This window comes from Stutzerimonas kunmingensis (assembly GCF_002929225.1).
Taxonomy (GTDB): Bacteria; Pseudomonadota; Gammaproteobacteria; order Pseudomonadales; family Pseudomonadaceae; genus Stutzerimonas.
Window position 1 is genome coordinate 1 of record NZ_PISM01000022.1, and the last position, 56,040, is coordinate 56,040.

General features: G+C 64.2%; 56 protein-coding genes and 1 pseudogene (1 of these 57 only partly in view). 31 read left to right on the forward strand and 26 right to left on the reverse strand.

What is annotated here, in order from left to right; genetic code table 11:
* A partial coding sequence (locus tag CW305_RS24025; protein ID WP_425444922.1) for a hypothetical protein occupies positions 1–75 on the forward strand: 75 nt, incomplete at its 5' end.
* 65 nt (positions 76–140) lie between these two features.
* Here the strand turns inward: CW305_RS24025 and CW305_RS19265 are convergent.
* The 5 genes from CW305_RS19265 to glyQ are packed head-to-tail and all read right to left on the reverse strand — an operon-like array spanning position 141 to position 5,864.
* On the reverse strand, positions 141–1,520 hold the full coding sequence (locus tag CW305_RS19265; protein WP_102833148.1) for a GGDEF domain-containing protein: 1,380 nt from the start codon (positions 1,518–1,520) through the stop codon (positions 141–143).
* A 52-nt stretch (positions 1,521–1,572) separates the two neighbouring features.
* Positions 1,573–2,322 (reverse strand): lysophospholipid acyltransferase family protein, encoded by a 750-nt coding sequence (locus CW305_RS19270; protein WP_014818493.1) that lies wholly within the window; start codon positions 2,320–2,322, stop codon positions 1,573–1,575.
* Entirely contained in the window at positions 2,319–2,861 is a 543-nt protein-coding gene (gene gmhB, locus CW305_RS19275) for a D-glycero-beta-D-manno-heptose 1,7-bisphosphate 7-phosphatase (protein ID WP_023446443.1), read from the reverse strand. Before gmhB ends, CW305_RS19270 begins: the two co-directional genes overlap by 4 nt.
* 4 nt (positions 2,862–2,865) lie before the next feature.
* Entirely contained in the window at positions 2,866–4,920 is a 2,055-nt protein-coding gene (glyS, locus tag CW305_RS19280) for a glycine--tRNA ligase subunit beta (RefSeq protein WP_104098668.1), read from the reverse strand.
* Entirely contained in the window at positions 4,917–5,864 is a 948-nt protein-coding gene (gene glyQ, locus CW305_RS19285) for a glycine--tRNA ligase subunit alpha (protein WP_003284253.1), read from the reverse strand. Before glyQ ends, glyS begins: the two co-directional genes overlap by 4 nt.
* Positions 5,865–5,971: 107 nt before the next feature.
* Between glyQ and CW305_RS19290 the strand changes: the two genes are divergently transcribed.
* The 3 genes from CW305_RS19290 to CW305_RS19300 all read left to right on the forward strand — a co-directional run bounded on the left by CW305_RS19290 (position 5,972) and on the right by CW305_RS19300 (position 7,824).
* Complete coding sequence (locus tag CW305_RS19290) at positions 5,972–6,544, forward strand: DNA-3-methyladenine glycosylase I (RefSeq protein WP_104098669.1); 573 nt, start codon at positions 5,972–5,974, stop codon at positions 6,542–6,544.
* A gap of 92 nt (positions 6,545–6,636) precedes the next feature.
* Positions 6,637–7,524 (forward strand): lysophospholipid acyltransferase, encoded by an 888-nt coding sequence (locus CW305_RS19295; RefSeq protein ID WP_104098670.1) that lies wholly within the window; start codon positions 6,637–6,639, stop codon positions 7,522–7,524.
* 33 nt (positions 7,525–7,557) lie between these two features.
* The gene (locus CW305_RS19300) at positions 7,558–7,824 is read left to right on the forward strand and encodes a PilZ domain-containing protein (protein WP_014818498.1); all 267 of its coding nucleotides are present in this window, start codon (positions 7,558–7,560) and stop codon (positions 7,822–7,824) included.
* Between the two features lie 22 nt (positions 7,825–7,846).
* Here CW305_RS19300 and CW305_RS19305 read toward each other — a convergent pair whose 3' ends face one another.
* The 9 genes from CW305_RS19305 to def all read right to left on the reverse strand — a co-directional run bounded on the left by CW305_RS19305 (position 7,847) and on the right by def (position 16,046).
* Positions 7,847–8,164 (reverse strand): tetratricopeptide repeat protein, encoded by a 318-nt coding sequence (locus CW305_RS19305; RefSeq protein ID WP_014818499.1) that lies wholly within the window; start codon positions 8,162–8,164, stop codon positions 7,847–7,849.
* A gap of 145 nt (positions 8,165–8,309) precedes the next feature.
* Positions 8,310–9,146 carry an ectoine/hydroxyectoine ABC transporter ATP-binding protein EhuA gene (gene ehuA, locus CW305_RS19310; protein WP_023446438.1) on the reverse strand — a complete coding sequence of 279 codons (837 nt, stop codon included), beginning with the start codon at positions 9,144–9,146 and terminating at the stop codon, positions 8,310–8,312.
* Positions 9,143–9,802, reverse strand: a complete 660-nt coding sequence (gene ehuD, locus CW305_RS19315; protein WP_014818501.1) for an ectoine/hydroxyectoine ABC transporter permease subunit EhuD — start codon at positions 9,800–9,802, stop codon at positions 9,143–9,145. The genes ehuA and ehuD overlap by 4 nt, the downstream gene beginning before the upstream one ends.
* Positions 9,799–10,458 carry an ectoine/hydroxyectoine ABC transporter permease subunit EhuC gene (ehuC, locus tag CW305_RS19320; RefSeq protein WP_014818502.1) on the reverse strand — a complete coding sequence of 220 codons (660 nt, stop codon included), beginning with the start codon at positions 10,456–10,458 and terminating at the stop codon, positions 9,799–9,801. Before ehuC ends, ehuD begins: the two co-directional genes overlap by 4 nt.
* A 120-nt stretch (positions 10,459–10,578) precedes the next feature.
* A complete protein-coding gene (ehuB, locus tag CW305_RS19325; RefSeq protein ID WP_102833143.1) occupies positions 10,579–11,436 on the reverse strand; it encodes an ectoine/hydroxyectoine ABC transporter substrate-binding protein EhuB in 858 nt (285 codons plus the stop codon).
* Between the two features lie 335 nt (positions 11,437–11,771).
* Positions 11,772–13,145, reverse strand: coding sequence for a Trk system potassium transporter TrkA (gene trkA, locus CW305_RS19330; protein WP_014818504.1), 1,374 nt, complete (start codon positions 13,143–13,145; stop codon positions 11,772–11,774).
* Between the two features lie 75 nt (positions 13,146–13,220).
* Complete coding sequence (rsmB, locus tag CW305_RS19335) at positions 13,221–14,543, reverse strand: 16S rRNA (cytosine(967)-C(5))-methyltransferase RsmB (protein ID WP_104098671.1); 1,323 nt, start codon at positions 14,541–14,543, stop codon at positions 13,221–13,223.
* On the reverse strand, positions 14,540–15,484 hold the full coding sequence (gene fmt / locus CW305_RS19340; RefSeq protein WP_104098672.1) for a methionyl-tRNA formyltransferase: 945 nt from the start codon (positions 15,482–15,484) through the stop codon (positions 14,540–14,542). The genes rsmB and fmt overlap by 4 nt, the downstream gene beginning before the upstream one ends.
* Before the next feature lie 55 nt (positions 15,485–15,539).
* On the reverse strand, positions 15,540–16,046 hold the full coding sequence (gene def / locus CW305_RS19345) for a peptide deformylase (protein ID WP_038655704.1): 507 nt from the start codon (positions 16,044–16,046) through the stop codon (positions 15,540–15,542).
* A 148-nt stretch (positions 16,047–16,194) separates the two neighbouring features.
* Between def and CW305_RS19350 the strand changes: the two genes are divergently transcribed.
* The 3 genes from CW305_RS19350 (at position 16,195) to tsaC (ending at position 19,138) form a co-directional block, all read left to right on the forward strand.
* Positions 16,195–17,220 (forward strand): LysM peptidoglycan-binding domain-containing protein, encoded by a 1,026-nt coding sequence (locus CW305_RS19350; RefSeq protein ID WP_046621984.1) that lies wholly within the window; start codon positions 16,195–16,197, stop codon positions 17,218–17,220.
* An 86-nt stretch (positions 17,221–17,306) separates the two neighbouring features.
* Positions 17,307–18,404: a DNA-processing protein DprA gene (gene dprA, locus CW305_RS19355; protein ID WP_104098673.1), complete on the forward strand. Its 1,098-nt coding sequence runs from the start codon at positions 17,307–17,309 to the stop codon at positions 18,402–18,404.
* A gap of 176 nt (positions 18,405–18,580) precedes the next feature.
* Positions 18,581–19,138 carry an L-threonylcarbamoyladenylate synthase type 1 TsaC gene (tsaC, locus tag CW305_RS19360; RefSeq protein ID WP_014818510.1) on the forward strand — a complete coding sequence of 186 codons (558 nt, stop codon included), beginning with the start codon at positions 18,581–18,583 and terminating at the stop codon, positions 19,136–19,138.
* Positions 19,139–19,192: 54 nt separating this feature from the next.
* On the opposite strand, the gene CW305_RS19365 is transcribed toward tsaC, so the two are convergent.
* Entirely contained in the window at positions 19,193–20,170 is a 978-nt protein-coding gene (locus CW305_RS19365) for an NADPH:quinone reductase (protein WP_014818511.1), read from the reverse strand.
* A gap of 152 nt (positions 20,171–20,322) precedes the next feature.
* Between CW305_RS19365 and hemF the strand changes: the two genes are divergently transcribed.
* Together hemF and aroE are read left to right on the forward strand one after the other, a co-directional pair.
* Positions 20,323–21,240 carry an oxygen-dependent coproporphyrinogen oxidase gene (gene hemF, locus CW305_RS19370; protein WP_014818512.1) on the forward strand — a complete coding sequence of 306 codons (918 nt, stop codon included), beginning with the start codon at positions 20,323–20,325 and terminating at the stop codon, positions 21,238–21,240.
* Between the two features lie 42 nt (positions 21,241–21,282).
* On the forward strand, positions 21,283–22,095 hold the full coding sequence (gene aroE, locus CW305_RS19375) for a shikimate dehydrogenase (RefSeq protein WP_014818513.1): 813 nt from the start codon (positions 21,283–21,285) through the stop codon (positions 22,093–22,095).
* A gap of 156 nt (positions 22,096–22,251) precedes the next feature.
* Here the strand turns inward: aroE and CW305_RS19380 are convergent, their stop codons facing one another.
* Both CW305_RS19380 and CW305_RS19385 read right to left on the reverse strand, forming a co-directional pair.
* Positions 22,252–22,863, reverse strand: coding sequence for an NAD(P)-dependent oxidoreductase (locus tag CW305_RS19380; RefSeq protein ID WP_104098674.1), 612 nt, complete (start codon positions 22,861–22,863; stop codon positions 22,252–22,254).
* Positions 22,864–22,875: 12 nt separating this feature from the next.
* Positions 22,876–23,184, reverse strand: coding sequence for an ElaB/YgaM/YqjD family protein (locus CW305_RS19385; RefSeq protein WP_003282345.1), 309 nt, complete (start codon positions 23,182–23,184; stop codon positions 22,876–22,878).
* Positions 23,185–23,417: 233 nt separating this feature from the next.
* On the opposite strand from CW305_RS19385, the gene pbpG reads away from it, so the two are divergent.
* The 7 genes from pbpG to CW305_RS19420 all read left to right on the forward strand — a co-directional run bounded on the left by pbpG (position 23,418) and on the right by CW305_RS19420 (position 31,740).
* Positions 23,418–24,359, forward strand: coding sequence for a D-alanyl-D-alanine endopeptidase (pbpG, locus tag CW305_RS19390; protein WP_104098675.1), 942 nt, complete (start codon positions 23,418–23,420; stop codon positions 24,357–24,359).
* Between the two features lie 154 nt (positions 24,360–24,513).
* Complete coding sequence (locus tag CW305_RS19395) at positions 24,514–24,906, forward strand: DUF2946 family protein (RefSeq protein ID WP_014818516.1); 393 nt, start codon at positions 24,514–24,516, stop codon at positions 24,904–24,906.
* A gap of 120 nt (positions 24,907–25,026) precedes the next feature.
* A complete protein-coding gene (locus CW305_RS19400) occupies positions 25,027–27,075 on the forward strand; it encodes a TonB-dependent receptor (RefSeq protein WP_104098676.1) in 2,049 nt (682 codons plus the stop codon).
* Positions 27,076–27,080: 5 nt separating this feature from the next.
* Positions 27,081–28,637, forward strand: coding sequence for a sodium:proline symporter (locus CW305_RS19405; RefSeq protein ID WP_104098677.1), 1,557 nt, complete (start codon positions 27,081–27,083; stop codon positions 28,635–28,637).
* A gap of 57 nt (positions 28,638–28,694) precedes the next feature.
* Positions 28,695–30,764 carry a maltose alpha-D-glucosyltransferase gene (gene treS, locus CW305_RS19410; RefSeq protein WP_046621964.1) on the forward strand — a complete coding sequence of 690 codons (2,070 nt, stop codon included), beginning with the start codon at positions 28,695–28,697 and terminating at the stop codon, positions 30,762–30,764.
* Positions 30,765–30,843: 79 nt separating this feature from the next.
* Positions 30,844–31,449, forward strand: a complete 606-nt coding sequence (locus tag CW305_RS19415) for an eCIS core domain-containing protein (protein ID WP_104098678.1) — start codon at positions 30,844–30,846, stop codon at positions 31,447–31,449.
* A 105-nt stretch (positions 31,450–31,554) separates the two neighbouring features.
* Positions 31,555–31,740: a hypothetical protein gene (locus CW305_RS19420; RefSeq protein WP_023446421.1), complete on the forward strand. Its 186-nt coding sequence runs from the start codon at positions 31,555–31,557 to the stop codon at positions 31,738–31,740.
* Positions 31,741–31,756: 16 nt separating this feature from the next.
* Here CW305_RS19420 and pgm read toward each other — a convergent pair whose 3' ends face one another.
* On the reverse strand, positions 31,757–33,421 hold the full coding sequence (pgm, locus tag CW305_RS19425; RefSeq protein WP_104098679.1) for a phosphoglucomutase (alpha-D-glucose-1,6-bisphosphate-dependent): 1,665 nt from the start codon (positions 33,419–33,421) through the stop codon (positions 31,757–31,759).
* 248 nt (positions 33,422–33,669) lie between these two features.
* On the opposite strand from pgm, the gene CW305_RS19430 reads away from it, so the two are divergent.
* From CW305_RS19430 to CW305_RS19440, 3 genes are all read left to right on the forward strand, one after another.
* Complete coding sequence (locus CW305_RS19430; RefSeq protein WP_023446418.1) at positions 33,670–33,867, forward strand: DUF2934 domain-containing protein; 198 nt, start codon at positions 33,670–33,672, stop codon at positions 33,865–33,867.
* A 184-nt stretch (positions 33,868–34,051) separates the two neighbouring features.
* The gene (locus tag CW305_RS19435; RefSeq protein ID WP_104098680.1) at positions 34,052–35,533 is read left to right on the forward strand and encodes a YdgA family protein; all 1,482 of its coding nucleotides are present in this window, start codon (positions 34,052–34,054) and stop codon (positions 35,531–35,533) included.
* Between the two features lie 435 nt (positions 35,534–35,968).
* A complete protein-coding gene (locus tag CW305_RS19440) occupies positions 35,969–38,011 on the forward strand; it encodes an ATP-binding protein (protein WP_104098681.1) in 2,043 nt (680 codons plus the stop codon).
* A gap of 11 nt (positions 38,012–38,022) precedes the next feature.
* On the opposite strand, the gene CW305_RS19445 is transcribed toward CW305_RS19440, so the two are convergent.
* Together CW305_RS19445 and CW305_RS19450 are read right to left on the reverse strand one after the other, a co-directional pair.
* Positions 38,023–38,910 (reverse strand): LysR substrate-binding domain-containing protein, encoded by an 888-nt coding sequence (locus CW305_RS19445; RefSeq protein ID WP_104098682.1) that lies wholly within the window; start codon positions 38,908–38,910, stop codon positions 38,023–38,025.
* Between the two features lie 129 nt (positions 38,911–39,039).
* Positions 39,040–39,579 (reverse strand): DUF421 domain-containing protein, encoded by a 540-nt coding sequence (locus tag CW305_RS19450; protein ID WP_104099113.1) that lies wholly within the window; start codon positions 39,577–39,579, stop codon positions 39,040–39,042.
* Positions 39,580–39,815: 236 nt separating this feature from the next.
* Between CW305_RS19450 and CW305_RS19455 the strand changes: the two genes are divergently transcribed.
* The 7 genes from CW305_RS19455 to CW305_RS19485 all read left to right on the forward strand — a co-directional run bounded on the left by CW305_RS19455 (position 39,816) and on the right by CW305_RS19485 (position 47,178).
* A complete protein-coding gene (locus CW305_RS19455) occupies positions 39,816–40,016 on the forward strand; it encodes a hypothetical protein (protein WP_104098683.1) in 201 nt (66 codons plus the stop codon).
* Positions 40,017–40,066: 50 nt separating this feature from the next.
* Positions 40,067–42,688, forward strand: coding sequence for an SIR2 family protein (locus CW305_RS19460; protein ID WP_146067171.1), 2,622 nt, complete (start codon positions 40,067–40,069; stop codon positions 42,686–42,688).
* Positions 42,689–42,929: 241 nt separating this feature from the next.
* Positions 42,930–44,765 carry an ABC transporter ATP-binding protein gene (locus CW305_RS19465; protein WP_104098685.1) on the forward strand — a complete coding sequence of 612 codons (1,836 nt, stop codon included), beginning with the start codon at positions 42,930–42,932 and terminating at the stop codon, positions 44,763–44,765.
* 149 nt (positions 44,766–44,914) lie between these two features.
* A complete protein-coding gene (locus CW305_RS19470) occupies positions 44,915–45,541 on the forward strand; it encodes a Type 1 glutamine amidotransferase-like domain-containing protein (protein WP_104098686.1) in 627 nt (208 codons plus the stop codon).
* A gap of 214 nt (positions 45,542–45,755) precedes the next feature.
* A complete protein-coding gene (locus tag CW305_RS19475; protein ID WP_104098687.1) occupies positions 45,756–46,049 on the forward strand; it encodes a GNAT family N-acetyltransferase in 294 nt (97 codons plus the stop codon).
* A gap of 123 nt (positions 46,050–46,172) precedes the next feature.
* A complete protein-coding gene (locus CW305_RS19480) occupies positions 46,173–46,577 on the forward strand; it encodes a hypothetical protein (protein ID WP_104098688.1) in 405 nt (134 codons plus the stop codon).
* A gap of 97 nt (positions 46,578–46,674) precedes the next feature.
* Entirely contained in the window at positions 46,675–47,178 is a 504-nt protein-coding gene (locus CW305_RS19485) for a DUF4126 family protein (RefSeq protein WP_104098689.1), read from the forward strand.
* A 97-nt stretch (positions 47,179–47,275) separates the two neighbouring features.
* On the opposite strand, the gene CW305_RS19490 is transcribed toward CW305_RS19485, so the two are convergent.
* The 3 genes and pseudogenes from CW305_RS19490 to yghU form a co-directional block, all read right to left on the reverse strand.
* A complete protein-coding gene (locus CW305_RS19490) occupies positions 47,276–47,668 on the reverse strand; it encodes a hypothetical protein (protein WP_041754624.1) in 393 nt (130 codons plus the stop codon).
* Between the two features lie 212 nt (positions 47,669–47,880).
* On the reverse strand, positions 47,881–48,690 hold the full coding sequence (locus tag CW305_RS19495) for a hypothetical protein (protein ID WP_104098690.1): 810 nt from the start codon (positions 48,688–48,690) through the stop codon (positions 47,881–47,883).
* A 288-nt stretch (positions 48,691–48,978) separates the two neighbouring features.
* A pseudogene (gene yghU / locus CW305_RS19500) lies at positions 48,979–49,821 on the reverse strand (glutathione-dependent disulfide-bond oxidoreductase).
* A gap of 258 nt (positions 49,822–50,079) precedes the next feature.
* On the opposite strand from yghU, the gene CW305_RS19505 reads away from it, so the two are divergent.
* From CW305_RS19505 to CW305_RS19520, 4 genes are all read left to right on the forward strand, one after another.
* Positions 50,080–50,316 carry a helix-turn-helix domain-containing protein gene (locus CW305_RS19505; protein WP_226930269.1) on the forward strand — a complete coding sequence of 79 codons (237 nt, stop codon included), beginning with the start codon at positions 50,080–50,082 and terminating at the stop codon, positions 50,314–50,316.
* Positions 50,313–51,554: a type II toxin-antitoxin system HipA family toxin gene (locus tag CW305_RS19510; protein WP_104098691.1), complete on the forward strand. Its 1,242-nt coding sequence runs from the start codon at positions 50,313–50,315 to the stop codon at positions 51,552–51,554. Before CW305_RS19505 ends, CW305_RS19510 begins: the two co-directional genes overlap by 4 nt.
* Positions 51,555–51,759: 205 nt before the next feature.
* Positions 51,760–52,131 (forward strand): hypothetical protein, encoded by a 372-nt coding sequence (locus CW305_RS19515; protein WP_104098692.1) that lies wholly within the window; start codon positions 51,760–51,762, stop codon positions 52,129–52,131.
* 2 nt (positions 52,132–52,133) lie between these two features.
* Complete coding sequence (locus CW305_RS19520) at positions 52,134–52,322, forward strand: DUF1289 domain-containing protein (RefSeq protein ID WP_046617369.1); 189 nt, start codon at positions 52,134–52,136, stop codon at positions 52,320–52,322.
* Between the two features lie 110 nt (positions 52,323–52,432).
* Here the strand turns inward: CW305_RS19520 and CW305_RS19525 are convergent, their stop codons facing one another.
* The 3 genes from CW305_RS19525 to trpB all read right to left on the reverse strand — a co-directional run bounded on the left by CW305_RS19525 (position 52,433) and on the right by trpB (position 54,975).
* Entirely contained in the window at positions 52,433–52,762 is a 330-nt protein-coding gene (locus tag CW305_RS19525; protein ID WP_104098693.1) for a DHCW motif cupin fold protein, read from the reverse strand.
* Positions 52,763–52,945: 183 nt separating this feature from the next.
* Positions 52,946–53,767 (reverse strand): tryptophan synthase subunit alpha, encoded by an 822-nt coding sequence (gene trpA, locus CW305_RS19530; RefSeq protein WP_104098694.1) that lies wholly within the window; start codon positions 53,765–53,767, stop codon positions 52,946–52,948.
* On the reverse strand, positions 53,764–54,975 hold the full coding sequence (trpB, locus tag CW305_RS19535; protein WP_104098695.1) for a tryptophan synthase subunit beta: 1,212 nt from the start codon (positions 54,973–54,975) through the stop codon (positions 53,764–53,766). The genes trpA and trpB overlap by 4 nt, the downstream gene beginning before the upstream one ends.
* Before the next feature lie 182 nt (positions 54,976–55,157).
* Between trpB and CW305_RS19540 the strand changes: the two genes are divergently transcribed.
* Positions 55,158–56,040, forward strand: partial view of a LysR family transcriptional regulator gene (locus CW305_RS19540; RefSeq protein WP_104098696.1) — the 5' portion only. The gene runs 20 nt beyond the window's last position; the window shows 883 of its 903 coding nt (coding positions 1–883); its start codon is at positions 55,158–55,160; its stop codon lies beyond the right edge, outside the window.

Genomic DNA, 56,040 nt, shown 5'->3' on the forward strand with positions numbered 1-56,040 from the left:
ATCGCCGTCGGTGAAGGCGCCAAGGCCTCGCTGAGCGCCTTCGATCACCTGATCCGGTCGTCCGCGCCGGCCTGAATCGAAGCGCAAAAAGAAGGGGAGCAGCCGCGAGGTTGCTCCCCTTTTTCATTGCGTGCCGTTTGCTAGGCGAGCGCCGGACTGTGAAGCACGCAGCGATTGCGCCCTTCGTGTTTTGCCTGATACAGCGCCTGATCGGCCTGTTGCAGCAGACGTTCGTAATCCGGATGGCCGTCATGCACTGCCATCCCGATGCTGACGGTGACCTGCAGAACTGCTCCATTGGATAGACGGAACTGCTCACGGGCGATGCGCTCGCGCAGCTTCTCTGCCGCGGCAAACGCCTTGTTGGCATCTATGTCCACTAATACCAGCAGGAACTCTTCGCCGCCCAGGCGGAACGCATAGTCGCCACCGCGGGTGTTGCTGGCCAGCAGCGCACCGACCTGCTGCAGAATCTGGTCACCGCCGTCATGGCCATGGGTGTCGTTGATGCGCTTGAAGTGGTCGACATCGATGGCGAGCACGCCGAAGGTGTTGTTCGACTGGCGCGCGTAAAGCACTTCCTTGGCCATCACCACCGGCAGGAACTTGCGGTTGAGTAGCCGCGTCAGCACGTCTCGGCCGGCCTCGAGGTCGTTGGCCTGTTCGAACAGGCTGTCGAGCAGAAACTTGATCGAGCGGGTCTGCTCGCGGATCTGATGCAGCTTGCCCAGCCGCGCACTGGCGTCCTGCAGCCCGCCAATGGCTTTGAGCTCCTGATCGATGCGCTCGATATAGTCGAGGATACTGGCGCTTTCCGGCGAACCCTGGAACGCGTGGGAGGCCTTGTGGCGGAACCACAGGCCGAACTCGGAACCCGCCAGCTGCGGCAGCGCGCCGGTCAGGTTGCCGATCGCCAGGTCGAACATCAGCTGATTCTCCCAATCGAGCAGTGCCGCGCGCTGTCGCTCCTTTTCGACGCCGATGTTCTGCGAGACGGAGAACAGCCGATAGGCCTCCTCGGCGCGGGAGTTGCGATCGTGAGACTGGGAATAGGCGAAGCAGATGATCTCCACCGCCAGGTCGATCAGGTCGGAACCCATGCGGGCCGCTTTGCGTCGCACTGGCTCGGCGAGATCGCGCTGTTCCAGCAACTGGCGCAGGCGGCCCTTGAGCGAGCGGGAGCCGCGCAGCACCAGGCTGACCGGAATCTCGATGCGGGCGTGGATGTCGCCGACCTTGCGCTGGAGGTCGATGACGGCGTCGAGGTCGCTATGGGCCGTCGACGAACATACCGTGACGATCCACTTCTGCATCGATTTGCCGAGGCGGTTCTTCACCTGATCGTGGGACAGGAAGCTGGCCGAATGGGGATCGGCAAGCATCTGGGAATAGAAATGCTCGGCCAGCTCGGCGCTCTTTTCTTCGGCAACGGCCTGCAGTGCGATAGCCGCTTCGGCAGGATAGCCGTCCAGCAGGCGCAGCCATTCGGCGACCAGCTGGTGGTTGGGTATTTGCTGCATAGGGGACTCGTGAAGCTGAGGCGGGCGTCCCTGCCCTGCCTCAGCGTAGTGATCAGAGGGTCGGGCGACCCTGAGCTTCGAGCTGGCTGACTTGCGCGTTGATCCAATCTTCGGCGCGTTGATTGAGCTCGGCGATGGCCCGCGGGCTTTCGCTGTCGGCGAACATGGCCGGGCCGATCACCACCTGGATGGTGCCGGGACGCTTGCCCCAACCGGCCTTCGGCCAGAACATGCCGGCGTTGTGCGCGATGGGCAGCACTGGCAGACCGGCGTTGACTGCCAGGGCCGCGCCGCTGCGGGAGAACTTGCCCTGTTCACCCACTGGTACGCGGGTGCCTTCCGGGAAGATCAGCACCCAGGCGCCCTGCTCCAGACGCTCGTGACCCTGCTTGGCGACCTGGCGCAGCGCCGCCTTGGGGTTGTCGCGATCAATGGCGATCGGCTTGAGCAGCATGATCGCCCAGCCGAAGAACGGCACGCGCAACAACTCACGCTTGAGCACCTGAGTCAGCGGCTCGAAATAGGCCGAGAGAAAGAAGGTTTCCCAGGTGCTCTGGTGCTTGGCCAGGATCACGCAGGGACGCGCCGGCACATTTTCCGCGCCATGCACCTCGTAGCGCAGGCCAACCAGCGTCTTGCCCAACCACACGGCGCAGCGACACCAGTTCTGTACCACGAAGCGATAGCGCGCGCGGAACGCCATGAACGGGGCGAACACCAGACTCACCAGGCACCAGGCGAACGCGGTGAACGCCAGCATGAAGTAGAACAGGGCGATACGAACGGGTAACAGGAGGCTCATCGAGAACTCTCAAGTAGATGATCGACAACAGCGGCAAGGTCATCGAAGACCCGAGTGCCCGGCGGCAGAGTACCCTCCAGGGTGCGCAGGCCTTTGCCGGTCCTGACCAGATAAGGCACGCCGCCGAGCAGCATGCCGGCGTGCAGATCGCGGTGACTGTCGCCTACTACCGGTACACCCTTCAGGTCCGCCAGACCGAAATGCTCGGCGATGCTGCGGAACATTCCAGGCTTCGGCTTGCGGCAGTTGCAGCCGTCGTCCGGGCCGTGTGGGCAGTGCACGATCAGGTCGATGCGCCCGCCCTGCTCCATCACCAGCTGCTGCATCTTGAAATGCATGTCGCCGAGGGTGCTCAGATCGAACTTGCCGCGCGCGACACCGGACTGGTTGGTGGCCACCGCCACCGTCCAGCCGGCTTTGCACAGCCGCGCGATGGCTTCCAGCGACCCGGGAATGGGGATCCACTCCTCCAGCGACTTCACGTACTCGTCGGAGTCCTCGTTGATTACCCCGTCGCGGTCCAGCACGATCAGCTTCACGGGCTTAGCCAAGTGCGGAAATATCGGCAACGCCAAGGAACAGTCCTCTCAGCCGGGCCAGCAAGGCATAACGATTGGCACGTACCGAAGCGTCTTCGGCATTTACCAGCACCGCCTCGAAGAAGGCATCCACCGGGCCACGCAGGTGCGCCAAACGCTCCAGCGCCTCGCGGTACTGACGCGCGGCGGCCAACGGTTGTACCGCCTGCTCGGCCTGCTGAATCGCCGAGTACAGCGAGAACTCGGTGGCGTTGTCGAACCAGCGTGGCTCTACCGCTTCCGGCAGCTTCGCATCGAACTTGCTCAGCAGGTTGGAGACGCGCTTGTTGGCGGCAGCCAGGGACGCCGCTTCCGGCAATGTGCGGAACGCCTGCACGGCCTGCACGCGCTGGTCGAAGTCCAGCGCCGAACCAGGCTGCACGGCACGCACCGAGAGGTAGGCAGCGACGTCGACGCCTTCGTCCTCGTAGCGCGCACGCAGGCGATCGAAGATGAACTCCAGGACCTGATCGGCGAGGCCGGCCGACTTGACCTGCGTACCGAACTGGCCGATGGCGAAGTTCACTGCCTCGACCAGGTTCAGGTCCAGCTGCTTCTCGATGAGGATGCGCAGTACGCCAAGGGCGGCGCGGCGCAGGGCGTAGGGGTCCTTGGAGCCGGTCGGCAGCATGCCGATGCCGAAGATCCCGACCAGGGTATCGAGCTTGTCCGCCACGGCCACAGCTGCGCCAGTGAGTGTGCTCGGCAGCTCGCCGCCGGCACCGCGCGGCATGTACTGCTCGTTCAGCGCCAGCGCCACATCTTCCGGCTCGCCGTCGTTGAGCGCGTAGTAGTAACCGGCAACGCCCTGCATTTCCGGAAACTCGCCAACCATCTCGGTGGCCAGGTCGCACTTACAGAGCAGGCCGGCGCGCGCGGCGCGCTGCTTGTCGCCGCCGGTACGCTCGGCGATCAGCCCGGCCAGGCGCGAGACGCGCTCGGCCTTGTCATAGACGGTGCCGAGCTGGGCCTGGAATACCACGTTTTTCAGGCGTTCGTTGAAGCTGTCGAGCTTCTGCTTCTTGTCCTGCTTGAAGAAGAACTCGGCGTCGGTCAGGCGCGGGCGTACGACTTTCTCGTTGCCGGAAACGATCTGCGCCGGGTCCTTCGATTCGATGTTCGCCACGGTGATGAAGCGCGGCAGCAGCCTGCCGTTGGCGTCCAGCAGGCAGAAGTACTTCTGGTTGTCCTGCATGGTGGTGATCAGCGCTTCCTGCGGCACTTCGAGGAAGCGTTCCTCGAACGAGCAGACCAGCGGCACCGGCCACTCGACCAGCGCGGTCACTTCATCGAGCAGCGCCGGCGGCACGATGGCCGTACCGTTCTGCTCGGCAGCCAGCTGCTCGACGCGCTTGGCGATCAGCTCGCGGCGCTCGACGAAGTCGGCGATCACATGGGCGCCACGCAGGTCTTCCAGATAGCTGGAAGGCTTGGAAATATGCACCTGGCCCGGGCTGTGGAAGCGGTGGCCGCGGGATTCGCGTCCGGCGCGCTGGGCGAGGATCTCGCAATCGATGACCTGCTCGCCGAAGAGCATCACCAGCCACTGGGTCGGACGGACGAACTCTTCCTTGCGTGCGGCCCAGCGCATGCGCTTAGGGATCGGCAGATCGTTCAGCGAGGTCGCGACGATACCCGGCAGCAGTTCGGCAGCCGGTTGGCCCTCGATGGTACGGCTGAACTTGAGCTTCGGCCCGCTGCGATCGATCTCGGCGAGGTCGACGCCACACTTGCGGGCAAAGCCCAGGGCAGCCTGGGTCGGCTCACCGTCGGCGTCGAAGGCGGCCTGCATCGGGGGGCCGTCGAGGTTGATGCTGCGATCAGGCTGCTGAGTCGCCAGCTGCTCGACCAGCACCGCCAGGCGGCGCGGCGCGGCGTAGGCCTGGGCTTTCACGAAGTCCAGGCCGGCGTCCTTCAGGCCCTTCTCGATACCGGCGCAGAAAGCTTCGGCCAGCTTGGCGAGCGCCTTCGGTGGCAGTTCTTCGGTACCCAGTTCGACGAGGAAATCCAGTGCACTCATTCTGCAGCCTCCAGCTTGGCCAGCACTTCGTCACGCAGTTCGGGGGTGGCCATGGGGAAGCCGAGTTTGGCCCGGGCCAGCAGGTAGCTCTGGGCGATCGAGCGGGCCAGGCTGCGCACGCGCAGGATGTATTGCTGGCGCGCGGTGACCGAAATGGCACGGCGGGCATCGAGCAGGTTGAAGGTGTGCGACGCCTTGACCACCATTTCGTAGGCCGGCAGCGGCAGCTCGGCAGCCATCAGACGGTTGGCCTCGCTCTCGTAGAAATCGAAGAGTTCGAACAGCTTCGGCACATTGGCGTGCTCGAAGTTGTAGGTCGACTGCTCCACCTCGTTCTGGTGGAACACATCGCCGTAGGTCACGGTGCCGAACGGGCCATCAGCCCAGATCAGGTCGTAGACCGAGTCGACGCCCTGCAGGTACATGGCCAGGCGCTCGAGACCGTAGGTGATCTCGCCGGTGACCGGGTAGCACTCCACGCCGCCGACCTGCTGGAAGTAGGTGAACTGGGTGACTTCCATGCCGTTGAGCCAGACTTCCCAGCCCAGACCCCAGGCGCCCAGGGTCGGCGATTCCCAGTTGTCCTCGACGAAGCGTACGTCGTGCACCGAGGTGTCGACGCCGATGCGGCGTAGCGACTCCAGGTACAGGTCCTGGATGTTGTCCGGGTTGGGCTTGAGCACCACCTGGAACTGGTAGTAGTGCTGCAGGCGGTTGGGGTTCTCGCCATAGCGGCCATCGGCCGGGCGGCGCGAAGGCTGAACATAGGCGGCGTTCCAGGTCTCGGGACCGATGGCGCGCAGGAAGGTGGCGGTGTGGAATGTACCGGCGCCCATTTCCATGTCATAGGGCTGCAGGACCACGCAACCCTGCTCGGCCCAGTAGCTTTGCAGGGCGAGGATCAGGTCTTGGAAGGTGCGCACGGCAGGCGTAGTCTGGCTCAAAATTTCACCTGTGCTGGGCTTCGACAGAAAGCCTCGAAGTATACCCCCCGCATGGTCGCGCTTGCGATGGTTTCGGCCATCGGACGAGGCCTGCGCAAGGAGACGACATGCCACGTTGCGCCTGGTGCGGCACGGACCCGCTGTACATCGACTACCACGATCGCGAATGGGGCGTACCGGCCCGCGATCCGCAGGTACTGTTCGAATTCCTCTTGCTCGAAGCCTTTCAGGCCGGGCTCTCCTGGATCACCGTGTTGCGCAAGCGCGAGCGCTACCGGCAGGTGCTGTTCGGTTTCGATGCCGAACGCCTGGCGCGCATGAGCGATGCCGAGATCGACGAGCGCATGCTGGACCCCGGCATCATCCGCAACCGTCTCAAGCTCAAGGCGGCGCGGCAGAATGCCCGCGCCTGGTTGCAGCTGGAGGATCCGGTGGGTTTCGTCTGGTCGTTCGTCGGCGGCGAGCCGAAGATCAACCGCTTCGAGCGCATCGATCAGGTGCCGGCGGTCTCCCCTGAGGCCGAGGCGATGAGCCGCGCGCTTAAGAAGGCCGGCTTCAGCTTCGTCGGCCCGACCATCTGCTACGCCTACATGCAGGCCTGCGGCATGGTCATGGACCACCTGACCGATTGCCAGCGCCACGCCGAGCTGGCCGGGATGCTTGAAACACTGCACGCCTGAGCTGCCAGGATGTATGTCGTTGCCGCCGCTGCGCCTGAAAGCTGGCGACGGTTGCAGGTAGACTAGGCAACCTGAAAATTTCGGAGTGCGGTGTGGAAAAGCTCAAAGGTGCCATCGTCGTCGGCTCCCTGCGACTGTTCGCTCGACTGCCCTGGCGCATGGTCCAGGGCCTGGGCTCGATGATCGGCTGGCTGATGTGGAAGCTGCCGAACCGCTCGCGGGACGTCGCGCGAATCAACCTGCACAAGTGCTTCCCCGAGCTGAGCCCGGCGGAACTCGACGCCCTGCTCGGCCGCACCCTGCGTGAAACCGGCATGACCTTCACCGAAAGCGCCTGCGCCTGGATCTGGCCGGCGGCAAAGACCCTGAAACTGGTCCGCGAAGTCGAAGGCCTGGACGTGCTGCAAGCGGCGCTGGCCTCGGGCAAGGGCGTGGTCGGCATCACCAGTCACCTGGGCAATTGGGAAGTGCTCAATCATTTCTACTGCGCGCAATGCAAGCCGATCATCTTCTACCGACCGCCGAAACTGAAGGCGGTGGACGATCTGCTGCGCCAGCAGCGTGTGCAGCTGGGCAATCGCGTCGCGCCCTCGACCAGGGAAGGCATTCTCAGCGTCATCAAGGAGGTTCGGCGCGGTGGTGCGGTGGGTATTCCGGCGGACCCGGAGCCGAGCGAAGGCAGTGGCATCTTCGTGCCCTTCTTCGCCACCCAGGCGCTGACCAGCAAGTTCGTGCCCGGCATGCTCGCCGGCGGCAAGGCGGTTGGGGTGTTCCTTCATGCATTGCGTCTGGAGGACGGTTCGGGCTACAAGGTCGTCCTCGAGGCCGCGCCCGAAGGGATGTACAGCGAAGATGCGGAAACTGGCGTAGCGGCGATGAGCGCAATGATCGAGAAGTATGTGCGCGCCTATCCCAGCCAGTACATGTGGACCATGAAGCGCTTCAAGAAACGCCCCTCCGGCGAGAAGCGCTGGTACTGATCAGGCTCAAACAACAACAACAGGGACGAGCGCATGCAAAACCAGAGACAGCATCCGCGTACCAACATGAAGTGCCGCATCCGCATTGCGCATCCGGCCTTTGGCGAGGTCTTCGCGCAGACCCGTGATCTATCCGATGGCGGCGTCTACGTCCGGCATCCGGAGCTGGTGGTGCTGCATCCCGGCGACGAGGTGACCGGCCAGGTCCAGGACCTGCCGATTCCGGCGCCGGAACTGCGAATGGTGGTGATGCGGGTGGATGCCGAAGGGGTCGGCCTGCAGTTCGTGCACGAAACCTGACCGCTGGCCGCGGCGCGCCGGTTCAGTCGGGCGTCAGCCGGTCGAGCCGGCGCAGGAATACGGTCATTTCCTTTTCCGCCTGCTTGTCGCCCTGGGCGTTCGCCGCGGCGATTCCGCGCTCCCACGCCTGATGGGCGCCGGGCTTGTCGCCATCGGCCTGCAGCGCCTTGCCCAGCAGTTTCCACGCGGCGGAGTATTTCGGATCGAGTTCGACGCAGCGGCGCAGGTGCTCTGCCGCCCGCCCCGGCTGCCCGGCATCCATGTAGCCCTTGCCGAGGCCGAAACGCAGCATCGGATTGTCCATGCCTTGGGAAAGCATCTTTTCCAGCGATTCGAGCATCTTGAAGACCTTTTCGGTGCAGCGCTCCGGGGCGTTTCCTCACTTTAGTGCATCGCCGCCGGCGGGCAATAGCGGCAGCATACGCCATTGGTCTTAGCTGCTGCGGGGCTTTCGCCGTCTTCGTGTGGGCTGGGTCGCAAGCGGCTCAGTGGGCCTCGTTGACCGCGCTGAGAAACTCCCGGGTGCGTTCCTCGCGCGGGTTGTTGAACAGCTCGTCCGGGCTGCCCTGCTCGTGAATCCGACCCTGGTGGAAGAAGCACACGCGATCGGCGAACTCACGGGCAAAGCCCATCTGGTGGGTCACCATCAGCATCGTCAGGTTGTGCGCCTCGCCGAGGCGGCGGATGACATTGAGCACTTCGCCGCAGAGCTCCGGGTCCAGCGCCGAGGTCACTTCGTCGAACAGCATCACCTTCGGCCGCATCGCCAGTGCGCGGGCAATCGCCACGCGCTGTTGCTGACCGCCGGAGAGTTGCGCCGGGAAGTGCTCCAGCTTGTCCTCCAGGCCGACCATGGCCAGCAGCTCCTCTGCCCGCTCGCGGGCCTCGCGCTTGCTCAGCCCGAGCACCTGCACCGGCGCTTCCATGACGTTCTGCAACGCGTTCATGTGCGGGAACAGGTTGAAGCTCTGGAACACCATGCCGACCTTGCCACGCACCCGTCGCAGGTGACGGGCATTGGCCGGCACCAACTGCCCGCTGGTGTCGGGCATGTGCGTCAGCGGCTCGCCGTCGACCTCGATCACGCCTTCGTCAATGCCTTCCAGGGTCATCAGCACCCGCAACAGGGTGGATTTGCCCGAGCCGCTGGGGCCGATGATCGCGACCTTCTCGCCTTCCTCGATCTGCAGGTCGAGCCCGTCGAGCACGGTCAGTTCACCGTAGCGCTTGGTCACGCCGGCGAAGCGCACCAAAGGTTGCGCCTGCTCCGGTTGTTGCGGCGTCGGGTTCAGGGTGTCCGTGGACTGCATCGGCGTATTCATCGGGCCAGCTCCATGCGGTTTTCCAGACGGCGCACGCACCAGGCGAGGCCGAGGCTGAGAATGAGGAAGAACAGGCCGACCATGGTGATCGGCTCCAGATAGCGGAAACTCTCCGAGCCGATGTTCTTGGCCCGCTGCATGATTTCCACCACGGTGATCGCCGACAGCACTGGCGTGTCCTTGAGGATCGAGATCAGGTAGTTGCCCAGCGCCGGCAGCACCGGACGCAGCGCCTGCGGCAGGATCACGTCGCGGTAGGCGGTCCAGGGCTTCATGTTCAGCGCGGTGACGGCTTCCCATTGCGAACGGGGCACCGCATCCAGGCCGGCACGGTAGACCTCGGCGGTGTAGCAGGCGTAATGCAGGGCGATGCCGATGATGCCTGCCTGCATCGCGCTGAGGTTGAGGCCGTAGTTGGGGAACACGTAGAAAAGGAAGTACACCTGGATCAGCAGCGGTGTGCTGCGGACGAACTCGATCAGCCCGGTGATCGGCCAGGATAGCCAGCGCAGGCGGCTGCGGCGGCCAATGGCGAGGAACAAACCGAGCACCACGGCAATGGCGAAACCGGCCAGGGCGATGCCGATGGTGGTCAGCGAGGCATCCAGCAGGCGCGGCAGGATCTCGCGGGCGAACTGCCAGTCGAAGAAATTCATGACAGGCCTCCGCGCATCCGCCCGCGGGCCAGCCGGCGTTCCAGCTGGCGCATGCCGAAGTTGATCGCCTGGGCCAGGGCGAAGTAGATCACCAGCGCCAGGCCGAAGATCTCCATGGTCATCAGCGTCGCCTGATCCAGCTGGCGGGCGCGGAAGGCCAGATCCGACAGGGTGATCAGCGACACCAGCGAAGTGTTCTTCAGCAACTCGATCAGCAGGTTGGTGCCGGGCGGAATTGCCGCGAGCAAAGCCTGCGGCAGGATGATTCGGCGCATGCGTGTCAGCGGCGTCATGTTCAGCGCCTGACAGGCTTCGTGCTGGCCCTGGTGTACCGAGCGGATCGCGCCGCGCAGCACCTCGGCCCCATAGGCGCCGATGTTCAGACCCAGACCGACCACGGCCACGGCGAAGGCGCTCATTTCGACATTGAACGGTGGCATCGGCAGCACGAAGTACAGCCAGAACAGCTGCACCAGCAGCGACGAGCCGCGGAAGACCTCGATGTAGGTGATGGCCAGCCAGCGCAACGGCGTCACTGGCGAAAGCCGGGCCAGCGCGGCGATCAGCGCGCAGGCGATGGCCAGCAGTGAGCCGAAGAAAGTCACCTTCACGGTGACCCAGGCACCCTGCAGCAGCAGAGGAAGCAGTTCGATCATGATGGCGCTATCCGGTTTTCCGGAGCGCTGAGCGAGGCTGCGCAAACAGCGGCGCAGCCTTGGTCAGCGTTCACAGGCGGGACAGCGGTCGGCGGCGCCAACCAGCCGCCCCGACGGGCTTCAGGCGCCGCAGAGCTCGGCGGCAGTCTTGTCGGTGATGTTGGAGCGATCAAAGCCGAATGGTTCGATGGTCTTCAGATGCTCCTCGCTGCCCAGCCACTGCTTGAGCTCGGCATTGACCGCGTCACGCAGCGCCTTGTCCTGCGGACGGAAGGCCAGCGCGCCATAACCGGCACGGGCTGGATCGTCCTTGAAGTCGGCGATGGCCTCGACATCGTCACCGGCCTTGTCCGCCAGCCCCTTCATGGTCAGCTGGGTGCCGATGGCGGCATCGGCGCGACCACCGCGCACGGCCTGCAGCTGCGAGGTGGTATCCGGGACCTGCAGGATCTGTGAATCCTTGATGCCGGCCTTGCGTGCGTAGCCGAGGTTCACCGTGCCGGACATGATGGCGATCTTCACGTCGGGGTTGTTGGCGATGTCCTCGTAGCTGCGCAGGTTCTTCGGGTTGCCTTCGGCCACCAGCAGGGTGTCGAGCAGGCGATAGTGCGGGTCGGTGAACAGCACCTGCTTGCAGCGTTCAGGGGTGATGTACATGCCCGCTGCGATGAGGTCGAAGCGCCCGGCGCGCAGGCCGGGGATCAGCGAGCCCCACTCGGTCAGTACCGGTTTGATGGTGTCGATCTGCATGCGCTCGAACACCTTGCGCACGATCTCTGGCGATTCGCCGGTGACGCTTCCGTCGAGAGCGGTGTAGGCGAAGGGGGTTTCATTGGCGTAGCCGATGCGGACGCTGCTGCTGTCCTTGATGTCTTCCAGGGTATCGGCCTGGGCCAGGCTGGCGAAACCGATGCTGGCCAGGGCGGCGCAGCCGATCAGCAGCCGGCGGGAGCGTGTCGGGATGGTGCTGTTCCTCATGGAGTTTCTCCTGTTCCTTGTAGAGACCCGAGGAATCGGATCGTTATTTGTCTAGGAGGGGCAATTGCTCGGGCTCATTTAGGGACTCTTCTGACGACGAATGGTGCGGTGAAACCGAGCGACGATAGCTTGGCTCAATCGTCAGGCCGCGCGGGCGGCAAGCCAGGAGGGTACAAAAGCTGGCCATAAAATGGAAATCGGAGGGCATCGGGATCGAATGGAGGCGATCGGTGGGAATGCCGTCTATTCCAGCTGATCGGGCCGGGAGTCGTGGGTAATTGAAAAAACGAAACGGCCCGCCGAGTGGCGGGCCGTCCATGCAGTCGCAATGATCGCTAGAAGAAGGTCAGGCCGGCCTGGAACAGGCGCTCGACGTCGCGAATGTGTTTCTTGTCGACGAGGAACAGGATGACGTGGTCGCCGGACTCGATCCGTGTGTCGTCATGGGCGATCAGCACCTGGTCGTCGCGAATCACCGCGCCGATGGTGGTACCCGGGGGCAGCGCGATCTGCTCGATGGGGCGCCCAATCACCTTGCTCGAACGCGGATCGCCGTGGGCGATCACCTCGATGGCTTCGGCCGCGCCACGGCGCAGCGAGTGGGCGCTGACAATGTCGCCGCGGCGTACGTGGGTCAGCAGGGTACCGATGGTGGCGAGCTGCGGGCTGATGGCGATGTCGATCTCGCCACCCTGAACCAGATCGACGTAGGCCGGGTTGTTGATGATGCACATCACCTTGCGCGCGCCCAGCCGCTTGGCCAGCAGCGACGACATGATGTTGGCCTCGTCGTCGTTGGTCAGCGCGAGGAACACGTCCGCCTCGCTGATGTTCTCCTCGACCAGCAGGTCGCGGTCGGAAGCGCTGCCCTGCAGGATGATCGTGCTGTCCAGCGTGTCCGACAGGTAGCGACAGCGCGCCGGGTTCATCTCGATGATCTTCACCTGGTAACGGCTCTCGATCGCTTCGGCCAGCCGCTCGCCGATGTGGCCGCCACCGGCGATGACGATGCGCTTGTAGTTCTCGTCGAGCCGGCGCATTTCGCTCATCACCGCGCGGATATGGCCCCTGGCGGCGATGAAGAACACCTCGTCATCGGCCTCGATCACCGTGTCGCCACGGGGCAGGATGGCCTGGTTGCGACGGAAGATGGCGGCCACGCGGGTATCGACGTTGGGCATGTGACGGCGCAGTTGGCGCAGCTCCTGGCCGACCAGCGGCCCGCCGTAGTAGGCGCGCACCGCCACCAGCTGTGCCTTGCCTTCGGCGAAGTCGATTACCTGCAGCGAGCCGGGATGTTCGATCAGGCGCTTGATGTAGTTGGTGACCACCTGTTCCGGGCTGATCAGCACGTCGACCGGAATCGCCTCGTTGGCGAACAGACCGGAGCGCACCAAGTAGGCCGCTTCGCGCACGCGGGCGATCTTGGTCGGCGTATGGAACAGGGTGTAGGCGACCTGGCAGGCGACCATGTTGGTCTCGTCGCTGTTGGTCACCGCCACCAGCATGTCGGCGTCGTCTGCCCCAGCCTGGCGCAGCACCGTGGGAAACGAGCCGCGGCCCTGAATGGTGCGGATGTCCAGGCGATCACCGAGATCGCGCAGGCGGTCGCCGTCGGTGTCGACCACGGTGATGTCGTTGGCTTCGCTGGCGAGGTGTTCGGCGAGGGTACCGCCGACCTGGCCGGCGCCGAGAATGATGATCTTCACGCGATCACTCCTGAAAGGCGGATGTTTGCCGCCGCTTCCATGTTGGGCCCGCGCGCACTGCGCCGGGATTTCGACTCACCCACTGACACCACGTGGCTGCGCCGCGATCTTGATCAGCTTGGCATAGTAGAAGCCGTCGTGGCCGCTCTCCTGCGGCAGCAGCTGGCGACCATGCGGCTGCTGCAGGCCGAAGCCGCCCGGGAGGTCCAATTCGCGCGCGCCGGGCGTGCGTTCGAGGAAGGCGCCGATCACCTCGCGGTTCTCGGTCGGCAGCACCGAGCAGGTGGCATAGAGCAGGATGCCGCCGACGTCCAGGGTCGGCCACAGCGCATCGAGCATCTCGCCCTGCAGCGCGGCAAGGGGGGCGATGTCATCGGCCTGGCGCGTCAGCTTGATGTCCGGATGGCGGCGGATCACGCCGGTGGCCGAACAGGGTGCGTCGAGCAGGATGCGCTGGAACGGCTTGCCGTCCCACCAGCGCTCGGTGGCGCGGGCGTCGTCGGCGACCAGTTCGGCCTGTAAATGCAGACGCTCGAGGTTTTCCCGAACGCGCACCAGACGCTTGGGTTCCAGATCCAGCGCAATCAGCCCGGCCAATTGCGGCTCGCGTTCGAGCAGGTGACAGGTCTTGCCACCCGGTGCGCAACAGGCGTCCAGCACGCGCTGTCCCGGCGCCAGGTCGAGCAGCGAGGCGGCCAGCTGTGCGGCCTCGTCCTGCACGCTGACCCGCCCTTCGGCAAAGCCCGGCAGCTGATGCACGTCGCACGGCGCAACCAGGCGAATGCCGTCCTCACTGAACTCGCACGGATGGGCGTCGATTCCAGCGGCCTGCAACTCAGCCAGATAGGCGTCGCGGCTGACCTGGCGGCGATTGACCCGCAACATCATCGGCGGATGGGCATTATTGGCCGCGCAGATGGCTTCCCAATGCTCGGGCCAATGCGCCTTGAGCGCCTTCTGCAGCCAGCGCGGATGGGCCACGCGAATCACTGGGTCGTGTTCCAGCTCGGTCAGCAGCGCTTCGCCCTCACGCTGGGCGCGTCGCAACACAGCGTTGAGCAGGCCCTTGGCCCAGGGCTTCTTCAGCTTGTCGACGCAGCCGACGGTTTCGCCGATGGCCGCATGGGCCGGAATACGGGTATGGAACAGCTGGTACAGCCCCACCAGCAGCAGCGCCTCGACATCGCGATCGGCAGCCTTGAATGGCTTCTGCAGCAGCTTGTCGGCCAAACCTGCCAGGCGCGGATACCAGCGTGCAGTGCCGAAGGCCAGGTCCTGGGTCAGGCCGCGGTCGCGCGCGTCCACCTTGCCGAGTACCTCGGGCAGGCTGCTGCCCAGCGAGGCTTTGCCCGAGAGCACGACACTCAGCGCACGGGCTGCGGCCAGGCGCGGGTTCATTGACCGAGCACCAGGCCAGGGGCGAACTGCTCGCGGCGGCTGTTGTACAGGTCGCCGAAGCCAAGCGACTTGCCGCCGGGCAGTTGCAGACGAGTCAGCGACAATGCGCCTTCAGCGCAGGCAACGGTCAGCCCTTCCTTGCTCGCTTCGAGAATGCGTCCGGGCTCGCCCTGGCCTTCGCCGAGGCGTGCGGCGTGAATCTTCAGCGTTTCGCCATTCAGCGTGCTGTGGCAGATCGGCCAGGGGTTGAAGGCACGGATCAGCCGCTCCAGCTCGACGGCCGGGCGAGTCCAGTCGATGCGCGCCTCGTCCTTGCTCAGCTTGTGCGCATAGGTGGCGAGGCTGTCGTTCTGGGCTTCGGGCACCAGCGAACTGGCAGCCAGTGCGTCGACGGCCTGCACCACCGCCTGCGAGCCGAGCTCGGCGAGACGGTCGTGCAGCGTGCCGCCGGTGTCCTCGGCGGATATTGGCGTATGGACCTTGAGCAGCATCGGCCCGGTGTCGAGGCCCGCCTCCATCTGCATCACGGTGACGCCGGACTCGCTGTCACCGGCCTCGATCGCGCGCTGGATCGGCGCGGCGCCGCGCCAGCGTGGCAGCAGCGAGGCGTGGCTGTTGATGCAGCCCAGGCGCGGCAGGTCGAGCACCGCCTGCGGCAGGATCAGGCCATAGGCGACCACTACCATCAGGTCCGCCTGCAGTTCTGCCAGCTCCGCCTGGGCCGCCGGGTCCCGTAGGGTCTGCGGCTGGAAAACAGGGATGTCATGCTGCACGGCGAGCTGCTTGACCGGGCTGGGCATCAGCTTCTGGCCGCGACCGGCAGGGCGATCCGGCTGGGTGTAGACGGCAACGATCGATTTGCCGGCATCGAGCAGGGCCTGCAGGTGTAGAGCGGCGAATTCCGGGGTGCCGGCGAAAACGATGCGCAAGGGCTGGGTCATGAGGGCTCGCTAACAAAAAAGGCTTGCGTAGCAAGCCTTCGGGATTCGGGAATGATCAAGCCTGCTGGCGATGGATCTTTTCCAGCTTCTTCTTGATTCGGTCGCGCTTGAGGCTGGAGAGATAGTCGACAAACAGCTTGCCGTTGAGGTGATCGCATTCGTGCTGGATGCACACCGCGAGCAGGCCTTCGGCGACCATCTCGTAGGGTTTGCCGTCACGATCCAGCGCCTTGATCCGCACTTTCTGCGGGCGGTCGACGTTCTCGTAGAAGCCCGGTACCGACAGGCAGCCTTCCTGGTACTGGTCCATCTCGTCGGTCAGCGATTCGAATTCGGGATTGATGAAGACTCGCGGCTCGGACCGGTCTTCGGACAGGTCCATCACCACCACGCGCTTGTGCACATTGACCTGCGTTGCGGCCAGGCCGATGCCCGGAGCCTCGTACATGGTCTCGAACATGTCGTCGATCAGCTGACGAAGCTCGTCATCGACCACATCCACCGGTTTGGCGATGGTGCGCAGCCGCGGATCGGGAAATTCAAGGATGTTCAGAATGGCCATATGCGTTTGTGATGCACTTATGGAATAAAGTCAAAAGCCGCTGCTAAGATGCCGAGCAGCATGGAAAACGGCTTAATGCCGCGATCCAAAAGGGTTCCGCGGCGCTAGGGCGCTTTACGTGAAGGCACATAATAAAGGGATTCACCACATGAGGAAATCACTACTCGCCCTGCTGCTGGTGGCCGTCGGCGGGCTCGCCCAGGCCGCGGTGCAGCTCAAGGACAACCATCCGGAGCGTTATACGGTGGTGAAGGGCGACACACTCTGGGACATTTCCGGCCGCTTCCTGCGCGAACCGTGGAAATGGCCGGAGCTGTGGCATGCCAACCCGCAGATTGCCAACCCTCATCTGATCTATCCCGGTGACACCCTGAGCCTGGTCTACGTCGACGGCCAGCCGCGTCTGGTGCTCGACCGCGGCGCCTCGCGCGGCACCATCAAACTGTCGCCGACCGTTCGCACCACGCCGATGGCCGAAGCCATTCCGACCATTCCGCTGGAAGCGATCAACAGCTTCCTGCTGAGCAACCGCATCATCGACACCGCCGAGCAGTTCCAGGGTGCGCCCTACATCGTCGCCGGCAACGCCGAGCGGGTGGTCAGCGGCGCGGGCGACCGCATCTACGGCCGCGGTAGCTTCGAAGAAGATATGCCGGCGTACGGCATCTTCCGCCAGGGCAAGACCTACGTCGATCCGGAAACCGGCGAATTTCTTGGTATCAACGCCGATGACATCGGCACCGTGGACATCGTCGAGGTCGAAGGCGACATCGCCACCATGCACCTGACCCGTACCACCCAGGAAGCGCGCATCGGCGATCGTCTGTTCGCCAGCGAGGAGCGTGCGGTCAACTCGACGTTCATGCCCAGCTCGCCTGAGACGGAGGTGGACGGTGTGATTCTCGATGTACCGCGCGGCGTTACCCAGATCGGCCAGTTTGACGTGGTCACCCTGAACAAGGGCGCTCGCGACGGCCTGAAGGACGGCAACGTGCTGGCGGTCTACAAGACCGGCGAAACCGTACGTGACCGCGTGACGGGTGAGAACGTGAAGATTCCGGACGAGCGTTCCGGCCTGCTGATGGTGTTCCGCACCTACGACAAGCTCAGCTACGGCCTGATACTGCAGGCCACCCGCTCACTGGCGGTGAGCGACAAGGTCCGTAACCCCTGAAACAAGAGAGCCCCGCGAATGCGGGGCTTTTTCATGCTGCGACAGCACCGCACGGATGCGGTGCAAAGAGACAAGGAGTGTTCGCCATGCCTGCCATTTCCCCTGCCGAGCTGGAAGCTCGGCTGCGTCTGCATTTATTGCCCGAACTCGGCCCACGCCGCCTGCGCAAGTTGCTGAGCGCCTTTCCCGATGCCGCGTCGGCGTTGAGCGCGCCGGCCAGTGCCTGGCGGTCGCTGGGATTGCCGGCCAGTTGTGCCGAGCCACGACGCAGCGCCGACATCCGCGAGCGTGCCAGTGCCGCCCTTGCCTGGCTGGAGCAGCCGGACCGGCATCTGCTCTGCTGGGACGACCCGAACTACCCCGCCTTGCTGGCTGAACTGCCGGATGCACCACCGCTACTGTTCATTTCCGGCGATCCCGGCTTGCTCGAGCGACCGCAGCTGGCGATGGTCGGCAGCCGCCGCGCCTCGCGCAATGGCCTGGACAATGCCCGAGCGTTCTCCCGCAGCCTGGCCGGTGCCGGCTTCGTCATCACCAGCGGGCTGGCGCTGGGCATTGATGGTGCGGCGCATCAGGGCGCGCTGGACGCCGGCGGCAAGACCGTCGCGGTGCTCGGTACCGGTCTCGAACGGCTGTATCCGCAGCGTCACGTCGGCCTCGCCCAGCAGATCGTCGACGAAGGCGGTGCGCTGGTGTCCGAGCTGCCACTGGACTGCCCACCGCAGGCGAGCAACTTTCCGCGGCGCAATCGCATCATCAGTGGCCTGTCGCTGGGCGTGCTGGTGGTCGAGGCAAGCCCGTCGAGCGGTTCGCTGATCACCGCGCGACTCGCTGCCGAGCAGGGCCGGGAGGTCTACGCGATCCCCGGTTCGATCCATCATCCCGGCGCCCGAGGCTGCCATCAGCTGATTCGCCAGGGCGCGGCGCTGGTGGAGTCGGTCGAGGATGTGCTCGAAGCCCTGCGCGGCTGGCAGCGCGTCGACTTGCTCGACGGCGAAGGCCCGGCGCCGACGCAGCCGGACAATCCGCTGCTACGCGAACTGCTGGCCGCGCCGCGCAGCAGTGAAGCACTGGCCATGGCGCTCGATCAGCCGCTGGGGCAGGTGCTGGCGCAGCTGACCGAACTGGAAGTCGACGGGCTGGTGGCCTGCGACAACGGCTTCTGGACGGTGATCTCGCGCTAGGCGGAGCTGAGTCGCACAGCAGATATGTCGTGCGCCTGCCGATTCACGCCCTGTTGTTTGCGCGCTCGAAATGCGGAGGGTCTGTTGCAGGCTGTTGCGAATCGGCCGTCCAGCCCCCTGCTCGACGGCAGGTGCCTTGGGTAAACTGCCGGCTTTTCAGTCAGGCAGAGGTCGGCATGATCGGCGATTGGCGTGTGCAGCAAGTGGCGCGGGTGGTTCGCGCCGGCGGAGTGATCGCCTACCCGACCGAAGCGGTCTGGGGCGTGGGTTGCGACCCATGGGACGAAGAGGCGGTGCTGCGCCTGCTGGCGCTCAAGGAGCGGCCGGTGGAGAAGGGCCTGATCCTGATCGCCGACAGCATCGAGCAGTTCGACTTCCTGCTGGACGATGTGCCCGAGCGCTGGCTCGACCGCCTGGCTGCTACCTGGCCGGGGCCGAATACCTGGTTGGTGCCGCATCGCGGCCGCTTGCCGGAGTGGATCACCGGGCGGCACGACAGCGTCGCGCTGCGGGTGACCGATCATCCACTGGTCACGCGGCTGTGTGCGTTGACCGGTCCGCTGGTCTCGACGTCCGCCAACCCTGCCGGCCGTCCAGCAGCGCGCTCGCGGCTGCGGGTCGAGCAGTATTTCCCGCGTCAGCTCGACGCCGTGTTCGCCGGCCCGCTGGGTGGGCGACGTAACCCCAGTGTCATTCGCGATCTGCGCACGGGCGAAGTGATTCGTCCGGCCTGAGCCCGCGGTGAAACGCACTGTGCGGCTGCCCCTATAAAGGCAGCCGCCGCGGCGTCAGGGCAGCAGAATGGTCGATCCGGTGGTTTCCCCCGCCGCCAGTTTGCGCTGGGCTTCGGCCGCTTCGCTGAGCGGGTAGCGCTGGCCGATCTCGACCTGGATCCTGCCGCTGCCGATCATCTCGAACAGTTCATCGGCCATGGCCTGCAGACGTTCCGGCGTGTCGGCGTAGCCGGCCAGAGTTGGCCGAGTGACGAACAGCGAGCCCTTCTGCGCCAGCACACCCAGGTTCACCCCGGTGACGGCCCCGGAGGCGTTGCCGAAGCTGACCAGCAGGCCGCGCGGGGCGACGCAGTCCAGCGAGATTTCCCAGCTGCTCTTGCCCACCGAGTCGTAGACCACCGGGCACTTCCTGCCTTCGGTCAGCTCCAGCACGCGCTGCACCACGTCCTCGCGGGTACGATCGATGGTGGCCCAGGCGCCCAGGGCCTTGGCTCGCTCGGCCTTTTCCGCCGAGCCCACCACCCCGATCAACTGCGCGCCGAGTGCGCGCGCCCACTGACAGGCGATCGATCCGACACCGCCGGCGGCGGCATGGAACAGCACCGTCTCGCCGGCCTGCAGCGAGTGGGTCTGGCGCAGCAGGTACTGGCAGGTGAGGCCCTTGAGCATCACCGCGGCAGCCTGCTCGAAGCTGATGGAGTCCGGCAACTTGACCAGATGCCGTGCCGGCAGCGTGTGGTGTTCGCCGTAGGCGCCGAGCGGGCCGGTGGCATAGGCGACCCGGTCGCCCGGCTGCAGGTGCTGCACACCCTCACCCACCGCATCGACCACACCGGCACCCTCGGTGCCCAGCCCGGATGGCAGGCTCGGCGGCTGATACAGACCGCCGCGGAAATAGGTGTCGATGAAGTTCAGGCCGATGGCATGGTTGCGCACCCGCACTTCGCCTGCAGCCGGCGCGCTGAGCGGCATATCGACCTGTTCCAGGACTTCGGGACCGCCGTGCTGGCTGAATTGGATGCGCTGGGACATGTCTGGCTCCTGGTCATTGAAAGAGCGTCTATCCAACCCGCCGGGGCTGCGTTCGTCAATCGGCTGAATGCTATGCTTGCCGGCCGACCCCGTTTCAAGCACCGCCCAGCCGCGCCTCAAGGGCTGCGTGCGGTCATTCGCAAGGTGATTTCGTGAACCACAGGACCGAAGCCGTCAAAGCCTATCTGCTCGATCTGCAGGACCGCATCTGCGCTGCGCTGGAGGCCGAAGATGGCGGCGCGCGCTTCGCCGAGGACGCCTGGACGCGGCCCGGTGGCGGCGGTGGCCGGACGCGGGTGATCGAGAACGGCGCACTGATCGAGAAGGGCGGGGTGAACTTCTCCCACGTGCATGGCGACAGCCTGCCGCCGTCGGCCAGCGCCCATCGCCCGGAGCTGGCCGGGCGTGGCTTCGAGGCGCTTGGTGTGTCGCTGGTGATCCACCCGCACAATCCGTATGTGCCCACGTCCCACGCCAACGTGCGCTTCTTCATCGCCGAGAAGGAAGGCGAGGAACCGGTCTGGTGGTTCGGCGGCGGCTTCGACCTGACGCCCTACTACGGCGCCGAGGAAGACTGCGTGCACTGGCACCGGATCGCGCGGGACGCCTGCGCGCCGTTCGGGGCGGACGTCTATCCGCGCTACAAGGAGTGGTGCGATCGCTATTTTCACATCAAGCACCGCCACGAACCCCGTGGTGTCGGCGGGCTGTTCTTCGACGACCTGAACCAGTGGGATTTCGACACCAGTTTCGCCTTCATGCGTGCGGTCGGCGATGCCTACCTCGACGCCTACCTGCCCATCGTCCAGCGGCGCAAGGCTTCGCCATTCGGTGAGCGCGAGCGGCAGTTCCAGCTGCTGCGCCGCGGCCGCTACGTCGAATACAACCTGGTCTATGACCGCGGCACGCTGTTCGGTCTGCAATCGGGCGGGCGTACCGAATCCATCCTGATGTCGCTGCCGCCGCAAGTGGCCTGGGGTTATGACAAGCATCCCGAGCCAGGCACACCGGAAGCGCGCCTGACCGAGTATTTCCTGCAGGACCGCGACTGGCTCGCCGAGCAGCCCTGACCTTCGACTGCTATCCGCATCCCACACCGCAAGGATTCACCCATGGACCGCTACGGCGTCTTCGGAAACCCCATCGGCCACAGCAAATCACCGCAGATTCACGCCCTGTTCGCCGCGCAGACCGGCCATGCGCTGTGCTACGAGGCACTGCTGGCGCCGCTGGACGACTTTCCGGGGTTCGCCCGGGCATTTTTCCGGGACGGCCAGGGGGCCAACGTCACCGTGCCGTTCAAGGAACAGGCCTATGGCATGGCCGATCAACTCACCGAGCGCGCCCGCCGTGCCGGTGCGGTGAATACCCTGAAGAAGCTCGAAGACGGCCGCCTGCTCGGTGACAACACCGATGGTGCCGGGCTGGTGAGCGATCTGCTGAACGCCGGTGTAGCGCTGGCGGGCCAGCGCATTTTGCTGCTCGGCGCTGGCGGGGCCGTGCGTGGCGTACTCGAGCCGTTGCTGGCGCAAAAGCCGGCGGCGCTGATCATCGCCAACCGCACGCCGAGCAAGGCCGAACAGCTGGTGCAGGAATTCGCCGAACTGGGGCCGCTGTCCGCCAGCACCTTCGCCGATCTTGCCGAACCGGTTGACCTGATCATCAATGGCACCTCGGCCAGCCTCGGCGGCGAACTGCCACCGCTGGCCGACAGCCTGATCCGGCCGGGTCAGAGCTTCTGCTACGACATGATGTACGCCGCCAGGCCCACGGCGTTCTGCCAGTGGGCGGCAGCGCTGGGTGCGGACACCCGCGACGGGCTCGGCATGCTGGTGGAGCAGGCGGCGGAGGCCTTCGAACTGTGGCGCGGCGTACGCCCGGACACGGCGCCGGTGCTCGCCGAACTGCGTCGGCAGCTAAGCTAGTGGCCTGTTTGGTAAGTTCAGTTGGTCAATTTCGGCGCCCATGGCCCCGATACTGCGTTGCTGCTCCTCGCCATAGCCCGCTATGACTCGTCGCAGCGCCTTGTCTCGGAACAATGGTCATCCAAACTTGCCTCAACAAACTCACCGCACAGGCCACTAGCCGCTGAAGTGAATGCGCTGATGAATGTGCTGGGGGTTTTCCAGTTCATCGACGATGCCGGCGGCGATGCGTTGCAATTCCCGATAGGGATTGGCGTCACCCTTGCCAGCCGCTTCGGCCAGCGCCTCGATGGTCAGTTGGTTACCGGCTGACGGCGCGTCTACCAGCGTCCAGCGCAGCGGATGGCTGACCAGTCGTTGCAGTGCAGCCTCGACCTCCGGCTGCAGCTCGATCGCCGGAAAATCGGCAACCAGCAGCAGGCGCTCGACCTTGGCGCGCTCCAGGCCGAGCAACAGCGCCTCCACCGCCTGGTAGAAGTCGCGCTGGGGCGACTCCCCGGTAACCGTATCGGCACCCGGCAGACGCGGCGTCTGAAACAGACAGACCACCGCATCCATCCCGGCCACGCTCTCGCTGACGCTCACTGCATCGAACGGATTGCCCGGCTTGGTCCGCAGACCTGGCCGGGCGGCTATCGAATTGAGGTCCTCGAGCAATGCCACGGCCTCATGCTGGCGGCTGAGCAGCTCCACCAGCAGCGCGCTGCCAAGGTCGTCGTGCGCGCCGTAAAGGGCGAACTTCAACCGTGGCGTTTCGGCATTGAGCATGACGGCTGCCGATCAGCGACGGGTGATCAGATAGCCGATCACGGCAAAGGCGCCTGCGGCCAGAGCCAGGGTACCCAGCGGATGCTCCTTGGCGCATTCGCGCGCAGCACGGCTGGCTTCGCGGGTGCGTCGGGAGATATCGGCATAGTGCTCATCCCAGTCGTTGTCGTGCCAGAGTGACTCGGCACGCGAACGCAGTGCGCTCAGGCGCTTGCGCGAGTCGTGGGCGGCATCGTGCTTGAGCTCATCGAGCGCGCGCATCAGGCTGTCGATCTCGTGTTGAACTTCTTCGCGGGTGGTGGCTTTGCTGAAACGGGACATGGTGGGACCTCCCCTCGGTAAGTGTGGTTGTTTGACTCCGAAAACAGGCAGAGGTGCCGCCCGATCTGCAGTGCAACGCCGGCCGGATCGTCACGCGGCCGCTCTGGCGCTGCTCTTCCGACGAACCGCTCATCGGAAAGAGGCGAGTCTGCGGGCGATTCCCTATACTGGCGAAACGTCTACCACGTCGCATTCAGCGCATTTCGCCCTTCCATCGCGGGGAAACACCCATCGTGAACTTTCGTCGTACCCTCGCCAGTCTGCTGTTCGCCTGCCTGGCCTCTTTGCCACCCATCCATGCCCAGGCCGCCAAGCCGGCCGTACAGGAACTCGCCTCCGGCAGCGCCCTGCTGGTCGATCTGAAGACCAATGAAGTGCTCTATTCCAGCAATCCGGACATGGTGGTGCCGATCGCCTCGGTGACCAAACTGATGACCGCCATGGTCGTGCTGGACGCCAAGCTGCCGCTGGATCAGGCGCTGCCGGTGACCATCCGCGATGCCAGGGAGATGCAGGGCGTGTTCTCCCGCGTGCGTATCGGCAGCGAGATCAGCCGCCGCGAGATGCTGCTGCTGACCCTGATGTCTTCCGAGAACCGCGCCGCCGCGAGCCTCGCCCACCACTTTCCGGGTGGCTACTCGGCCTTCATCCAGGCGATGAACGCCAAGGCGCGGGCGCTGGGCATGACCCGCACACACTATGTCGAGCCCACCGGGCTGTCCGAACGCAATGTCTCCAGTGCCAATGACCTGGTCAAGCTGATCCGCTCCAGCCGCCAGTACGCGCTGATACAGCAGTTCAGCACCACCGACGAGAAGACCGTTGCCTTCCGCAAACCCAACTACACCCTCGGCTTTCGCAACACCAACGCCCTGGTGCGCAAGAACAACTGGGACATCCAGCTGAGCAAGACCGGTTTCACCAATGCCGCCGGGCATTGCCTGGTGATGAGCACCACCATGAAACAGCGGCCGGTGGCCTTCGTGGTGCTCGATGCGTTCGGCAAGTACACCCACATGGCCGACGCCAACAGGCTGAAGAAGTGGCTGGAAACCGGCACCGTCACCCCGGTACCCGCCGCGGCACTGGCCTACAAGCAGCAGAAGCAGGCGCAGCGCCAGCAGCTGGCCGGCCAACCCGCCGACGCGGCGCAGGCACTGCTCGACGCCCGCTGAGGTCTGCCGTTCGCTGCGTGGCGATGGCGTCGCGCGGCGAACCTAACCGGCAGGCCTGACGATCAGCGAACATTCTTGAGTTTGCGCAACTCTTTTTGCTGAGAGTCGTTCCTATCATGAACGCCATTCGCACCTGCGCCTGATCGGATCGTCGATGACACGCCGCCGCCTTCCCGCCTGGCTCGCCAGCCTGGCCCTGCTGATCCATCTGCTGAGCATGCCGCTGTCTGGCCTGTTGCCGGCAGAGACCAGGCGGCTGCTCGGCTGGAGCGGCCATTGCCCGTTGATGCAGGCACAGCTGCAGCAGTCGCACGCACTGCACGGGTCGGCGGAGCATGGCGAGCATGAACCGGCAACCCATGGCGGGATGCCGCCGTGCTGCTGCTGCGCCGGCTCGATGGGCCTGGCAGCGCTGCCCGTCGCCGCACCGCTGCTACCGCAGGAAATTCGTGGCGGCCCGGTCCTCGCTGTCGAAGCAGGCGCCCATCGGCCGTCGCCACGGCAACAATGGCCGGCCCTCAATCCTCGCGCCTCCCCCCTCGCCTGACGCCGCTGGCGTCACCCTTCGTTGCTTCGCCTGAATTGCCTGCACCGACCACGGTGGTGCTGGCGTCTGCCTGCGGCCATTCGCCGTACGGCCCTGTCTGTTGCACAAGGAACATGCGAGATGCTCGATCATCCTGCGCACCCTTCGCGGCGCTCTGCGCTGCCGCGTCTTGTTATTGCGGCCCTGGCCGCTGCCCATCTGCCGGCAAGCCTTGCCGATACCGCCGCCTCCGCGCTGTCGCTGGGCAGCAGCACCGTCACCGCCAGCCAGTCGGGTGGTGGTCTGCCGACCAGCAGCGTGATCAGCTCGGTCGATCTGCTCGGCGGCGACATTCTCGAACAGCAACCGGTGCTCTACAGCTGGGAGCTGTTTCGTCGCGCGCCGGGAGTGATGCTCACCGAATTCGGCCAGGGCACCAGCTCCGGCAAGCTGTCCTTTCGCGGCTTCAACGGCGAAGGTGAAGTCAACGCGGTCAAGCTGCTGATCGACGGCATCCCGAGCAACAGCAACGACGGCAACATGCCCTATCTGGACATGCTGTTCCCGCTGGAGATCGACGGCATCGAGGTGGTGCGCGGCACCAACGACCCGCGCTACGGCCTGTACAACATCGCCGGCAACGTCGCCGTGCAGTCGCGCATCGGCGGCGATTACGGCAAAGCGCGGCTGCGCTACGGCAGCTACGACACCCAGGAGCTGCAGCTGGCCAAGGGCATCGAAAGCGGCAACTGGACGCAGAACTACTTCATCGGTCAGCAGAAGAGCGATGGCTACCGCGACCATGCCGGCAGCGAGCGCACCAGCCTGTCCGGCAAATGGTTCTACACGCCGGACGCCGGCAAATGGCGCCTTGGCCTGATCGCCCGGCATTACGAGGCCGAGGCCGACGAGCCGGGTTACCTGTCCCGCGAGGACGCACGGCACTCGCCGCGTCAGTCCTACGCGCTGTCATCCAGCGACATGGGCGAGCGGCGCATGAACCAGCTCAGCCTGCATCTGGACAGCCAGCTGGCCAGCGATCTCAGCTGGGCGACCAAGGTCTGGCTCAACACCCTGGACGACGACCGCTGGGTGCGTTTCTCGCAATCTGCGCCACAGCAGCGGCGTACCAGCGAGGAGAAGCACTACGGCGCACGCACCTCGCTGACCTATCGCCCGGACGTGTCCTGGCTGCATGACCTGGCCATTGAAGGCGGGCTCGACACCGAGCAGCAGCGCAACCGCAGCGAGCGCTACAGCACCGTCGAGCGGCAGGTCGTGACCCAGACCCGCGACCAGCGCTTCGACTACGACAGCTACGGCGCCTACCTGCAGGCGGTGATCCAGCCGGTCGAGTCGCTGAAGATCATCCCGGCGTTTCGCGTCGACCGCATCGAGGGCGACTTCACCGATGAGCTGAGCGGCAACGATTACGCGATCAACGACTACGGCAGCATCGAGCAGCCGAAGATCAGCCTGATCTACACCCCCATCGAGCAGCTGAGCCTGTATGGCAACTGGGGCCGGACCTTCCAGATCGGCACCGGCGCGGCCGCCTACAAGGTGCCGCCGCGCACCAGCGATCTCTCGCCGTCGATCAACGATGGCTGGGAGACCGGCATCAAGTTCAACCCCGCGCACTGGATCGATGGGCGCATCGCCTACTGGGAGCAGGTGGCCACGGACGAGGTGCGGCGCCGGCTAAACGACCCCAGCGGTGAATCGGAGAACCTCGGGCAGACGCGCCGCTGGGGCTACGATGCGCAGCTCAACCTCTACCCCGCCAGCGATCTGAATCTGTGGCTGGCGCACTCCTGGCAGTTCTCCGAAATCGAGAAGGCTGATCCGAGCCTGCCGGCCAGCCAGGGCCAGCAGATCGACCATGTGCCGCAGCGGCTGTACTCGGCCGGCAGCACCTACCAGGCGACCCCGGACCTGCAGCTCAGCGCCTGGCTCAACGGCCAGACCGACTACTACCTCGAACGCGAAAACACCCAGGGCAAGTACGGCGGCTACGTGCTGTTCAACCTGGGCGCCAGCTATCAGCTGACCGAGCAGCTGGCCGTCGACCTGCAACTGAAGAACCTCACCGACCGCTACTACGAGTACGTCTGGTACGACGGTGTCCAGTCGTTGCACGCGCCGGGCGATGGCCGCGCGCTGTATGCCGCCGTGACCCTGGACTTCTGAGCCGCATGAAGCGCTATCTGTACCTCGCGCACCGCTGGCTGGGTATCGGGCTCGGCCTGTTTGTGCTGCTCTGGATCGTCAGCGGCGTGGTGATGCTCTTCGTCGGCTACCCCAAGTTGACGCCAGAGGAGCACCTGTCACGCCTGCAGCCGCTGAGTGGCGATTGCTGCATCGCTCCGGGCGCAGCGCTTGCCGCCAGCGCAGACCCGCGCACGCCGCTCAGCCTGCGTCTGACGAGCGCGGGTAGCTCGCCGCGCTATCTGCTGGATTACGGCGACGGGCCGCTGCTGGTGGTGGACGCACGCAGCGGCAAGCGCATCGAGCACATCGGCGCTGCCGAGGCACTGGCCAGTGCGCGGCAGTTCGCGGACGGTGGCGAGGTGCGTTTGCTCGATCGGGTCGAGGAAGACGCATGGACGCGCAACCACGCCCTGGCCCGCGAGCGACCGCTGTATCGCTTGCAGGCGGACGATGCGGAAGGGCATCTGCTGTACGTTTCCAGCCACACCGGGCTGGTGGTGCGCGACGCCACGGCCCACGAGCGCGCCTGGAACCTGCTCGGAGCCTGGCTGCACTGGCTCTACCCGTTGCGTGAAGTCATGCCGAAGGCGATCTGGTCGGTGGCGCTGGTCTACGGTGCGCTGCTGGCCGCGGTGCTGGTGCTGCTGGGCATGCTGATCGGGCTGCTGCGCTGGCGCTTCGCCGGTCGCTACCGCAACGGCTCGCACTCGCCCTACCCGGCTGGCGCTGGCCGCGTGCACCACGTTGGCGGGATGCTGGTCGGCGTGGCGCTGCTGGTCTGGCTGGTCAGCGGCATGCTGTCGATGGAGCCCTGGGGGCTGTTCGAGAAGCGCTCGACCATCGATGCCGCCGCGCTGCGGCAAGCGCCGCTAGACACCGAGGCGCTGGATACGGATCTGGCCTTTGCGCTGGCCCGATTCCGCGAGGCTGGTATCGAACCGGTGGAGCTGCAGTGGCAGGTGCTCGGCGATCAGCCCTATCTGCTCGGTATCGATGCCAGGGGTGAAACACGCATTCTGCCCGCCACCCATTCCGAGCCGGCACAGGAACGCCTTGAGCGCGCCCTGCTGGAGCGCGAGGTCCGCCAGGCCTGGCCCGAACGGCAGCTGCGCTTCGAATGGCTGGAACAGGAAGACTTCCACTACTACGCCCGTAGCGAACCGAGTCTCTATAGCCATCTGCCGCGACGCTTGCCGCTGCTGCGGGTGCGTTTTGACGATCCGGCCGCGACCTGGCTGCACATCGATCCTTACAGCGGCACCGTTATCGAACAACTCGACCAGCGCCGGCGGGCCGTGCGCTGGGTGTTCAAGCTGCTGCACAGCCGGGACTGGCTGCCCTTGCTGCAACGGCCGCTGCTGCGTGACGGCCTGCTGCTGGCATTCAGCGCCGGCATGCTGGTGATCGCCGTCAGTGGCGTGCTGCTGGGCTGGCGCCGCCTGCGTGGTCGGCCACGGCGCGTCAGGCCACGGGCCGCACCGGCTGCCCGGTCGTCGCGACTGGCCGGTACAACGTCGGCGGACGATTCGATGCAACGATGACGGAACACCCGACTCAAACGACTACATTTCCCTTAGCACAGCGGGAACCGACGTCGAATGAGCACCCCAGACGATAGCTATATCCAGTGGCTGGTGGACCAGTCCATGTTGCACGCGGCGCGCGAGCGGTCGCGCCTCTATGCCGGCCAGGCGCGGCTCTGGCAGCGGCCCTACGCCCAGGCGCGGCCGCGCGATGCCAGCGCCATCGGCTCGGTGTGGTTCACCGCCTACCCGGCAGCCATCATCACCCCCGAGGGCGGTACGGTGCTCGAAGCGCTGGGTAACGATCGCCTGTGGAGCGCGCTCTCCGAGCTGGGTGTGCAGGGCATCCACAACGGCCCGATGAAGCGCTCTGGTGGTTTGAGCGGACGCGAGTTCACGCCGACCATCGATGGCAACTTCGACCGCATCAGCTTCGATATCGACCCGAAGCTGGGCACCGAAGAGCAGATGCTGCAGCTTAGCCGGGTCGCCGCCGCGCACAACGCCATCGTCATCGACGACATCGTCCCGGCGCACACCGGCAAGGGCGCCGACTTCCGCCTCGCGGAAATGGCCTACGGCGACTACCCGGGGCTGTACCACATGGTGGAGATCCGCGAGGAGGACTGGGAATTGCTGCCCGAGGTGCCGCCGGGACGCGATTCGGTCAATCTCGAACCGCCGGTCGTTGATCGCCTGCATGAAAAGCACTACATCGTCGGCCAGTTGCAGCGGGTGATCTTCTTCGAGCCCGGCATCAAGGACACCGACTGGAGCGCCACCGGGGAAGTCACCGGCGTCGACGGCAAGGTCAGGCGCTGGGTCTACCTGCACTATTTCAAGGAAGGTCAGCCGTCGCTGAACTGGCTCGATCCGACGTTCGCCGCCCAGCAGCTGATCATTGGCGATGCCCTGCATGCCATCGATGTGGCCGGCGCCCGCATGCTGCGCCTGGATGCCAACGGCTTTCTCGGTGTCGAGCGAAGGGCCGAGGGCACCGCCTGGTCCGAGGGCCATCCGCTGTCGGTCACCGGCAATCAGCTGCTCGCCGGCGCGATCCGCAAGGCCGGGGGCTTCAGCTTCCAGGAACTGAACCTGACCATCGACGACATCGCCGCCATGTCCCACGGCGGTGCCGACCTGTCCTACGACTTCATCACCCGTCCGGCCTACCACCACGCGCTGGTGACCGGCGACACCGAGTTCCTGCGCATGATGCTGCGCGAGGTGCACGCCTTCGGCATCGACCCGGCCTCGCTGATCCATGCACTGCAGAACCACGACGAGCTGACCCTGGAACTGGTGCATTTCTGGACGCTGCACGCCTACGACCACTACCACTACAAGGGCCAGACGCTGCCCGGCGGACACCTGCGCGAGCTGATCCGTGAGGAGCTGTACGAACGGCTGACCGGCGAGCATGCGCCCTACAACCTCAAGTTCGTCACCAACGGCGTGGCCTGCACCACCGCCAGCGTGATCGCGGCGGCGCTGAACATCCGTGATCTGGACGCCATCGGGCCAGCCGAGGTCGAGCAGATCCAGCGCCTGCATCTCCTGCTGGTGATGTTCAACGCCATGCAGCCCGGCGTATTCGCCCTCTCCGGCTGGGATCTGGTTGGTGCCCTGCCGCTGGCGCCGGAGCAGGTCGAGCACCTGATGGGCGACGGCGACACGCGCTGGATCAACCGTGGCGGCTATGACCTGGCGGACCTGGCACCCGAGGCGTCGACGTCCGCCGAAGGTTTGCCGAAAGCCCGCGCCTTGTACGGCAGCCTGGCCGAGCAGCTGCAGCACGGCGGCTCCTTCGCCTGCCAGCTCAAACGCATCCTCAGCGTGCGTCAGGCCTACGACATCGCCGCGAGCAAGCAGATCCTGATTCCCGATGTGCAGGCGCCGGGGCTGCTGATCATGGTTCACGAGCTGCCGGCCGGCAAAGGCGTACAGATCACCGCACTGAACTTCAGCGCCGAGACCATCAGCGAAACCGTCTGTCTGCCCGGCGTGGCGCCCGGCCCGGTGGTGGACATCATCCACGAGCGCGTGGAAGGTGACCTCACCGAGAACTGCGAACTGACCTTCAACCTCGACCCTTACGAAGGCCTGGCCCTGCGGGTGGTGAGCGCGGCATCGCCGGTGATCTGAAGGCCCTCTTCGCGAGCCCCGGGCGCACGGCTATAGTGCGCACCGGCCCGGGGCTCGCCCTCGCCTTCGAGGACTTCGCGTGTCGTTCACTCCGCTTATTCGCCGCATTTCCCTGCTGCTCGCCTGCATGGCATGGGCTGGCGCTCCGGCTCTGGCACAGACGGCCTGCCCGCCTGGCCAACAGCCAATCTGCCTGAGCGGCAGCTGCCTCTGCGTGCCCGGCTCTGCCAGCGACACCCAGGCCGTTTACGACCGTGTGCAGCGCATGGCCGCGCTGGCGCTGCAGAACTGGATTCAGCAATCGCGGGATCGCCTGGTAGCGGGCGGTGTCGAGCCGATGCCGCTGCATATCCGCTCGCAGCTCGAACCCTTTTTCGATCTCGCGGTGCTGGAAAGCGCGAACTACCGCGTCGGCGACGAAGTGGCGCTGAATGCCGGCAACACCCTGCTGCGCAATCCGGACGTCAACGCCGTGACTCTGATCGACGTCATCGTCTTCCGCCACGCCAGCGATGCGCAGGACAACGTCGCGCTCTGGGCCCATGAGCTCAAGCACGTCGAACAGTATCTGGATTGGGGCGTCGCCGAGTTCGCCCGACGCTACACGCTGGATCATCGCGCCGTGGAACAGCCGGCCTATGCGCTGGAAATCGAGGTGGAAAAGGCGCTGGATGCGCGACCCTGAGCGGTCGCTCGCGTCGCAGCGGATGCTCGGCGCCCGGTTTCAGCGGATCGCATCGGCCACGGCGCAGTCACATGCCAGACAGACACCGCCAACAGGAGCCGAGCCATGAGTGTGACCGTGACCAAGCTCGAAGGCGACGACATTCCCGAGCATCTGCGCCACCCGGATATCGCCATGGTCTATCGGGTCACCGATGCCAATGGCAACAGCCGCTACCTGACCGACGACGTCGAAGCCGCGCAGCTGGCGGTCAATATCAGTGACCGCCAGCAGCTGAAGCCCGACGCCTGACGCCGGGCCTTGGTCCTCAGCCGGCCAGCACCGAATCCACCAGCGCCTTGGCCTCGGCCTGAATGCGCGCCAGGTGCGCTTCGCCTTCGAAGCTCTCGGCGTAGATCTTGTACACGTCCTCGGTGCCGGACGGCCGTGCGGCGAACCAGCCGTTTTCCGTTTCCACTTTCAGCCCGCCGATGGCCGCGCCGTTGCCCGGTGCCTCGGTGAGGATGCGTGTGATCGGCTGGCCGGCCAGCTCCTTCGCCGAGACCTGCGACGCGGAGAGCTTGCCCAGGCGTGTCTTCTGCTCGCGGTTGGCCGCGGCGTCGATGCGCTGATACACCGGCGCGCCGAAGCGGTCGGTCAGCGCCTTGTAGCGCTCGCTCGGGTCCTTGCCGGTGACTGCGGTGATCTCCGCGGCGAGCAGGCCGAGGATCAGCCCGTCCTTGTCGGTGGACCAGGCGCCGCCCTGCTTGTCGAGGAACGACGCACCGGCCGATTCCTCGCCGCCGAAGCCCAGGCTGCCGTCCATCAGGCCGTCGACGAACCACTTGAAGCCCACCGGCACTTCCACCAGGCGGCGGTCGATGCCGGCGGCGACGCGGTCGATCATCGACGAGGACACCAGCGTCTTGCCGATGCCGGCCTCGGCGCTCCAGCCCGGGCGATGGGTGAACAGGTATTCGATGGCCACGGCCAGGTAATGGTTGGGGTTCATCAGCCCGCCGGAGCGGGTGACGATGCCGTGGCGGTCGTGGTCGGTGTCGCAGGCGAAGGCCACGTCGAAGCGGTCCTTGTTCTCGATCAGCCCGGCCATGGCATGCGGCGAGCTGCAGTCCATGCGGATCTTGCCGTCCCAGTCCAGGCGCATGAAGCGGAAGGTCGGGTCGACCACCGTGGACAGCACCTCCAGCGGCAGGCCGAAGCGCTCGGCGATGCGTGGCCAGTAGTGCACGCCGGCGCCGCCCAGCGGGTCAACCGCGAACTTCAGACCCGAGCCGCGGATGGCGTCGAGGTCGATCACCCGCTCCAGCCCGCCGACATAGGCGTCGATGAAATCGAAGCGCTGGGTGGTCGAGGCCTTCAGCGCCTGGCGGTAATCCATGCGCTTGACGCCATCGAGACCGGCGACCAGCAGCGCATTGGCGCGTTCCTGAATCCACTTGGTCACCCCGGTGTCGGCCGGGCCGCCGTTGGTGGGGTTGTACTTGAAGCCGCCATCGCCCGGCGGGTTGTGCGACGGCGTGATGACGATGCCATCGGCCAGCCCGCTCGTGCGGCCGCGGTTGTAGCTGAGGATCGCGTTGGAGATCGCCGGGGTCGGTGTGTAGCCCGGCTCGCCGTTGGTTTCCGGGCAGCCGGCGTCGATGCGCGTCTCGATGCCGTTGGCTGCCAGCACTTCCAGCGCCGAGATGAACGCCGGTTCGGACAGCGCGTGGGTGTCCATGCCCATGAACAGTGGGCCGTCGATGCCTTCCTGGCGGCGGTAATCGCAGATCGCCTGGGTGGTGGCGAGGATATGCCACTCGTTGAAGCTGCCCTTGAGCGAGGAGCCGCGGTGCCCGGAGGTGCCGAACGCCACCTGCTGCGCCGGGTCGGACGGGTCCGGCCGGTCGCTGTAGTAACGCGCCACCAGGCGTGGCAGGTGGGTCAGGGTGTGCGGGTCGGGCAGGCGTCCTGCGTTGGCGGCGATACTCATCGGTCAGTCCTGTGCGAAAAGGCGGTACGCCGGCCCAGGCGGGCGTGGCGCGAAGCGAATGAAACGCCAGTCGGCGCCATTTATCCAGAGCTTCGACCGCATCAGCGCCGGCGGTTCCATACGCGGCGTTATCCAGCCTGCGACGTTTTGGCCATGCGCGCTCGTCGCCCCGCCGGAACCTCCGCCGCAGCCCCCTTTCCACTGCTTAGCGGCTCGCGTTCGCGAGCCCGTGACCAGGAGGTTGTCACATGAACGTCGACGAGCGAATCCGCCAGCGCGCCTATGAAATCTGGCAAGCCGAAGGCCAGCCGGAAGGCAAGGAAAGCGAGCATTGGCAACAGGCCCGCGAGGAAATCGAACCCTTCTACAAGGAAGGCGACGCCGAGGCCGGCAGTGTGGAAAGCAGTGTGGCGATACCCATGCCGAAATCGGACAACATGCATTAACCACGCAGGCAGGGCGGCGAAGGCGCAGCAGGCGTCGTCCCGCCCGAATCTGCTGCCACGTTCTCACCCTTCCCATCCTCTGCCCCGGCGCGCTGGAGCCTGCCGCTGCGCGCTGCTAGAGTGCCGCCGCTTGCCAACCACCGGCTGACAGGACGTCTGCCCAGCCACCGCACAGGATGCCTCCATGAAAAAGCTCGCACTCGCCGTTGCCGTACCTCTGGCCCTCTTCGGTGCCGCCACCTTCTACACCAGCACCCAGGTCGAATCGACCGCCCGTGATGCCGTCGACCAGGCCAACCTCAAGCTGCGCGAGATGGGCGTCGGCGCCGGTGCCGAGGTCGGCCTCACCCTGCTCAGCTTCGAACGCGGCCTGCTCTCCAGCACCGCGCGTTACCAGATCGACATCGAAGTGGCGGACGACGAAGGCAACACCGAACACTACGCTCTGCTGCTGCAGGATCGCCTCGAACACGGCCCCTTCCCCATTTCGCGCCTGACCCGTGGTCAGCTGATGCCGGTCGCCGCGCAGAGCCATTTCGAACTCGAACGCACGCCGCTGACGCAAAAGCTGTTCGACGCCGCCTCCGGCGAAGTGCCGCTGGTGGGTGACGTGACCATCGGCTACGACGGCGGCCAGGCCGGCGATCTGCGCACCGCCGCGCTGAACATCGAGGACGAAGACGGCAGCGTGCGCATCGCACCGGCCAACCTCAACTTCGAGGCGAACAAGGCCGGCAGCGACGTACGCATGGACGGTGAACTGGCGGAAGTCGACATCGACCTGCAGCGCAGCGACAGCGGCCAGCCGGTACAGGTGAGCCTGCGCGGCATCGGCCTGAGCGCCGACAAGCAGGATTATGACGCGGGCTTCGGCTTCGGCCCGTCCGCCATCACCCTGGAACGCATGGAAATCAAGGCCGGCGACGAACCTGCCGTGGTCATCCAGCAGGCCTCCGTCGAGGAGTCGCTGAGCCGCGGCAGCCGTGGCCTCGACCAGACCATCGCCTACCGCATCGGCGAGGTCAGCGCCAAAGGCCAGACCTTGCGCAACCTCGCCCTCGCCTTCAGCCTGCGCAACCTCGAGGAAAGCAGCCTCAAGGCGCTGGTCGCGAGCTACAAGGAAATTCTCGACAGCAGCGCCACCCCGCAGGAATCTTTCGCCGGCATGACCGCCGCCCAGCAGCAGGAGCTGCAGGCGCATGGCCTGCAGCTGCTGGAACACAAACCCACCCTGGCCCTCGACGAGTTCGGCTTCGAGACCGCCCACGGCTCGGCCCGCCTGTCCGTCGTGCTCGACCTGCAATCGCCGAGCGCAGAAGCCTTCACCCCGGATGCGATGATCACCAGCATGCTCGCCTCGCTCAAGGCCGAAGCCGGTATCGACAAGGACCTGGTGCGCGACATCGCCGGGCTGGTCGCGCAGAACAACCAGCCTGACGGCCAGCTCGATAAGGCGGCACTGCAGCAGGAAACCGACGCCGCCACCGAGCTGTTCAGCGGCATGGCGCTGGACACCGGCTGGTCGCGCCTGGAAGGCGAACGCCTGGTCAGCTCGCTGCATTACGCTGACAACCGGGTGACCTTCAACGGCCGCGAAATGAGCGTGCAGGAATTCATCGGCTTCGCCTTCGGTTCGGCGCAGAACGCCGGTCTGCTCGGCCAGTAAGCGTCAGCCTGCGGATGCGTCCGCAGTGACAGAAAACCCCGCGGCCCTGTTCAGCACCTCGCTGGGCAGGGCCGTGTCGCTTTAGGGCGTTTGCGTCGTTCTGATCACCCGTCACCCCCCGACACCTTCCTGCCCTTGCCCTGCCCCCGAGCCGGCTGCGCGACCGCTGACCTGATCTCCCAGCGGGCGCTATCTGCACCTGCCAACGCCCGCGCGTCGCCCTGTTTCGATATTCGCCTGCGCTCCGTCAGGTCGCTGGAACCATCGTCGCTCTCGCCGCCTCTGCTGAATATGACAAATGCGCCAGGCCGAGCCGGGACTTTCGCCGATTGCGGCCTGACGCACCGAGAAAACACACGCTCATTCAAACCATGCAGCCCCTGGCCGGTGGCGAACCGCCCTGCCGGGGTTTCATTCAAAGGGCCCGCTTGTCCGATGACGCAGACGCTCAACTATCAGGCGATATTCGAAGCCGTCCCCAACCTGCATCTGATCCTCGCGCCTGATCAGGATTTCACCATCCTCGCTGCAAGCGATGCGCAGCTGCGCGCTACCCACACGCGCAGGGAAGAAAGCATCGGCAGACCGGTATTCGACGTGTTCCGCAAGAACCCGGACGACCCGACCGAGTTCGGCACCAGCGTTTTGCGCGACTCGCTCGAGCGCGTCCTGCGCAGCCGCACGCCGGACCGCATGGCGATCACCCGCTACGACATCCCCCGGCCCGCAGCGCAGGGCGGCGGTTTCGAACTGCGCTACTGGCGGCCGCTGAATGTCCCGGTGCTCGATGAGCACGGCGCCGTGCTCTACATCATCCATCAGGTCGAAGACGTGACCGAGGAAGTCCTGCGTCAGGGCAGCGCCAGTCTCAGTCACTTCGAGGAGCGCTTTCGCGCTGCGCTGCTCGGTTCCGGCATCGGTACGTTCACCTGGCTCTTCAGCGATGGCAGCCTCAGCCTGGACAGCGCGCTGGAGCAGCTCTTCCGCCTGCCGCTCGGGCTGAAGGTGACCAGCGTCGATGCTTTCGTCGAGCAGGTCCATCCTGAAGACCGCGCCGATGTACGGTTGGCCTTCGATCACTACGCCAGGGGCGACGACTACACCGCGGAGTTTCGCCTGCTGCGTGCCGACGCGCAGTGCTGGCTGGCCTGCAAGGCCAAGGCCTTTCGCGATGCCAGCGGAGCGCTCGCCTATGTCGCCGGCGCCTGCACCGACATCAGCGCCCGCCGGCATGTCGAAGATGCCCTGCGCGTCAGCGAGAACAGCCTGCGCCAGCTCAACGAGACGCTTGAAGCGCGGGTTGCTACCGAGGTCGCCGAGCGCAGCCGCGCCGAAGAGGCCCTGCGCCAGGCGCAGAAGATGGAAGCCGTCGGCCAGCTCACCGGCGGCATCGCCCACGACTTCAACAACCTGCTGACCGGCATCATCGGTAGCCTCGACCTGATGCAGCGGCGCCATCAGCGCAACGAGCCGCTGGAGCTGGAGCGCTACATCGGCGCCGCCGTGACGTCCGCCCAGCGCGCCGCCGCGTTGACCCAGCGGCTACTGGCCTTCTCCCGGCAGCAGGCGCTCGACCTCAAGCCGGTCGACGTCAACCAGCTGGTGGCCTCGCTGGAAGATCTGCTGCATCGCACCACGGGTGAAAACATCACCATCGAGACGCGCCTCAGCGCCGGGCTGCTGCCCGCCTGCATGGACGTCAACCAGCTGGAAAGCGCGCTGATCAACCTCGTCATCAATGCGCGCGATGCCATGCCCTACGGCGGTCGCATCACCCTGTCGACCGCCAGCTTCACCATGGGCGACACGCCCGATCCGAAGAAGCGCGGCATGAGCGCCGGCGAGTACGTGCTGCTCAGCGTCGCCGACACCGGCACCGGCATGGCGCCGAACGTCATGGCGCGGGCCTTCGAGCCATTCTTCACCACCAAGCCGATCGGCCAGGGCACCGGGCTCGGGCTGTCGATGGTGTATGGCTACATCAAGCAGGCCAAGGGCTATATCCAGATCGAGTCCGAGCCGGACATCGGCACCCGGGTGCACCTCTACCTGCCGGTGCATCAGGGCGAAGTCACCGCCCTCGCCCACGAACCCGAACGCACGCCCACAGGCGCCGGTGAAACCATCCTGGTGGTCGAGGATGAGCCGGTGGTCCGCTCGCTGGTGGTCGAGGTGCTGAACGAGCTGGGCTATGAAACGCTGGAGGCCGGCGAAGCCAGCGAAGCGCTCTGCATCACCGAGAGCGAGCAGCGCATCGACCTGCTGATCTCCGACGTCGGCCTGCCCGGCATGAACGGCCGGCAACTGGCCGATATCGCCCGCCAGCAACGCCCCGGTCTGAAGGTGCTGTTCGCCACCGGCTATGCCGAAAGCTTCGCCGCCAACGATTTTCTTGGCCCGGACATGGCGGTGATCACCAAGCCCTTCGCCATCGACGTCTTCGCCAGCAAGGTCGGCGAGATGCTCGGCAACGGTTGAGGCGTGGCCGGCTACGCGCCCAGGCGTTCGCTGAGAAAGTCGATAAAGCAGGCGATGCGCGAGGCCAGCGCGCTGTTGCGGTAGTACACCGCGTTGATCGGCTGGCGCACGTCGACGCGCCGCGCCGCCAGCACCTCCACCAGCTCGCCGCGCTGGCGATCCTTGTCTGTCATGAAGTCGGACAGACACACCAGCCCCTCGCCGGCCAGTGCCAGTTCACGCGCCGTATCGCCGCTGGAGACACGCAGCGCCGGGGTGATCCGCCAGCTTTCCCCCAGCGCATGGCGCAGCGGCCAGTCGTTGAGCCGGTCCGGCTCGGTAAAGCCGATCAGGCTGTGATCCGCCAGGTCCTCGACCTGCAGCGGCACGCCATGCCGCTGCAGATAGGCCGGGCTCGCCAGCACCCGGCGCATGGTGTGGCACAGCGGCCGCGCATGCAGGCTGGAATCCGGCAGCGGGCCGATGCGGATGGCCAGATCGGTGCGCCGCTCCAGCAGGTCGATGATGCGGTCGTCGCTGTACAGCTCCAGGTCGATCTGCGGGTAGCGCGCGCGAAAGTCGCCGATCAGCGGCGCGATCACATGCAGCATGAACGGTGAAGCGGTGTTGACCCGCAGACGCCCCGCCGGTGTCTGCCGCCGCAGCGCCATCTGCTCCTCGGCCTCCTCCACGCTGGCCAGAATGCGCCGCGCCTGCGCCAGGAACACCTCGCCCTCCTCGGTCAGCTCGAGGCGCCGTGTGGTGCGGCGCAACAGCGTCACCGCCAGCTTGTCCTCCAGCCGACTCAACGCCCGGCTGACGCCCGAAGCGGTCTGTTCCAGCTGCACGGCAGCGGCGCTGATCGAGCCACTGTCGACCACGCTGACAAAGGCGAGCATTTCGTCGAGGTTGGTTTTCATCGGTGAGGTCGCATCGAAGGGGTGGCGGAAAGCAACGAGTCTGGCGGCACCACCGCGCGGCGGCAACCGGACCGGCGCGGGCGCCCGGCGGCGGGCGCGTCGATCAGCCGCCGGCGAAGGGTGCCACCCTCAAACGCCCTTTTCATTCGGCCCCGGCACATTCACCCCGTCCAGCGTGGAACGGCTGTCGCCAGCGCCATCGGTGATCACGCTGAAACTGCCATCGGTCTCCAGCACCACCGCCTCGATGCCATCCAGCGCGGCCAGCCCCTGACTGCGCGCGGCGGCCCGCACCTCATCCTCGGTCACTCGCGCCACGCGCATGGCATCGCCGAGAAAACGCCCGCGATAGAACAGCAGCGCCGGCTCGCCCGTCACCGTCCGCCGTACCCACGCCACCCGCACGCTCGACCAGGTGACGGCGTACTGCAGCCCGATCAACAGCGCAAACGCCAGCACCCCCTCGGCCAGCGACACATCGCGATTGAGCAGAATCGTCGCGAACGTCGAACCCAGCGCCACCGTCACCACCAGATCGAACGCATTCATCTTCGACAACGTCCGCCGCCCGGACAGGCGCAACAAGAGCACCAGGCTGATATAGGCCAGCACGCCCACCACCAGCGTGCGTATCAGCGTCGTTCCGCTACTGAAAAACATGCCTTCCACGATCACCTCCATAACTGAGCCACGCAGGGGTGGACAGGGTAGGTGGGCGGAAAGTGCATACGGCGCGAATGACCGCGCGTCAGGCGACAGTGTGAAAACGGGGGATTAATTCATCGTCTGCTTTACCCATACGGAAGCAGTGGCTAATGTGCCATCACGCGCAGCAATTGCGCACTCGATCAAGGTTCCGCTGCGACGCTACGGTCTGCACCGGTCCGCTACCAAGGAAGGTACAAATGGCGCGCCGTATCCCTGTTCGCTCGCAATGCCAGTTCGATACACCTGGCGAGCGGCGCTTTGCGCTAAAAGTCCTCTCGGTAGCCCGCGCCTTCGCCTCCGAACTGCTCTCCGGCCAGGACGCCGGCGAAGACGGCCTTCCATCATCGTCTTCGCTTGCGCCGGCCACCGCGATGTATAGGCCAAAAATTCCGTTGTAAGACCTGGAAAATCATTCTAAAAAATATTGTATTTATGTGAGGGATATATAGTGGACGCTGAAAAAGTCTTCTGCAGTACTGATGGAAAAAATGGTGAATTATCCCACAAGCTGCGCACCGTTGCCGATCTCATAAGGCACATTAAAACTAAAGAAAAAGACAGTCCGGCTAACTATAGTATTTTTTTGGGTGCAGGCGCTTCGGTAACATCGGGTATTCGAACTGCCAGTCAGCTTATCGATGAGTGGGCCATGGAGCTGTATGCGCGTTTCAACGATAGAAAAGCAGAAAGCCCTACTGCAGCAAAACAATATTTTGAAAACAATCATTCCAGTTGGTACAGCCCCGATAACCCTTACTCATCTCTTTTCGAAATAAAATTCGATCTTCCTATTCAAAGGAGGCGTTTCGTAGAGCAGGAAGTGGATAACAAATTTCCCTCTATTGGATATGCATACCTTACTTCCTTGGTAGATAAAAATTATTTTAATACCATTTTCACCACTAACTTTGATGATTTAATTAACGAAGCTTTTTATCTTTTCTCTAACACAAGGCCTATCTTATGCGCGCATGACTCTTCGATTCACTCCATTAGCATCACATCTAAGCGGCCTAAGATCGTAAAGCTGCATGGAGACTATCTATTCGATGACATCAAAAGCACCTTGAGAGAAACAGAGTCGCTAGAGCAAAATACAAAAGAGAAATTTGTGGAGTTTTGCAAGGAGTACGGCCTGATCGTTGTCGGTTACTCAGGAAGTGATCGGTCCATTATGGACGTTCTAGAGCTTTTGGCGAGGCAGGAAAACTATCTCAAGAACGGTGTCTATTGGTGCTTGCGGCGGTCTGATAATGTTTGTCATTCGTTAAGAAATCTAATTTGGAAAGACAAAGTCTACCCGGTGCTAATCGACGGTTTTGATGAGCTGTTCGCTGAGATTCACGCCCAGACCAACTGCGGAGAACTTAAGTTAAACTCGAGCAAAAGACAATCTAAACTGCATCAGACGATACAAAACATTACTAGCGATCAACACAATCTTATTAAGAATCCCATCATTGCCCACGAAATTAGCTTGATTAAAAACGAGGACGACTCCAAAGATATTTCAGAGTTTGTTAAGCAAATGGTTTCTGCTAACGAGTCGTCGGCGCTCAAAATGACCGATGTCAGAAATCTAATGGAAATCGACTCGCTTATAAAGAGCTGTGAATTTCAAAAAGCCGAAGAAATTTGCAGTATGTATTTCGACGCGTGTGCTAGAAACGAGGGGAAGAAAGTCTATATCGAGAAGTATATAGATATTTATCAGCGGTTGGGCCAAGAGAGCAAGGTAAGCTTTTGGTGCGATAAGCTGATAGATATGGACCCTAACAATATTGAATATCATCTTAAAAAAGCAAGGTCTATCGGTCATATCGCAGAAAGAATAGAATATCTTAAGGAGATACTAGAGAGATTCCCTTATAGCATCTCGTTGCTCAATTCAATCTCATCCAATAGTATTCGCTTGATGCGGCAGGACGGAAGCATCGGTACGAAAGAATTTTTGAAGGATGCCCTGGCTCATTCCGAGAAAAGTTTATCAATAGATCCCAGTCTGGATAACGGTGCATGGCGTATAAAAATGGAAGGTCTTTCTGTAAGATTTTTCCAATGCCTTGACGATAACGAAAAAAAGGATTTGCATAATCAAATCACGGAACATGTAAAGTTCGCAAGGTCTAGGCACCCGGAACATAGACAAGCATTGGAGCTAGCCGAGGATCAGCTAAAGATTGCATGTAAGCCGGCTGACTTGAAAGGGCTCATTGGGTTTTTGCTAGATTTGGCGGATAAAAGTTCTATAGCTAATAGGCGTAAAGTAAAATCCATAATAGCCCGATGTTTTGAACATGTTTATGAAATTGATGAGGATGCTAAGTTAAGGGCAGACCTAAAGGAATTTATTGAGCGCAAGCTTGAATCGGATGATAAAAGCTACTCCATATCCAAATGCAAGATAAAATACTGGCTCACTTATGGTGGGAACAAAGCGGCAGCAATGGAAGAGATTGAAGAGATACTTAAGCATCAAAGCATAGGGTCTCACATAGCCGACTTGTTGAAGCTCCCCATGGATTTCAGTATTGACCTGTTAGACAGGATGCAGGAAAAGTTAGAATTTGACCGGCACAGTCTTTACAAAAGTTATTATTATGAAACTTTAAGTGAAATATGCGCGTTCAAAGGAGACTATGATGCTTCTGCGCAGCACATTGAAAGTGCACTTAAGGAGGGGTTGGCTCTAAAGACTTACCTGTCAACTAAGACTTACTTACTGCTTCTTTCTAAAAACTACCATTCAATTCTAAGCCTAGCTTCACGGTATGAGTCGAAGCTGAGCGAATTTGATGCTGAAACTATTGTTATTAATGTGCAGTGTGCTGCGCAGAAGGTCTCAAGCAAACAATATAATGAGTTAGTTTTGCGTAATTTGATTGCTCAGAGTAAATCGGAAAGCGTAATAATATGCGCGCATGCCTTATTGGGGCATGAGGTCGATGTTAAGCGTTTAATTGCTAAAACCTTAGACAAAGACCCAGGACTTATATATCAATATAAGCGGTGGCCGGTTCTTAGCGCGGAATACTTACCAGGTGAGTCAAAGGACGAGAGTGTGGCTTAGCTGAGCGTAGCGCGTGGAAAAGGCTTCGCCGTTTTCCACCCTACCAATGCGCGGTGTCGGCAGAGGAGGCGGAGTGGCGTAGGGTGGACAACGCTGCGCTTGTCCACCAATGCGAATCGACGGGCATGGCAGGTGGTTGGCGAAACGCTCGCGGGCTAGGGGCGTCCAACCGGGATGCCGCGCCCGCGCGGTCGTATTTGCGAACGACGTTCGCCCACCTCGCCACAAAGCAGACCTACCCATGTTGTTCAGCCGTTTCGAAAACCTGATCGATGTCTTCAAACCCAGCCCCGACGTTGCGCCGCCGGCCGGAATGCTGCGCTTCTATGCGCATTACCTGAAGCAGGTGTGGCCGTTGATGACGGCCGTGCTGGTGGTCGGCTTCTTTGCGGCGCTGATCGAGGTGGCGCTGTTCAGCTTTCTTGGCCAGCTGATCGATATGGCCCAGGCGACCGATGACGCGCGGTCCTTCTTCGCCGAGCACCGCAACGAGCTGCTGTGGATGGCGGCGGTGGCGCTGGTCATCCGGCCCCTGGTGTTCGGCCTGCATAACCTGCTGACGCATCAGGCGATCAATCCGGGGCTGACCAATCTGATCCGCTGGCAGAACCATCGGTACGTGCTCAAGCAAAGCCTGAACTTCTTCCAGAACGACTTCGCCGGGCGCATCGCCCAGCGCGTGATGCAGACGGGGCCGTCGCTGCGTGATTCGGCCATGCAGGTGATCGACGCGCTGTGGCATGTGGTGGTCTATGCCGGCAGCGCGCTGTATCTGTTCGCCGCTGCGGACCTGCGTTTGATCGTGCCGTTGCTGCTGTGGATCGTCGGCTACAGCGCTGCGCTCTGGTACTTCGTGCCGCGTATTCGCGCGCGTTCGGCGGCGGCGTCCGCGGCGCGCTCGAAGGTGATGGGGCGCGTGGTGGATGGCTACAGCAACGTCGCCACGCTCAAGCTGTTCGCCCATTCGCGGGAGGAGGAGAGCTACGCCCGCGAGGCGATGCAGGAGCTGCTCGGCAAGTTCCGCCTGCAGTCGCGGGTGATCACGAGCCTGGATTTCCTCATCACCTGCATGAACGGCCTGTTGATCGTCGGCACCGGCGCGCTGGCGCTGTGGCTGTGGAGCGAGGCGCTGATCACCACAGGCGCCATCGCCCTGGCGCTGGGCCTGGTGATCCGCATCAACAACATGGCCGAGTGGATCATGTGGGTGGTCAACGGCATCTTCGAGAACGTCGGCACCGTGCAGGACGGCATGAAGAGCATCGTCCGGCCGCGCGATGTGCTCGACCCCGAGGACGCCAAGCCGCTCAAGGTGGAGCAGGGCGGCGTGCGCTTCGAGGATGTGCATTTCCATTACGGCAAAAGCGGCGGGGTGATCAGCGGGCTCAGCATCGACATCCGCCCGGGCGAGAAGATCGGCCTGGTCGGGCCGTCGGGTGCGGGCAAGTCGACGCTGGTCAACCTGCTGCTGCGCCTTTATGACCTGGAAAGCGGGCGCATCCTGATCGATGGGCAGAACGTCGCCGAGGTCAGCCAGGAGAGCCTGCGCGCCAACATCGGCGTGGTCACCCAGGACACCTCGCTGCTGCACCGTTCGATCCGCGACAACCTGCGCTACGGCAAGCCCGACGCCACAGAGGAAGAACTCTGGGCCGCGGCACGCAAGGCCCGCGCGGACGAGTTCATCAAGACCTTGGACGACAGTCAGGGCGGCTTGGCCTTTGAGGCCATGGTTGGTGAGCGCGGCGTGAAACTCTCCGGCGGGCAACGGCAGCGTATCGCCATCGCCCGGGTGCTGCTCAAGGACGCACCGATCCTGGTGCTCGACGAAGCCACCTCGGCGCTGGATTCGGAGGTCGAGGCGGCGATTCAGGAGAGCCTGGATACCCTGATGGAAGGCAAGACGGTGATCGCCATCGCCCACCGGCTGTCGACCATCGCGCGTATGGATCGGCTGGTAGTGATCGATGGCGGCCAGGTGATCGAGACCGGCACCCACGCCGAGCTGATCGCCCGCGGCGGTCTCTATGCGCGGCTGTGGCAGCACCAGACGGGTGGGTTCGTCGGGGTGGATTGATTCGAACGGGCAAGCTAGGGGTTTTTCGTCCACTCTGCTTGTCGGCCTGTTGGAACGCGCGGCGCGGCAGCGCTGAGCTATCCCGCCGTGTTCTCAATAACCAGGGGCGGGTTGGGCAAGCCTGAATCCAGTCGAGTGCAGAGGTGCATATGAACATTTTCCTGACATCCTCCTTTGCCGAGGTCGTGGACTTGTTTGTCAGATTCACCGGAGGCGAGTGCCGCGGCAGGACGGTTACGCTGATTCCTACGGCGAGCCTTGCCGAGGAGGTCAATTCCTACCTTGTTGCGGCCAGGGAGGCGCTTGTCGAAGCCGGTCTGGTGATCGATGAACTCGAGGTTTCAGCTGCAACTCAGGACGAGATCGTCAGCAAGCTCGAACGTGGCGATTACATCTATGTGTCAGGCGGCAACACCTTCTTTCTGCTGCAGGAGCTGAAGCGCACAGGCGCGGACAGGTTGATCGCGGAACAGGTCAGGGCCGGGAAGTGCTATATCGGCGAATCCGCCGGCTCCGCGATACTCCCCCCGAGCATTGACTATATTCGGGCGCTGGACGACGTCACTGCCGCGCCTGAGCTGGAGTCCTACACCGCACTGGGGCTGGTCGATTTCTACCCGCTGCCGCATTACCGAAATGCGCCGTTCGACGAGGCCGTCGAACAGGTGCTGAAGGAGTATGGGCAGGCATTGGCGCTTCGCCCATTCAGCAATAACCAGGCGATCGTCGTGTCGGGCGGTCACGCTGAAATCCAAACGAGCGGCGAACGAGGCTAACGCCAGCTTCAAGGCCTGCCTGCTCTGCCAAGCCTCTATCAGTTACCAAATGCCCTTGCCGCCGCTACCTCTGGAGCAGTGGCATGGCGCGGGCTTGCAAGGCCCTGAGCAACGAGCACGGCGCATTCCGGTTCGTCGTCGCGCCACCTGAACCCTCATACACTGCGCCCACTCGTACCTCTAGCGCAGTCATTCACCTGAGAGGGAGCCCGCCATGAGCGATAGACAAGCCAGCGTCCGCCACGATGCCGCGCAGCAGCGCTATGAGCTGCTGGTCGACGGCCAGTCACTCGGCGCCGCCGAGTACAGCGAGCAGGGCGAGCGGATGGTCTTTACCCATACCGAGGTCGACCCCAGCCTGTCCGGGCAGGGGCTTGGCAGTGTGCTGGCCAAGGCCGCGCTGGAGGATGCACGGCGGCGCGACAAGCGCGTGGTGCCGCAGTGCGAGTTCATCGCCAGCTACATCGAGCGACACGGGGAATGGCAGGACCTGGTCGATCCGGCCTGAGGGTTCGCAGTCACTCGCAGAAACAGCATCACGCTGGCCTTTGGCTCATCGACGGTGACGCCCGTGGGTGCGGAGTGAGGGCGTCAGCCACGGTGTTGGCCTGGTGCATCGGAGGAGAAGCGCATGGATGGTCGAGAGTTTGTCTGGGCGCATTTCAAGCTCAATGCCGAGCAGCGCCTACGTGGCTTCAACTTCTTCGTGGTGCTGGCGATCTTCGCCGATGGCGGTGTGCTGGCGGCGCTGCAGCGCGGCTTCTCGCCCGGGCTGCTGATTCTGCTCGGTGCCTTTACCGTCTTGCTGGCGCAGGTGTTCTGGCTGGTGGATGCACGCAGCCGGCAGCTGCTGGAACTGACCATCACGGCGCTGAAGGAGATGGAAGCCGAGCATCCCGAGAGTTACCGGCTGTTCGCCGCCGATGCGCTGGGGCAGAGCCGGGTGATCAGCTACACCTTCGCCATTCGCGCGCTGTTGCTGGCGCAGATGGGCTTTGGCCTTGGCGTGTTCGCTTACGGGCTCTACCAGTGGTGAGTACTGCGAGCGTGTCATCCGTCGCTGGCTGCGCTGCGCAGCCGAACGCTGGCGGCGGGCGCCCGGTCGGTATTGGTAACCACCGGGAGATCTGACGATGTCGACTTCGAGCAATCTGTTATGGGCCGCCCTGGCGATCGGGGCGGTGACGGGCATGCGCAGCATGCTGGCGCCGACGCTGGTCAGCCGGGCGTTGAGCGAGCGCGATGATCTCGCCGGGGCGGGGGAGGCCGCGCAACTGCTGACGTCGGACACCGCGCAGACCTTTCTGCCAACGCTCGCGGCCAGCGAGATGATCGGCGACAAGATGCCCTTCGCACCGGATCGCACCATCGTGCCGTCGATGATGTTTCGTGCGCTGTCCGGCGGCGTCAGCGCGGCGGCGTTGGCGGGTGTCCGTCGCGAGCCGGTGCTAGTGCCGGCGTTGCTCGGTGCGACGGCGGCGCTGGTCGCATCCAGGGTCGGGCTGAGCCTGCGCAAGCCCTATCAGCCCCGGCCGCTGGTCAATGCGGCGCTGGGTGCGGTGGAGGAATGTCTGGCGTTGGTGATTGGCCGAGCCGGGCTGCGGCGGGCGTTGGGCGCGGAGCGGCGCGGGCGCTAGGAAGCCGTGAACTCCTCGCGTTTCGTGGTGCGGTGATGTAGACGCGTGGAAAAGGCGTTGCCGTTTTCTACCCTACGCGGGTTGCCCTCGGGACCCGTCAGTCCTGGCTGATCTCGGTCTTGTGCGGATTGCTCTGCAGCAAGCGCGCGTGGGCTTCTGGGTAGCGGTAGGCGAAGGTGGCGTGTTGCGCGGCCACTTCGGCCCGCAGTGCTTCGCGCTCGTGGGCGGGCAGCTTGGCCAGGTACTTTTGAGTGATGGCGTATTTGGCGGCCATCAGCTCGTCATGGGCTTCGCGCACCTCCACTTCGTACGCCTTGGCGCGACGCTCGCGCAGGGCCGCTTGGTCGGTGTGCATGTTGCCGCCTTCATGCAGGACGAAGGCGCTCTTCGAGTCGCCTTCCGTCTGCTCCATGGCCGGCTGTGCAGCCCAGACACTCGAAGCGGCAAGGCAGAGCATCAGGCAGGACGAGACGGTTCTCAGCGTAGGCATGGCGTGGCCCTCTGCATGCTTGGCAGCGCTCAGGCCGCCTGAAGCGCCAGAATACGCCAGGTGCATCTCGCACTCAGCAGTCCGGCCCTGCGCCAATCGTCGCAGCAGGCTATGGGCCTGATGGATTGCGCGTCGTCAGGGTGTGGCTGCCCGGCCGGGACATGACATAAAACGGGCCGCGTGATGCGGCCCGTGGTACTGCGCAGCAGCGGTCAGCTCGGCCGCTGGATCACGCAAATGCGGTCGCGGCAGAGGCCGGCGTCACGGGTGCCGACGCCGGGTGCCACTTCCGGCGTGTCCGGGCTGCTGCCGTGGCCGGTCGCGCCAGCACCGGTGGGTGCCGTGGTGGCGGTGGTGTCCGGGTAGTCGGTGCCGGCGCGCTTGGCCGCGCCGCCGATGTCATAGCGACCAGTGTCGGCCGAGCTGCGGTCGTTGTAATCGGTCGGGTCGGCGCCGGGCGCGGTTGTATTGCCGATGTGGGCACCGTCGCCGGTGTGCGCGCCACTCAGAGGTCGGTCGCTGCCAGCGGTTGCCGTGCCGGTTGCGCTGAAGTGCTTGTCGAGGTGGCTGTCGCCACCGGTGGCGCCGGCATAGGGGCTGGTCGGGCCGGCATAGCCTTCGACTGCGCCGCTGCCGCCGCGCTCGTTGATGTCGATGGCACCGTTGTATTCCAGGGCATCGCGCGCCTTGGCCAGCTGATCTTCATCGTCGACATCCACGGCGATCACCAGGGCACCGCGGCGTACGGCATCTGGATAGGCGGTGGCGTAGTGGCGGTGCGTTTCGTGCGGTTCATGGCCGAACAGCGATTTGAAGAAATGCGTGATCTTGGATTCGTGATGCGTACGATCCACCGGGACGTCGGGAGTGGTGGTGTAGGGCGCATCGTAGGCATGGATATCGGCGCTCTCGGCGCCAATGGCGTGAATCTGTTCCCGCGCTATGCCCCGCGACATCAGATCGCCGCGGGTGCGGTTGGCGTCGGTCAGCGTTGCGAACGCTGCTACCAGTGTATGTCTCATGATCCACCTCACGTTGTGTTGAACAACCGGGATGTGAGCGCTGGGCGTGTCGCGATGATGGCGGCCGAGTGCTGGCGAGGCCGCGCCGCTCATAGACATTGGGTCGGAGCGCACCGGCATAGTTCAGCGTGGAGGATCAGTGGTCGGAGGAGGGCCGTGCAGTCTCTGCGCGGCGATGAGAGAGGTTGAAGCAGGACCCCTCGGCAGACGGGGACGGGCAGCCTGCCTACGCAAGATAGCGGGCGGTGGAAAGGCTTCGCGCCTTCCACCGCCCGATCCGGTTGCGCTTCAGTCGAGGTCGGCAGCGCTGTGGCGCTCGGGTGCCTGTTCGGATTCATCGCCCCAAGTGCGATTGACCTTGCGTCCGCGGATCACGGCTGGGCGCTCGGCGACCTCCGCGGCCCAGCGCTGGACGTGCTTGTAGTCCTGCACGGAAAGGAATTCGCCAGCGTCGTACAGCTCGCCCCGCGCGAGCACGCCGTACCAGGGCCAGATCGCCATGTCGGCGATGCTGTAGTCGTCACCGGCCACGTAGCGGTTCTCCGCCAACTGGCGGTCGAGCACGTCGAGCTGGCGCTTGACCTCCATGGCGTAGCGGTTGATCGGGTACTCGTACTTCTCCGGTGCGTAGGCGTAGAAGTGCCCGAAGCCGCCACCGAGGAAGGGCGCCGACCCCATCTGCCAGAACAGCCAGTTCAGCGTCTCGGTACGCGCACGGATTTCCGTGGGCAGGAAGGCGCCGAACTTCTCCGCCAGGTAGACCAGGATCGAACCGGACTCGAACACCCGTAGCGGTTTGCCTGCGACGCTGTGATCGGCCAGCGCGGGGATCTTCGAGTTGGGATTGATCTCGACGAAGCCGCTGCCGAACTGATCGCCCTCACCGATGTTGATCAGCCAGGCATCGTACTCGGCGCCGCTGTGGCCGGCGGCGAGCAGCTCTTCGAGCATGATCGAGACCTTCACGCCATTGGGCGTGGCCAACGAGTAGAGCTGCAACGGATGCTTGCCCACCGGCAGCACCTTCTCCTCCCGCGTACCAGCGGTGGGGGCATTGATGCTGGCGAACTTGCCGCCCGAGGGCGCGTCGTGGGTCTAGATCTTCGGCGGGACGTAAGGGGTATCAGACATGAACAATCTCCTCGGTGGCTCTGGGGATGTGCAGGGCATGCTACGCGCTCGCACGATGCGGTCGAAATCAAGCCGGTCGATATTGGTCATCGATGGGCGATGGTTTGTTCTGCGAGGGGTTTTTTGAGATGAACTAGAAATTTTTTTCCCGATCGGTAAAAAATCCAGTGCACCGGCCAGCAGTGGAGAGTATTTTCCCTATTGGGAAAAAAGCGGAAGTGAGCTGTTGCCGAAGGACAAATTGTACGGAACGGGAAAATGGGTGGACCTACCGCATTTATATCAATGGCCGAGCTGGGCAAGATGATCCAGCGCACCCGCAAGGGGCAGGGGCTGCGTCTGGTGGACGCTGCCGGCCTATGTGGCGTGAGCGTGCGCTTTCTGAGCGAGCTGGAAAATGGCCGCGAGAGCTGTTCGTTCGGACGGGTGCTGAACGTGTGTCATACGCTTGGCATCGAGCTGTTGGCGGCTAGACGTGACGGGAGCGACCTGTGAGCGGACTGCTCGGCGTCTACCGGGGTGATTGCCGTATCGGTGAGCTTTGGCTGGGTGACGATGGCCGCAGCATGGGTTTTCGTTATAGCGAAGCAGCGCGGTTTGCAATCTCCAATAGCTTGCCGCTTGCAACCGGTATGTTTGCGCCAACGCTCGGCACGGCACACAACTGGTTTGCCAATCTGCTTCCCGAAGAAGCTTCGCGGCAGTTGCTGGTGAACCGGCTTGGGATCGCCGATGACGACTTTTCGCTGTTGGCCGCCATCGGTGGTGATTGTGCCGGTGCGTTGCGCATTGTTGACCCGGAGCGGGCCGATGCGTTGATCGAATCTGGCCAGGAGCCGGTCGACCCCAATCAGCTGGCGCGCTGGGCGCAGGGTAAGGAGCGCTACGCCTTGTTCCAGCCGGGCAAGGCGACACGGCTTTCGCTTGCCGGCGCCCAGGACAAGATTCCCGTAATCCTCGAAGGCGGCCAGCTCTACCTCCCGCGCGGCGCCGCCGCTTCTTCGCATCTGATCAAGTTCTCGCTAAAGCCGGCGTTGGTTTTCAACGAACTCTATATGAACCGCCTGGCTCGGATCGCTGGGCTTGTGGTACCCGACTCGCACGCAGGTCAGGCAGGAAAGGCTCACTATCTTGCCGTGGCTCGTTACGATCGTGAGCGAGGGGATAACCGGATCGAGCGTGTGCACCAGGAGGACATGTGCCAGGCGCTTGGCTATCCGCGGCGGCTCAAGTACCAGGAAGAGGGCGGCCCGACGCTGGCTGCCTGCGCAGACCTGTTGCGCGCGGTGACGGCCACGCCTGCGCTGCAGGTGCGCCAGCTGCTGCGCTGGCAGATATTCAATGTGCTGGCCGGCAACAGCGATGGCCACGCCAAGAACATTTCGCTGTTACAAGACGCCAAGGGGCGCTGGTCATTGGCGCCGGCCTATGACCTGGTATGTACGATGGTGCTGCCCTACAGCCCCAGTCTTGGTTTCGCGGTCGGCGGTAACTTCCATCCGCAGCAGCTGCGCAGAGCCGATTGGGAAGAGCTGGCGCGCCACATGGGCCTCGCGCCGCCGTTCGTACTGCGGGAGCTGCGGCAAATGCTGGATCTGCTCGAGCCAGCTGCCAATAGCGCCGAGTTGCAAGCTGAACTGCAGACGGTTGGCATGGATGAGGCGGGTTGGGCGAAGGTGCAGCATGTGCGCAAATACGTCGTTCAGCAGTGCCGCCGCTACCGCAAGCTGTAGCGGCCCGGGTCCTCCTTCGTGAATGCCTACAGCCCACGCTAGCGCCTCGCTGTGTGAGATTGCTGCGAGCGTGACAACCATAGTCAGTAATCGATCAGTGGTACTGACAACAAGCGGTGCCGACGGTCCGGCATGCAGCGGTCGCGCTAGACTCCTTCCTACTGTCCCATCCACTCGGGGCCTAACCCGGATACAGGACGGCACGATGCCCCTCAGCAAACGCGATCAGACCCGTATGGAACGGCAACTCTCCAGCTGCCTGACCCAGGCCTGCGAAGCGGGCAAGGCGGAAATCGTCGGCTTCAGCTGGCTCACCCATGAGGTCGATTACGCGCGCTTCCCCGAGAGCCTGCAGGTCACCTGGGTATTCGCCACGGAGGCGCAGAGGGCTCTGGCGATTGGTACAGGGCAGGGCGCACGGATGCAGGCGCTGACCCGAGCAGCGCTCGCTGAGGCGGGTATCGACATGGATGCCCTGATCGCACCGGTGCGCTTCGACAGCGAGGAAGCCTGCAAGCGCGACGATGGCGGTGACTGGCAACGCCGCCTGGCCCGCAACGCCACGACACGGCACTGACCGTGGGCAAGGACGTCGAGAATCCGTGCATTTCCGTCTGCAAGCTCACGGACGAGGTGTGTACCAGCTGTGGTCGCACCAAGGACGAGATCCGCAAATGGAAACGCATGAAGCGCCCGGACAAGAAGGCCGTCGTGGAGCGCGCGGCGCAGCGGTTGAAGGCGCTGAAAAAGAAGAAAAAGAAAGGCTGAGCCGAGCGATGGGGCGCCTCTGCTGTCGATGGCGGTGCGATCGTCCACCGCGCATCTGCATCGCAGGCGCTGATCCCGCGTCGTGCGCCTCAGGTGCAGAGGTGACGCAATCAATCCACCACGAACAGCTTTGCCCCCAATTGGGTAGATGAACGATGCGGCTCGGCGCCGTCGGCGACCTGGTAGCTCATGCCCGGCGTAAGGATGAAGCGGCGCCCATCAGGAAGCTCGGTGTGCAGTTCGCCTTCCAGGCACAGCAGGATATGGCCCTTGCTGCACCAGTGGTCGGCCAGATAACCCGGGGTGTACTCGACCGTGCGCACGCGGATGGGGCCGAACTGGCGGGTGCGCCAGTAAGCGCTGCCGGTTTCGCCGGGGTGTACGCTGGGTTCGATGGTGGCCCAGTCAGTAGTGCCGAAGGGGAGGTCGTTGATGCCCATGTCTGATGCCTGTAGGCAATGAGTGAGTGGTCTTGCAGAAACGCAGTGGTGATAGATGCGGCGCCGTGGTGGCTTGAAGCCACCGGATAGGCCATTCCTGAGGCAACGAACGCCCGGTACACGAATGAAAAAGCCGCTGCCCTCTCACGGGAGCAGCGGCTTTTCGGTTACGGCACTAAAGCCTCAACCGCGGGCGCCGTGCACGCCAGCGCTGATCTCGCGGCACAGGCCAAGCACGCCGTCTACCGCAGCCTCCGGGCTCTTGGCCCCGGCGATCTGGTCGATCAACGCCGAGCCGACCACCACACCCTCGGTGATCCGGGCGATGGCCGCGGCCTGTTCCGGTGTGCGGATGCCGAAGCCTACGCATACCGGCAGATCGGTGTGGCGTTTCAGGCGCGCCACCGCTTCCTCGACGTGTTCCAGGGTCGCCGAACCGGCGCCGGTCACGCCGGCCACCGAGACGTAGTAGACGAAGCCGGAGCTGCCGTTGAGCACGACCGGCAGGCGCTGGTCGTCGGTGGTCGGGGTGGTCAGGCGGATGAAGTCGATGCCGGCGCTCTGGGCCGGGTCGCAGAGTTCGTCGTTATGCTCCGGCGGCAGGTCGACGACGATCAGGCCGTCGACACCGGCTTCTTTCGCATCGCTGACGAAGCGCTCGACGCCATAGGCGAAGATCGGGTTGTAGTAGCCCATCAGTACCAGCGGGGTGCTGCTGTTGGTTTCGCGGAATTCACGGACCATCTGCAGCGTCTTCGGCAGGTTCTGCTTCGCCGCCAGGGCGCGGATGTTGGCCAGCTGGATCGCCGGGCCGTCGGCCATCGGGTCGGTGAACGGCATGCCCAGCTCGATGACGTCGGCGCCGGCATCCGGCAGGCCCTTGAGGATGGCGAGCGAGGTGGCGTAGTCCGGGTCACCGGCGGTCACGAAGGTCACCAGCGCGGCGCGGTTTTCCTGCTTCAGCTGTGCGAAGCGCGACTGCAGACGGGAGTTCACCGAGCTCATATATGTTCTTCCTGTTCGTCGTAGTGGTGCATGACGGTTTGCATGTCCTTGTCGCCGCGGCCGGAGAGGTTGACCACCATCAGGTGGTCCCTGGGCAGCTTCGCCGCGCGCTTGAAGGCTTCGGCCAGGGCGTGGGCGGATTCCAGCGCGGGGATGATGCCTTCCAGGCGGCAGCACAGGTGGAAAGCTTTCAACGCTTCGTCGTCGGTGCATGGCACGTATTCGACGCGCTTGATCTCGTGCAACCAGGCGTGCTCAGGGCCGACGCCTGGGTAGTCGAGGCCGGCGGAAATCGAATGCGCATCGGTGATCTGGCCGTCGGCGTCCTGCAGCAGGAAGGTGCGGTTGCCGTGCAACACACCCGGTGCGCCACCGGCCATGCTCGCGGCGTGTTTGCCGGTGTCGATGCCGTGGCCGGCCGCTTCGACGCCGACGATCTGCACGGACTCGTCATCGAGGAACGGGTGGAACAGGCCGATGGCGTTGGAGCCGCCGCCGATGCAGGCGACCAGCGAGTCGGGCAGGCGGCCTTCCTTCTGCATGATCTGCTCGCGTACTTCGTTGCCGATCACCGACTGGAAGTCGCGCACCATCGCCGGGTAGGGGTGCGGGCCGGCGGCGGTGCCAATCAGGTAGAAGGTGTTGTGGACGTTGGTCACCCAGTCGCGCAGGGCTTCGTTCATCGCGTCCTTCAGCGTGCCGGTGCCGGCGGTGACCGGGATCACCTCGGCGCCCAGGAGCTTCATGCGGAAGACGTTGGCCTGCTGGCGCTCGATGTCGGTGGTGCCCATGTAGACCACGCACTGCATGCCGAAACGCGCGGCCACGGTGGCGGTGGCCACGCCGTGCATGCCGGCGCCGGTCTCGGCGATGATGCGCTGCTTGCCCATGCGCTTGGCCAGCAGGATCTGGCCGATGCAGTTGTTGATCTTGTGCGCGCCGGTGTGGTTCAGGTCTTCGCGCTTGAGGTAGATCTTCGCGCCGCCGAACTGCTCGGTCAGGCGCTCGGCGAAGTACAGCGGGCTGGCGCGGCCAATGTAGTCACGCTGGAAATAGGCCAGCTCCTCGAGGAAGGCCGGATCGCTCTTGGCCTTCTCGTACTCGGCGGCCAGCTGGTTGATCAGCGGCATCAGGGTTTCGGCGACGAACTGGCCGCCGAAGCGGCCGAACAGGCCGCGGTCGTCGGGACCGCTGCGGTATGACGTCATGTGAGGCTCCTGTAACGGTTGCCGGGCCTGTGCTCGGGTACTTGTCCTGAACGCGTTTCGGCGCATTCGCGGTCAAGACCGCTACCACAGGCGACGGATGATGCGATGGATTCAGGGTACGGCTATGGGCGCCTGGTTAAAAGCGATAAGATCGCCACGACCTGTCAGGAAAACTCACGCTTATGGCTCAGGACCTCCCCCCTCTCAATGCCCTGCGTGCCTTCGAATCGGCCGCCCGCCTGGGTAGTGTCAGCGAAGCGGCGCGCGAGCTGCATGTCACCCACGGGGCCGTCAGTCGGCAGGTCAAGCAGCTCGAGGAGCAGCTGGGCATAGGCCTTTTCATCAAGGAAGGTCGTGGCGTAAAACTCACCGATGCCGGGGTGCGCCTGCGCGATGCCGCCAGCGAGGCTTTCGAGCGTCTGCGCAGCACCTGTGCCGAGCTGAAGCGGCAGACCGCTGAAGCGCCGTTCGTCCTCGGTTGCCCCGGCAGCCTGCTGGCGCGCTGGTTCATCCCGCGGCTGGATCGGCTCAATCGCGACCTGCCCGAGCTGCGTCTGCAGCTGTCTGCCAGCGAGGGCGAGCTGGATCCACGCAAACCGGGGCTGGATGCCACGCTGTGGTACGCCGAGCCGCCGTGGCCAGCGGACATGCAGGTGTTCGAGTTGGCCGTCGAGCGCATCGGCCCGGTACTCAGCCCCTACCATCCGCGCTGTGCCGAACTGCGCAGCGCACCGCCCGCGGCACTGCTCGACGAAGCGCTGTTGCATACCGCCTCGCGCCCGCAGGCCTGGCCGAGCTGGGCTCGCCGGCAGCAGCTGGACCCCACGCAGCTGCGCCTCGGGCAGAGCTTCGAGCACCTGTACTTCCTCCTGGAGGCGGCACTGGCCGGGCTGGGTGTGGCTATCGCGCCGCAGCAGCTGGTCGCCGACGATCTGAAATCGGGGCGGCTGCTCGCGCCCTGGGGTTTCGTCGAAACCAGCGCCCGGCTGGCGCTCTGGGTGCCGGCACGGCGGCTGGATCGGCGTGCCGAACGCCTGGCGGCGTGGCTGCGGAACGAGCTGCGCA

Bases quoted from the DNA above. Each gene is read 5' to 3' on its own strand.
- tsaC (WP_014818510.1), top strand. From the start codon at position 18,581: ATGATCGGCGATTGGCGTGTGCAGCAAGTGGCGCGGGTGGTTCGCGCC.
- dprA (WP_104098673.1), top strand. From the start codon at position 17,307: ATGCCTGCCATTTCCCCTGCCGAGCTGGAAGCTCGGCTGCGTCTGCAT.
- fmt (WP_104098672.1), bottom strand. From the start codon at position 15,484: ATGACCCAGCCCTTGCGCATCGTTTTCGCCGGCACCCCGGAATTCGCC.
- CW305_RS19480 (WP_104098688.1), top strand. From the start codon at position 46,173: ATGGATGGTCGAGAGTTTGTCTGGGCGCATTTCAAGCTCAATGCCGAG.
- ehuC (WP_014818502.1), bottom strand. From the start codon at position 10,458: ATGATCGAACTGCTTCCTCTGCTGCTGCAGGGTGCCTGGGTCACCGTG.
- treS (WP_046621964.1), top strand. From the start codon at position 28,695: ATGAGCACCCCAGACGATAGCTATATCCAGTGGCTGGTGGACCAGTCC.
- trpA (WP_104098694.1), bottom strand. From the start codon at position 53,767: ATGAGCTCGGTGAACTCCCGTCTGCAGTCGCGCTTCGCACAGCTGAAG.
- CW305_RS19515 (WP_104098692.1), top strand. From the start codon at position 51,760: ATGCCCCTCAGCAAACGCGATCAGACCCGTATGGAACGGCAACTCTCC.
- aroE (WP_014818513.1), top strand. From the start codon at position 21,283: ATGGACCGCTACGGCGTCTTCGGAAACCCCATCGGCCACAGCAAATCA.
- CW305_RS19435 (WP_104098680.1), top strand. From the start codon at position 34,052: ATGAAAAAGCTCGCACTCGCCGTTGCCGTACCTCTGGCCCTCTTCGGT.
- CW305_RS19430 (WP_023446418.1), top strand. From the start codon at position 33,670: ATGAACGTCGACGAGCGAATCCGCCAGCGCGCCTATGAAATCTGGCAA.
- pgm (WP_104098679.1), bottom strand. From the start codon at position 33,421: ATGAGTATCGCCGCCAACGCAGGACGCCTGCCCGACCCGCACACCCTG.
- ehuA (WP_023446438.1), bottom strand. From the start codon at position 9,146: ATGAATACGCCGATGCAGTCCACGGACACCCTGAACCCGACGCCGCAA.
- CW305_RS19440 (WP_104098681.1), top strand. From the start codon at position 35,969: ATGACGCAGACGCTCAACTATCAGGCGATATTCGAAGCCGTCCCCAAC.
- CW305_RS19400 (WP_104098676.1), top strand. From the start codon at position 25,027: ATGCTCGATCATCCTGCGCACCCTTCGCGGCGCTCTGCGCTGCCGCGT.
- CW305_RS19490 (WP_041754624.1), bottom strand. From the start codon at position 47,668: ATGCCTACGCTGAGAACCGTCTCGTCCTGCCTGATGCTCTGCCTTGCC.
- rsmB (WP_104098671.1), bottom strand. From the start codon at position 14,543: ATGAACCCGCGCCTGGCCGCAGCCCGTGCGCTGAGTGTCGTGCTCTCG.
- CW305_RS19445 (WP_104098682.1), bottom strand. From the start codon at position 38,910: ATGAAAACCAACCTCGACGAAATGCTCGCCTTTGTCAGCGTGGTCGAC.
- CW305_RS19395 (WP_014818516.1), top strand. From the start codon at position 24,514: ATGACACGCCGCCGCCTTCCCGCCTGGCTCGCCAGCCTGGCCCTGCTG.
- glyS (WP_104098668.1), bottom strand. From the start codon at position 4,920: ATGAGTGCACTGGATTTCCTCGTCGAACTGGGTACCGAAGAACTGCCA.
- CW305_RS19305 (WP_014818499.1), bottom strand. From the start codon at position 8,164: ATGCTCGAATCGCTGGAAAAGATGCTTTCCCAAGGCATGGACAATCCG.
- CW305_RS19505 (WP_226930269.1), top strand. From the start codon at position 50,080: ATGGGTGGACCTACCGCATTTATATCAATGGCCGAGCTGGGCAAGATG.
- CW305_RS19365 (WP_014818511.1), bottom strand. From the start codon at position 20,170: ATGTCCCAGCGCATCCAATTCAGCCAGCACGGCGGTCCCGAAGTCCTG.
- CW305_RS19470 (WP_104098686.1), top strand. From the start codon at position 44,915: ATGAACATTTTCCTGACATCCTCCTTTGCCGAGGTCGTGGACTTGTTT.
- CW305_RS19300 (WP_014818498.1), top strand. From the start codon at position 7,558: ATGCAAAACCAGAGACAGCATCCGCGTACCAACATGAAGTGCCGCATC.
- CW305_RS19350 (WP_046621984.1), top strand. From the start codon at position 16,195: ATGAGGAAATCACTACTCGCCCTGCTGCTGGTGGCCGTCGGCGGGCTC.
- CW305_RS19270 (WP_014818493.1), bottom strand. From the start codon at position 2,322: ATGAGCCTCCTGTTACCCGTTCGTATCGCCCTGTTCTACTTCATGCTG.
- CW305_RS19265 (WP_102833148.1), bottom strand. From the start codon at position 1,520: ATGCAGCAAATACCCAACCACCAGCTGGTCGCCGAATGGCTGCGCCTG.
- CW305_RS19475 (WP_104098687.1), top strand. From the start codon at position 45,756: ATGAGCGATAGACAAGCCAGCGTCCGCCACGATGCCGCGCAGCAGCGC.
- ehuB (WP_102833143.1), bottom strand. From the start codon at position 11,436: ATGAGGAACAGCACCATCCCGACACGCTCCCGCCGGCTGCTGATCGGC.
- CW305_RS19495 (WP_104098690.1), bottom strand. From the start codon at position 48,690: ATGAGACATACACTGGTAGCAGCGTTCGCAACGCTGACCGACGCCAAC.
- CW305_RS19455 (WP_104098683.1), top strand. From the start codon at position 39,816: ATGGCGCGCCGTATCCCTGTTCGCTCGCAATGCCAGTTCGATACACCT.
- CW305_RS19385 (WP_003282345.1), bottom strand. From the start codon at position 23,184: ATGTCCCGTTTCAGCAAAGCCACCACCCGCGAAGAAGTTCAACACGAG.
- CW305_RS19405 (WP_104098677.1), top strand. From the start codon at position 27,081: ATGAAGCGCTATCTGTACCTCGCGCACCGCTGGCTGGGTATCGGGCTC.
- trpB (WP_104098695.1), bottom strand. From the start codon at position 54,975: ATGACGTCATACCGCAGCGGTCCCGACGACCGCGGCCTGTTCGGCCGC.
- CW305_RS19465 (WP_104098685.1), top strand. From the start codon at position 42,930: ATGTTGTTCAGCCGTTTCGAAAACCTGATCGATGTCTTCAAACCCAGC.
- CW305_RS19420 (WP_023446421.1), top strand. From the start codon at position 31,555: ATGAGTGTGACCGTGACCAAGCTCGAAGGCGACGACATTCCCGAGCAT.
- def (WP_038655704.1), bottom strand. From the start codon at position 16,046: ATGGCCATTCTGAACATCCTTGAATTTCCCGATCCGCGGCTGCGCACC.
- ehuD (WP_014818501.1), bottom strand. From the start codon at position 9,802: ATGAATTTCTTCGACTGGCAGTTCGCCCGCGAGATCCTGCCGCGCCTG.
- CW305_RS19380 (WP_104098674.1), bottom strand. From the start codon at position 22,863: ATGCTCAATGCCGAAACGCCACGGTTGAAGTTCGCCCTTTACGGCGCG.
- CW305_RS19485 (WP_104098689.1), top strand. From the start codon at position 46,675: ATGTCGACTTCGAGCAATCTGTTATGGGCCGCCCTGGCGATCGGGGCG.
- CW305_RS19290 (WP_104098669.1), top strand. From the start codon at position 5,972: ATGCCACGTTGCGCCTGGTGCGGCACGGACCCGCTGTACATCGACTAC.
- CW305_RS19525 (WP_104098693.1), bottom strand. From the start codon at position 52,762: ATGGGCATCAACGACCTCCCCTTCGGCACTACTGACTGGGCCACCATC.